The sequence below is a fragment of the Rhizobium sp. H4 genome (genome assembly GCF_003013335.1).
GTDB classification, from domain to species: Bacteria; Pseudomonadota; Alphaproteobacteria; order Rhizobiales; family Rhizobiaceae; genus Rhizobium; species Rhizobium sophoriradicis.
This window is the reverse complement of record NZ_PSOW01000007.1, coordinates 1-56,154: the sequence shown is the minus strand read 5'-3', so window position 1 is coordinate 56,154 and position 56,154 is coordinate 1. Positions and strand designations below refer to the sequence as shown.

54 protein-coding genes and 2 pseudogenes (1 of these 56 only partly in view) are annotated in these 56,154 nt (G+C 61.1%); 28 read left to right on the top strand and 28 right to left on the bottom strand.

Annotation, left to right across the window (positions count from 1 at the left end; translation table 11 throughout):
* Window positions 1–112: the 3' portion of a hypothetical protein gene (locus C4N04_RS12485; protein WP_039620082.1), read on the top strand. 107 nt of this gene lie to the left of the window's left edge; the window shows 112 of its 219 coding nt (coding positions 108–219); its start codon lies off the left edge, out of view; its stop codon occupies window positions 110–112.
* A gap of 45 nt (window positions 113–157) precedes the next feature.
* Here C4N04_RS12485 and C4N04_RS12480 read toward each other — a convergent pair whose 3' ends face one another.
* The 3 genes from C4N04_RS12480 to rpiA form a co-directional block, all read right to left on the bottom strand.
* Window positions 158–442, bottom strand: coding sequence for an acylphosphatase (locus C4N04_RS12480; protein ID WP_038689318.1), 285 nt, complete (start codon window positions 440–442; stop codon window positions 158–160).
* Between the two features lie 168 nt (window positions 443–610).
* Window positions 611–1,168, bottom strand: coding sequence for a DUF2059 domain-containing protein (locus C4N04_RS12475; RefSeq protein WP_009995053.1), 558 nt, complete (start codon window positions 1,166–1,168; stop codon window positions 611–613).
* Between the two features lie 15 nt (window positions 1,169–1,183).
* On the bottom strand, window positions 1,184–1,882 hold the full coding sequence (rpiA, locus tag C4N04_RS12470; RefSeq protein WP_012484046.1) for a ribose-5-phosphate isomerase RpiA: 699 nt from the start codon (window positions 1,880–1,882) through the stop codon (window positions 1,184–1,186).
* A gap of 232 nt (window positions 1,883–2,114) precedes the next feature.
* Here rpiA and C4N04_RS12465 point away from each other — a divergent pair, with 232 nt between their 5' ends.
* Window positions 2,115–2,825: an HAD family hydrolase gene (locus tag C4N04_RS12465; RefSeq protein WP_077989260.1), complete on the top strand. Its 711-nt coding sequence runs from the start codon at window positions 2,115–2,117 to the stop codon at window positions 2,823–2,825.
* Window positions 2,826–2,953: 128 nt separating this feature from the next.
* On the opposite strand, the gene C4N04_RS12460 is transcribed toward C4N04_RS12465, so the two are convergent.
* Both C4N04_RS12460 and C4N04_RS12455 read right to left on the bottom strand, forming a co-directional pair.
* Window positions 2,954–4,861 carry a murein L,D-transpeptidase gene (locus C4N04_RS12460; RefSeq protein ID WP_106796143.1) on the bottom strand — a complete coding sequence of 636 codons (1,908 nt, stop codon included), beginning with the start codon at window positions 4,859–4,861 and terminating at the stop codon, window positions 2,954–2,956.
* A 75-nt stretch (window positions 4,862–4,936) separates the two neighbouring features.
* Window positions 4,937–5,173: a hypothetical protein gene (locus C4N04_RS12455; RefSeq protein ID WP_038689326.1), complete on the bottom strand. Its 237-nt coding sequence runs from the start codon at window positions 5,171–5,173 to the stop codon at window positions 4,937–4,939.
* Window positions 5,174–5,259: 86 nt separating this feature from the next.
* Here C4N04_RS12455 and fumC point away from each other — a divergent pair, with 86 nt between their 5' ends.
* Window positions 5,260–6,651 carry a class II fumarate hydratase gene (fumC, locus tag C4N04_RS12450; RefSeq protein ID WP_077989262.1) on the top strand — a complete coding sequence of 464 codons (1,392 nt, stop codon included), beginning with the start codon at window positions 5,260–5,262 and terminating at the stop codon, window positions 6,649–6,651.
* A gap of 82 nt (window positions 6,652–6,733) precedes the next feature.
* Here the strand turns inward: fumC and C4N04_RS12445 are convergent, their stop codons facing one another.
* Together C4N04_RS12445 and C4N04_RS12440 are read right to left on the bottom strand one after the other, a co-directional pair.
* Window positions 6,734–7,774, bottom strand: coding sequence for an acyltransferase (locus C4N04_RS12445; protein ID WP_096769471.1), 1,041 nt, complete (start codon window positions 7,772–7,774; stop codon window positions 6,734–6,736).
* A gap of 175 nt (window positions 7,775–7,949) precedes the next feature.
* The gene (locus C4N04_RS12440) at window positions 7,950–8,777 is read right to left on the bottom strand and encodes an Ig-like domain-containing protein (protein ID WP_106796142.1); all 828 of its coding nucleotides are present in this window, start codon (window positions 8,775–8,777) and stop codon (window positions 7,950–7,952) included.
* A gap of 214 nt (window positions 8,778–8,991) precedes the next feature.
* On the opposite strand from C4N04_RS12440, the gene C4N04_RS12435 reads away from it, so the two are divergent.
* Both C4N04_RS12435 and C4N04_RS12430 read left to right on the top strand, forming a co-directional pair.
* The gene (locus tag C4N04_RS12435; protein WP_096769469.1) at window positions 8,992–10,599 is read left to right on the top strand and encodes a fumarate hydratase; all 1,608 of its coding nucleotides are present in this window, start codon (window positions 8,992–8,994) and stop codon (window positions 10,597–10,599) included.
* A gap of 592 nt (window positions 10,600–11,191) precedes the next feature.
* Complete coding sequence (locus tag C4N04_RS12430; protein ID WP_106796141.1) at window positions 11,192–12,259, top strand: GGDEF domain-containing protein; 1,068 nt, start codon at window positions 11,192–11,194, stop codon at window positions 12,257–12,259.
* 6 nt (window positions 12,260–12,265) lie between these two features.
* Here the strand turns inward: C4N04_RS12430 and C4N04_RS12425 are convergent, their stop codons facing one another.
* Window positions 12,266–12,877 (bottom strand): pyridoxamine 5'-phosphate oxidase family protein, encoded by a 612-nt coding sequence (locus tag C4N04_RS12425; RefSeq protein WP_096769468.1) that lies wholly within the window; start codon window positions 12,875–12,877, stop codon window positions 12,266–12,268.
* A 37-nt stretch (window positions 12,878–12,914) separates the two neighbouring features.
* Window positions 12,915–13,895, bottom strand: a complete 981-nt coding sequence (locus C4N04_RS12420) for an alpha/beta fold hydrolase (protein ID WP_106796140.1) — start codon at window positions 13,893–13,895, stop codon at window positions 12,915–12,917.
* Between the two features lie 47 nt (window positions 13,896–13,942).
* Here C4N04_RS12420 and C4N04_RS12415 point away from each other — a divergent pair, with 47 nt between their 5' ends.
* Window positions 13,943–14,410 (top strand): MarR family transcriptional regulator, encoded by a 468-nt coding sequence (locus C4N04_RS12415; RefSeq protein ID WP_009988727.1) that lies wholly within the window; start codon window positions 13,943–13,945, stop codon window positions 14,408–14,410.
* A gap of 3 nt (window positions 14,411–14,413) precedes the next feature.
* On the opposite strand, the gene C4N04_RS12410 is transcribed toward C4N04_RS12415, so the two are convergent.
* Complete coding sequence (locus C4N04_RS12410; RefSeq protein WP_077989268.1) at window positions 14,414–15,604, bottom strand: low temperature requirement protein A; 1,191 nt, start codon at window positions 15,602–15,604, stop codon at window positions 14,414–14,416.
* A gap of 23 nt (window positions 15,605–15,627) precedes the next feature.
* Window positions 15,628–16,002 (bottom strand): DUF971 domain-containing protein, encoded by a 375-nt coding sequence (locus tag C4N04_RS12405; protein ID WP_039620100.1) that lies wholly within the window; start codon window positions 16,000–16,002, stop codon window positions 15,628–15,630.
* 181 nt (window positions 16,003–16,183) lie between these two features.
* Here C4N04_RS12405 and moaA point away from each other — a divergent pair, with 181 nt between their 5' ends.
* Window positions 16,184–17,230 carry a GTP 3',8-cyclase MoaA gene (gene moaA / locus C4N04_RS12400; RefSeq protein ID WP_106796139.1) on the top strand — a complete coding sequence of 349 codons (1,047 nt, stop codon included), beginning with the start codon at window positions 16,184–16,186 and terminating at the stop codon, window positions 17,228–17,230.
* Window positions 17,231–17,545: 315 nt separating this feature from the next.
* Here the strand turns inward: moaA and C4N04_RS12395 are convergent, their stop codons facing one another.
* Entirely contained in the window at window positions 17,546–18,331 is a 786-nt protein-coding gene (locus C4N04_RS12395; RefSeq protein ID WP_106796138.1) for a methyltransferase domain-containing protein, read from the bottom strand.
* Between the two features lie 115 nt (window positions 18,332–18,446).
* Between C4N04_RS12395 and C4N04_RS12390 the strand changes: the two genes are divergently transcribed.
* The 3 genes from C4N04_RS12390 to C4N04_RS12380 are packed head-to-tail and all read left to right on the top strand — an operon-like array spanning window position 18,447 to window position 21,406.
* Window positions 18,447–19,583, top strand: coding sequence for an ABC transporter substrate-binding protein (locus C4N04_RS12390; RefSeq protein WP_106796137.1), 1,137 nt, complete (start codon window positions 18,447–18,449; stop codon window positions 19,581–19,583).
* A 6-nt stretch (window positions 19,584–19,589) separates the two neighbouring features.
* The gene (locus tag C4N04_RS12385; RefSeq protein WP_106796136.1) at window positions 19,590–20,660 is read left to right on the top strand and encodes an iron ABC transporter permease; all 1,071 of its coding nucleotides are present in this window, start codon (window positions 19,590–19,592) and stop codon (window positions 20,658–20,660) included.
* Window positions 20,654–21,406, top strand: coding sequence for an ABC transporter ATP-binding protein (locus C4N04_RS12380; protein ID WP_096761835.1), 753 nt, complete (start codon window positions 20,654–20,656; stop codon window positions 21,404–21,406). The genes C4N04_RS12385 and C4N04_RS12380 overlap by 7 nt, the downstream gene beginning before the upstream one ends.
* Window positions 21,407–21,696: 290 nt before the next feature.
* On the opposite strand, the gene C4N04_RS12375 is transcribed toward C4N04_RS12380, so the two are convergent.
* The 4 genes from C4N04_RS12375 to C4N04_RS12360 form a co-directional block, all read right to left on the bottom strand.
* Complete coding sequence (locus C4N04_RS12375; protein WP_009996926.1) at window positions 21,697–22,647, bottom strand: sugar-binding transcriptional regulator; 951 nt, start codon at window positions 22,645–22,647, stop codon at window positions 21,697–21,699.
* A 21-nt stretch (window positions 22,648–22,668) separates the two neighbouring features.
* Window positions 22,669–24,135, bottom strand: coding sequence for an FGGY-family carbohydrate kinase (locus C4N04_RS12370; RefSeq protein ID WP_106796135.1), 1,467 nt, complete (start codon window positions 24,133–24,135; stop codon window positions 22,669–22,671).
* A gap of 70 nt (window positions 24,136–24,205) precedes the next feature.
* Complete coding sequence (locus tag C4N04_RS12365) at window positions 24,206–25,162, bottom strand: transketolase family protein (protein ID WP_106796134.1); 957 nt, start codon at window positions 25,160–25,162, stop codon at window positions 24,206–24,208.
* Entirely contained in the window at window positions 25,162–25,971 is an 810-nt protein-coding gene (locus C4N04_RS12360) for a transketolase (protein WP_106796133.1), read from the bottom strand. The genes C4N04_RS12365 and C4N04_RS12360 overlap by 1 nt, the downstream gene beginning before the upstream one ends.
* 212 nt (window positions 25,972–26,183) lie before the next feature.
* Between C4N04_RS12360 and C4N04_RS12355 the strand changes: the two genes are divergently transcribed.
* From C4N04_RS12355 to C4N04_RS12335, 5 genes are all read left to right on the top strand, one after another.
* Window positions 26,184–27,164 carry an ABC transporter permease gene (locus C4N04_RS12355; RefSeq protein WP_064685358.1) on the top strand — a complete coding sequence of 327 codons (981 nt, stop codon included), beginning with the start codon at window positions 26,184–26,186 and terminating at the stop codon, window positions 27,162–27,164.
* A 116-nt stretch (window positions 27,165–27,280) separates the two neighbouring features.
* Window positions 27,281–28,210, top strand: coding sequence for a sugar ABC transporter substrate-binding protein (locus C4N04_RS12350; RefSeq protein WP_012484069.1), 930 nt, complete (start codon window positions 27,281–27,283; stop codon window positions 28,208–28,210).
* Window positions 28,211–28,447: 237 nt separating this feature from the next.
* Window positions 28,448–29,926: a sugar ABC transporter ATP-binding protein gene (locus tag C4N04_RS12345; RefSeq protein WP_077989275.1), complete on the top strand. Its 1,479-nt coding sequence runs from the start codon at window positions 28,448–28,450 to the stop codon at window positions 29,924–29,926.
* A gap of 22 nt (window positions 29,927–29,948) precedes the next feature.
* Window positions 29,949–30,737 carry an SDR family oxidoreductase gene (locus C4N04_RS12340; protein WP_106796132.1) on the top strand — a complete coding sequence of 263 codons (789 nt, stop codon included), beginning with the start codon at window positions 29,949–29,951 and terminating at the stop codon, window positions 30,735–30,737.
* Window positions 30,738–30,969: 232 nt separating this feature from the next.
* Window positions 30,970–31,752, top strand: coding sequence for a glucose 1-dehydrogenase (locus tag C4N04_RS12335; RefSeq protein ID WP_106796131.1), 783 nt, complete (start codon window positions 30,970–30,972; stop codon window positions 31,750–31,752).
* 218 nt (window positions 31,753–31,970) lie between these two features.
* On the opposite strand, the gene C4N04_RS12330 is transcribed toward C4N04_RS12335, so the two are convergent.
* Window positions 31,971–32,735 (bottom strand): SDR family oxidoreductase, encoded by a 765-nt coding sequence (locus C4N04_RS12330; protein WP_106796130.1) that lies wholly within the window; start codon window positions 32,733–32,735, stop codon window positions 31,971–31,973.
* A 338-nt stretch (window positions 32,736–33,073) separates the two neighbouring features.
* On the opposite strand from C4N04_RS12330, the gene C4N04_RS12325 reads away from it, so the two are divergent.
* Genes C4N04_RS12325 through mobB form a run of 3 tightly spaced genes read left to right on the top strand, consistent with a single transcriptional unit; the run spans window position 33,074 to window position 35,140 of the window.
* Window positions 33,074–33,982, top strand: coding sequence for a DMT family transporter (locus C4N04_RS12325; protein ID WP_106796129.1), 909 nt, complete (start codon window positions 33,074–33,076; stop codon window positions 33,980–33,982).
* A 10-nt stretch (window positions 33,983–33,992) separates the two neighbouring features.
* The gene (gene mobA, locus C4N04_RS12320; protein WP_096761843.1) at window positions 33,993–34,622 is read left to right on the top strand and encodes a molybdenum cofactor guanylyltransferase MobA; all 630 of its coding nucleotides are present in this window, start codon (window positions 33,993–33,995) and stop codon (window positions 34,620–34,622) included.
* Window positions 34,619–35,140 carry a molybdopterin-guanine dinucleotide biosynthesis protein B gene (mobB, locus tag C4N04_RS12315; protein ID WP_106796128.1) on the top strand — a complete coding sequence of 174 codons (522 nt, stop codon included), beginning with the start codon at window positions 34,619–34,621 and terminating at the stop codon, window positions 35,138–35,140. Before mobA ends, mobB begins: the two co-directional genes overlap by 4 nt.
* Here mobB and C4N04_RS12310 read toward each other — a convergent pair.
* The 8 genes and pseudogenes from C4N04_RS12310 to C4N04_RS12280 all read right to left on the bottom strand — a co-directional run bounded on the left by C4N04_RS12310 (window position 35,137) and on the right by C4N04_RS12280 (window position 43,862).
* Window positions 35,137–37,224, bottom strand: coding sequence for a PAS domain-containing hybrid sensor histidine kinase/response regulator (locus C4N04_RS12310; RefSeq protein WP_199852463.1), 2,088 nt, complete (start codon window positions 37,222–37,224; stop codon window positions 35,137–35,139). The two genes, mobB and C4N04_RS12310, sit on opposite strands and share 4 nt — an antisense overlap.
* Window positions 37,199–38,710: an ATPase domain-containing protein gene (locus C4N04_RS12305; RefSeq protein WP_106796126.1), complete on the bottom strand. Its 1,512-nt coding sequence runs from the start codon at window positions 38,708–38,710 to the stop codon at window positions 37,199–37,201. Before C4N04_RS12305 ends, C4N04_RS12310 begins: the two co-directional genes overlap by 26 nt.
* A gap of 117 nt (window positions 38,711–38,827) precedes the next feature.
* Window positions 38,828–38,983: pseudogene (locus C4N04_RS32595) on the bottom strand (LysR family transcriptional regulator); the annotation flags it as partial.
* A gap of 75 nt (window positions 38,984–39,058) precedes the next feature.
* Complete coding sequence (gene maiA, locus C4N04_RS12300) at window positions 39,059–39,694, bottom strand: maleylacetoacetate isomerase (RefSeq protein ID WP_039620133.1); 636 nt, start codon at window positions 39,692–39,694, stop codon at window positions 39,059–39,061.
* 227 nt (window positions 39,695–39,921) lie between these two features.
* Window positions 39,922–40,338 (bottom strand): organic hydroperoxide resistance protein, encoded by a 417-nt coding sequence (locus tag C4N04_RS12295; protein WP_009993038.1) that lies wholly within the window; start codon window positions 40,336–40,338, stop codon window positions 39,922–39,924.
* A 185-nt stretch (window positions 40,339–40,523) separates the two neighbouring features.
* Window positions 40,524–41,846 (bottom strand): HAMP domain-containing sensor histidine kinase, encoded by a 1,323-nt coding sequence (locus tag C4N04_RS12290; protein WP_077989282.1) that lies wholly within the window; start codon window positions 41,844–41,846, stop codon window positions 40,524–40,526.
* Window positions 41,843–42,583: a response regulator gene (locus C4N04_RS12285; RefSeq protein ID WP_077989283.1), complete on the bottom strand. Its 741-nt coding sequence runs from the start codon at window positions 42,581–42,583 to the stop codon at window positions 41,843–41,845. The genes C4N04_RS12290 and C4N04_RS12285 overlap by 4 nt, the downstream gene beginning before the upstream one ends.
* Window positions 42,584–42,809: 226 nt before the next feature.
* Window positions 42,810–43,862, bottom strand: coding sequence for an alpha/beta hydrolase (locus C4N04_RS12280; RefSeq protein ID WP_096761849.1), 1,053 nt, complete (start codon window positions 43,860–43,862; stop codon window positions 42,810–42,812).
* A gap of 359 nt (window positions 43,863–44,221) precedes the next feature.
* On the opposite strand from C4N04_RS12280, the gene C4N04_RS12275 reads away from it, so the two are divergent.
* Complete coding sequence (locus tag C4N04_RS12275; protein WP_199852460.1) at window positions 44,222–45,997, top strand: cytochrome c biogenesis protein DipZ; 1,776 nt, start codon at window positions 44,222–44,224, stop codon at window positions 45,995–45,997.
* Window positions 45,998–46,050: 53 nt separating this feature from the next.
* Window positions 46,051–46,802, top strand: a pseudogene (locus tag C4N04_RS12270) (alpha/beta hydrolase).
* Between the two features lie 127 nt (window positions 46,803–46,929).
* Here C4N04_RS12270 and C4N04_RS12265 read toward each other — a convergent pair.
* Window positions 46,930–49,080, bottom strand: coding sequence for an OmpA family protein (locus C4N04_RS12265; RefSeq protein ID WP_106796124.1), 2,151 nt, complete (start codon window positions 49,078–49,080; stop codon window positions 46,930–46,932).
* 331 nt (window positions 49,081–49,411) lie between these two features.
* Here C4N04_RS12265 and C4N04_RS12260 point away from each other — a divergent pair, with 331 nt between their 5' ends.
* The 4 genes from C4N04_RS12260 to C4N04_RS12245 all read left to right on the top strand — a co-directional run bounded on the left by C4N04_RS12260 (window position 49,412) and on the right by C4N04_RS12245 (window position 52,362).
* Complete coding sequence (locus C4N04_RS12260; RefSeq protein WP_038689394.1) at window positions 49,412–50,185, top strand: transporter substrate-binding domain-containing protein; 774 nt, start codon at window positions 49,412–49,414, stop codon at window positions 50,183–50,185.
* Between the two features lie 113 nt (window positions 50,186–50,298).
* Window positions 50,299–51,105, top strand: a complete 807-nt coding sequence (locus C4N04_RS12255) for an ABC transporter permease (RefSeq protein WP_038689396.1) — start codon at window positions 50,299–50,301, stop codon at window positions 51,103–51,105.
* A complete protein-coding gene (locus C4N04_RS12250; RefSeq protein WP_009993147.1) occupies window positions 51,102–51,932 on the top strand; it encodes an ABC transporter permease in 831 nt (276 codons plus the stop codon). Before C4N04_RS12255 ends, C4N04_RS12250 begins: the two co-directional genes overlap by 4 nt.
* A 163-nt stretch (window positions 51,933–52,095) precedes the next feature.
* Window positions 52,096–52,362: an usg protein gene (locus C4N04_RS12245; protein WP_010056865.1), complete on the top strand. Its 267-nt coding sequence runs from the start codon at window positions 52,096–52,098 to the stop codon at window positions 52,360–52,362.
* Here the strand turns inward: C4N04_RS12245 and C4N04_RS12240 are convergent, their stop codons facing one another.
* Window positions 52,363–53,088, bottom strand: coding sequence for a DUF2270 domain-containing protein (locus C4N04_RS12240; RefSeq protein ID WP_077989288.1), 726 nt, complete (start codon window positions 53,086–53,088; stop codon window positions 52,363–52,365). It lies immediately after the preceding gene.
* A gap of 134 nt (window positions 53,089–53,222) precedes the next feature.
* Here C4N04_RS12240 and C4N04_RS12235 point away from each other — a divergent pair, with 134 nt between their 5' ends.
* The 4 genes from C4N04_RS12235 to C4N04_RS12220 all read left to right on the top strand — a co-directional run bounded on the left by C4N04_RS12235 (window position 53,223) and on the right by C4N04_RS12220 (window position 55,639).
* The gene (locus C4N04_RS12235) at window positions 53,223–54,041 is read left to right on the top strand and encodes a methyltransferase (RefSeq protein WP_106796228.1); all 819 of its coding nucleotides are present in this window, start codon (window positions 53,223–53,225) and stop codon (window positions 54,039–54,041) included.
* 100 nt (window positions 54,042–54,141) lie between these two features.
* Window positions 54,142–54,828 carry a glutathione S-transferase family protein gene (locus C4N04_RS12230; protein WP_077989289.1) on the top strand — a complete coding sequence of 229 codons (687 nt, stop codon included), beginning with the start codon at window positions 54,142–54,144 and terminating at the stop codon, window positions 54,826–54,828.
* A complete protein-coding gene (locus C4N04_RS12225; RefSeq protein WP_038689404.1) occupies window positions 54,825–55,166 on the top strand; it encodes a metalloregulator ArsR/SmtB family transcription factor in 342 nt (113 codons plus the stop codon). The genes C4N04_RS12230 and C4N04_RS12225 overlap by 4 nt, the downstream gene beginning before the upstream one ends.
* On the top strand, window positions 55,163–55,639 hold the full coding sequence (locus C4N04_RS12220) for an SRPBCC family protein (protein ID WP_106796123.1): 477 nt from the start codon (window positions 55,163–55,165) through the stop codon (window positions 55,637–55,639). Before C4N04_RS12225 ends, C4N04_RS12220 begins: the two co-directional genes overlap by 4 nt.
* Before the next feature lie 18 nt (window positions 55,640–55,657).
* On the opposite strand, the gene C4N04_RS12215 is transcribed toward C4N04_RS12220, so the two are convergent.
* Window positions 55,658–56,092: a DUF1801 domain-containing protein gene (locus C4N04_RS12215; protein ID WP_106796122.1), complete on the bottom strand. Its 435-nt coding sequence runs from the start codon at window positions 56,090–56,092 to the stop codon at window positions 55,658–55,660.
* Window positions 56,093–56,154: the final 62 nt, after the last annotated feature.

Genomic DNA, 56,154 nt, shown 5'->3' with positions numbered 1-56,154 from the left:
TGCGATGGACAAGAAAACCGGACTGCCGATTTTCTACCGCGGCAACAAGCGCGTTGAGCCGGACGAGACAGGAGCATGGCAATTGGCCAAGAGCTCGAAGGATTGGGGCTGAGCGTCACATCCATCTGCGATGGCCGCCCTTGGTGGATTGCCGCTATCAGCCTGTGATGCGGAAATCCGTCGGCATCTCATCAAGCCGGATCGCTTCCGTCTCCACGCCAGAAACCCATGCCCCTGCAGGCCCGCGCCTCAAACGCTCGATTATCGTTGAGATCGCATTGTCCGGCCCGGCGATCAAGGCGGCGACGGATCCGTCCGCTTCGTTGCGCACCCAGCCGGTCAGCCCGAGCCGCAGCGCCTCATCCCGCGTCCACATGCGAAAACCCACACCTTGGACCCTGCCTGATATTCGTACCCGCACAGCCTCGTAACGATCGGACATGTCTGCCTCGCCAACCTTCGCCACCGGCTCTAGATGATTTTAGGCCCGATGGGCCAAAGAGCATGATGTCGTCCGGAAACCGCTCACACTTTCGGCATCATGCTCCGATGCATCATAACAAAAAAGCCCGGGCGATGCCGGGCTTTCGCGAATTCTGGCCAGCAGTCGTTACTGCTGGGCGGCCGGTGCCGGAGCGACCGGACTGTCGGTTGCCGGCGGCGGTGCCTTGATAACCTTGGAAAGCTCTGCATTGCTCTGCTTTTCCAAGTCGCGCGAAATTCCCTGCGCCCAGATGTCGGCAGCCTTGGCCGTTTCGCGGGAGGCGACCGGGCCATCGCGCAGCAGCTTCTTGCCGACGTCGGAATTATAGAAATCGGCAATCGCCTTCAGCTCGTCGATCGTAAAGGTCTTGGCATAGGTGAGTGCCGCCTCCTTTTCGAGATCACCGCGGCGCGGCGCCAGCTTCAGCGCCTGCTCGTCGACCGTCGAGGAAATAATGTCCTGGTAGTTTGGCGAATCCTGAATCAGGCCGGCCTTCAGGCGCTCGGCGAGACCGGGCAGGATGTTGTCGAACTGGGCAGTGGCGCCGATGGCGTCGATCGCGGCGCGAGACGCCTTCAGCTGTTCCTCGGAGACTTCCTGCGCCTTGACGGCGGAGCCGAAGGCAAGCCCGGAAAGAACGAGGGTCGCAGCGGCGAGACGGCCAAGACCTGCAATGTTCATCATGAGTGTATGCTCCTGTTATCTGTTTGCCTGCAGCGTGCGTGCACCTGCAGGACCGGCAATGATCGCAAGTGCCGCCATATTGATAAAGAGCCCGTGTTCGACGACGCCGGGTATGGAATTCAGCTCGCTCGAAAGCGCCTCTGCATCAGGAATGCGGCCAAAAGATGCATCGATAATGTGATGGCCGCCATCCGTGGTAAACTCTCCGTCACCCGACTGGCGCAGGCTGAGTTCGCCGGAAAGGCCGAGCCGGGCCGCAACCTTTTCGATGGCGATCCGTGTCGACACGAGACCGAACGGGTTGACCTCGATCGGCAGCGCGTAGGCGCCAAGCGTATCGACCAGCTTGCTCTCGTCGGCGATGACGATCATCCGCTCCGAAGCGGCGGCAACGATCTTTTCGCGCAGCAGCGCGCCGCCGCCGCCCTTGATCAATCTGAGCGCCGGATCGACCTCGTCGGCGCCGTCCACCGTCAGATCGAGCGCCGGCAGCTCGTCGAGCGACTTCAGCGGGACACCGAGCTCGACGCAGAGCCGCGCCGTTCTTTCGGATGTCGGAACGCCTTCGACCCTGAAGCCGCCCGCAACTTTTTCCGCCAGCAGCCGGACGAATTCTTCCGCCGTGCTGCCCGTCCCGATCCCGAGACGCATTCCGTCTTCGACATGGGCGAGTGCGGCCTCGGCGGCCTTGATCTTCATTTCGCGGGCATCCATGCGCCGCCAGCTCCGATTTATTGCGTTGGATGTGCTGTTTACACGGCTGGCCTGGCAAACGAAAGTCAAAATCATCACGGAAAATGAAAAGCCGAAACAAATGCCTGCGGCCGCCCCGGCCATCACAGGAAGTTGCTTTCCTCCGCGCGATCGCCTACCTCAGGAACGATCCCTCGTCCGAGGCGCGACCCGTCGCTTGCCCGGAGGACCCATCGCTCAAAGAGGCAAGCCCTTGACCCCTGCCCCCATGCACCCGGCGCTCATCGTCTTCGATCTCGACGGTACTCTTCTCGATACCCATGCAGACCTGGTCGAAAGCCTGAACCATACGATCGCAGCCCTTGGCCTCGAACCGGTCAGCTATGACGATCTCACCCATCTCGTCGGCCAGGGCGCGCGCGTGATGATCGAGCGTGCCTGCCGGTTGCGCGGCCATTCGCTCGAAAGCGCCGCCGTCCCGCAGCTGCTCGAACGCTTCGTCGCCCATTATGCCGGCAACATGCCCGGCCACACCGCACCCTATCCCGGTCTGGTCGCCGCGATGGACCGGCTGAAAGCCGACGGCTACCGCCTCGCCGTCTGCACCAACAAGTTGGAAAGCCTGGCGTTCGGCCTGCTCGACAAGCTCGACCTTGTCAGCTACTTTGACGCCATCACCGGTGGCGATACTTTCGAATATCGCAAACCCGACGCCCGCCATCTCACCGGCACCATCGACCGCGCCGGCGGCGACATCGCCCGCACAGTGATGATCGGCGACAGCATCAACGACATCGCCGTGGCGAAGAACGCTGCCGTGCCTTCGATCGCCGTGCCTTTCGGTTATTCGGATGTGCCGGTTTCAAGCCTCGATCCGGATGTGATCATCACGCATTACGATGAGCTGACGCCGGAGCTGGTGGAGCGGTTATTGCGGGAGCATGCGCAGAAGGTCGCGGTGTAAGACTAATAAATCTGGCTGAAGCGATTACGGATGAGGGGGCCACGCGGCACAGCCCTTTCCAAAAGACCGCCCCAAAACAAAACGGGCGGCCCGGAGACCGCCCATTCGATAACCCAATAAAGCCTACGTCAGATTTGCGCGCCGCGCGCCTTCGTCGTCGCGTCGAAGGCCTTTTTGACATAGGCATCACGGCCGTACACGTCGTCAAAATATTCCACGACGCCGTCCTTGTTCGGCCAGGCGGTGAAGTAGGACACGTAGACCGGGATCTTCTGCGGCACCTTCACCGCATGATTCTGCCCGTTGGCGATCTGCTTGGCAACGTCGTCGACCGTCGTGCCGAGCACGGCGGCAGCCATTGCGCGCGGATTGGAAAGGCGCACACAGCCGTGGCTGAGAGCCCGCATGTCGCGCTTGAAGAAGCTCTTCGACGGCGTGTCGTGCATGTAGATCGCATGGCTGTTCGGGAACAGGATCTTGAGTTCACCGAGGGCATTGTCGCTGCTTGGCGGCTGGCGGACCGAAACATTGTCGGTCGAGCCGTACCAGTCGACGCTGGACGAGGCGACAGCGTGGCCGTTCACTTCGACCTCGTAGCCGAGCTGATCGAGATAGTTTGGATCCGAGCGCAGCTTCGGCAGCATCTCGTTGATAATGATCGACTGCGGCACGCCCCAGAACGGGTTGAACTCCACCGTCTCGATCTCGTCGTTGAAGAAATAGGTCTGATTGTTCTTGCCGCCGACGACGACACGCATCGACAGCTGTTCCTTGCCGTCATCGTGATAGTAGGCCATGTAGGCCGGCTGATTGATCATGACGTAACGCGAACCGAGATCTTCCGGCAGCCAGCGCGCCTGTTCCATGGCAACTTCGAGCTTGTCGATCTTGGAGGCATTTGTGTCGCCGCCGGTCATGGCGCGCACCGTCGCCTGACCGATAACGCCGTCGGCCTTCAGCCCGCGCTCCTTCTGGAAATCCTCGACCAGCGCGACGATCTCAGGCGAATAGTCGCTGCCGCCGGCGTAAGCTGCAAAGGTCGCGGCGTGATCGGTCCTCAGCGTCTCGGAACCGTGCTTCTGGACGGCCTTGACGATGTTGGCGATCTCGGGCGAGCTGTCGCCGGGCCTCAGCAGGCCGCTGAGCGAGACGACGATCTGCTCCTCATTGCCGCCATCGGCGGCGCGAAGCTTGGCTAGCTCCGCCTTCAGCGCCTCGAACTGCGGACTATCCGGCGAGCGGCTGGCGATATAAGCGCCGGTATCGTGGCTCAAGCGGGCAAGCTTCAGGACCGGCGCCAGATTGACGACCTTGCGCTGGAAATCGTGATAGCCGGAAATCTTGTTCGGATCGATGCGGCCGCGAACCGTGTCCTGCACGAAGGCAAGCACCTTGGCCGAGAGTTCGAGTTCGAACTGGGTCAGCGCCCGGTCGCGGGCGGCGGGATCGGGATTGGCCGGATCGATAGCAGGTGTCTGGATGGCGTAATCGGCGGGATCAAGGCCGACGGAGGCCGCATCGGCAAGTGCCGCCATCGCCGATTTGGCGCGCTCGTTGATCCCATTGCCTTCGACCCAGACGAGCGGGTTTCGGCTGTCACCGTAGTAGGCCTCGAGCGCCTTGCCGACGTCGGCATTGGCGCGCACCTTGGCCTGCGCCAGGAAACGGCGCTGCACGGCCGGTTCGGCGCCGGCCTCGCCGCTCGGCGAAACCTCGGCGACCGCGCCGGTGACGACGGGATCGGCAAACTTGCCGGTGTCGACGAACTGCAGCGTTTCGGTTTTATAGGTGTAATAACGCGGACCGCTGACCTTCGGCAGCGGCGCTTCCGGATCAAGCCCGCCGAGCGAGCCTCCGGCGGCACCACGCGGCACCGGTCGGCCCGGCGCCTGATCCATGAAGATGGTGCTCTGGCTCCGCTGCCTGTCGCCACGCAGCATATCCATCAGCGTATAGGCATGCGCGGGAGCGGCCATCACTGCCAAGCCGCTGGAAACTGCCAATGCGGATACCGCGCTTTTCAAAAAGAACGTCATATATATTCCAGTCCCGATGTCATGCTGTTCTCAGCTCAAATCCCGCGAAACTCAGGCAGCGTAGGGGCTCATTGATCAGAAACCGGCCTTCGCCGCCAGCGCCGGCGGACTCAATTCTCTGTGACGGAAATGCTGCACGGCGCCGCGCAACAGTTCACACAAAATTATGAAATTATTAGTTAATTTTTTACCGAATTTTTGCCGCCAGACCAGTGCGGCAAACACCGGCCTATGCATAAAATTTTCGAAGTGGCCGAAAAAGCACGGCCGCCAGTCAGCATAAACCTGACTGGCATTTTCAATATTTCTCATGACATCCGGTTTTCTTGGCCTGGTTTCCAACCTATAAAACCTCATCTTTCGAAGATGCCCGAAACAGCACAGGAAGGCAGGCCCCAATGACCGCAACCCGTACCGAAACCGATACTTTTGGCCCCATCAATGTCGCCGCCGACCGATATTGGGGGGCACAGGCCGAGCGTTCGCTCGGCAATTTCAAGATCGGCTGGGAAAAGCAGCCGCTCTCGATCGTGCGCGCACTCGGCATCGTCAAGCAGGCGGCCGCCCGTGCCAATATGTCGCTCGGCCAGCTCGACCCAGCCCTCGGCGAGGCGATCGTCAATGCCGCCCAGGAGGTGATCGACGGCAAGCTCGACGACCATTTTCCGCTGGTCGTCTGGCAGACCGGATCCGGCACGCAGTCCAACATGAACGCCAACGAAGTGATCTCCAATCGTGCCATAGAAATGCTGGGCGGCGTCATGGGTTCCAAGAAGCCGGTGCACCCGAACGATCACGTCAACATGAGCCAGTCGTCCAATGACACCTACCCGACGGCGATGCACATCGCCTGCGCCGAACGGATCGCCCATCATCTGCTCCCGTCCCTGAAGCACCTGCATGCCGCCCTCGACATGAAGGTCACCGAATTCAGCCACATCATCAAGATCGGCCGGACCCATACCCAGGATGCGACGCCGCTGACCCTCGGCCAGGAATTTTCGGGCTATGCCGCCCAGGTCGGCTCCGCCATCAGGCGCATCGAGATGACCCTGCCCGGCCTTTGCGAACTCGCCCAGGGCGGTACCGCCGTCGGCACTGGCCTCAATGCGCCGGTGGGCTTTGCCGAGAAGGTGGCCGAAGAGATCGCCGCCATCACCGGCATGCCCTTCGTCACCGCGCCGAACAAGTTCGAGGCGCTTGCCTCGCATGACAGCATGGTCTTTTCCCATGGCGCCATCAACGCCGCAGCAGCTGCCCTCTTCAAGATCGCCAACGACATTCGCCTCCTCGGCTCCGGCCCGCGCGCCGGTCTCGGCGAACTGGCGCTTCCGGAAAACGAGCCCGGCTCGTCGATCATGCCCGGCAAGGTCAACCCGACGCAATGCGAGGCGCTGACCCAGGTCTGCATCCACATCTTCGGCAATCACGCCGCCCTGACGTTCGCCGACAGCCAGGGCCATTTCGAGCTCAACGTCTACAATCCGATGATGGCCTATAATTTCCTGCAGTCGGTACAGCTGCTTGCCGACGCCGCCGTCTCCTTCACCGACAACTGCGTCGTCGGCATCGAGGCGCGCGAGGACAATATCAAGGCCGGCCTCGAACGCTCGCTGATGCTGGTGACGGCACTTGCCCCGAAGATCGGCTATGACGCGGCCGCCAAGATCGCCAAGACTGCCCACAAGAACGGCACGACGCTGAAGCAAGAGGCCCTCGCCAGCGGCCTCGTATCAGCCGAGGATTATAACGCGATCGTCCGCCCGGAAACGATGATCGGCCCGAAATAAGCCGGTTTCCCATCCCGCCCGCGACAAGTGTCGGGTTGAGCCACAGGTTCGACCCACCCTTCCATTCCGACGCGGCCGCGACTTATTCAGCAGGCATGTATGAAGCGGCTTTTCTGCCTCTCTCCAACCGTTTGATAAACTGCGCAATCTTCTTTTCGACGCAGAAGTAAAAGACGAGTCCAACAGAAACGCAGAATATCGTCGTGACCACGAACAATGGAATTCGCAGGGCAAGCGGCGCAGTCCAGCGTTCCACCCCGGCAACATAGATGGCGAGCTTTGCCACACCGATCGCAATCATATGAGTGAGGTAGAGCGAGTAGGACGAATCCCCCAATATCTTCAACCATGTCAATTTCGGAAAAAGGCTTGCACGTTCGCCGACCAGGGCACCCAGGACGATAAGGACCGACGGAACGCCCCATACGAGAACCCGAACGAAACCGTGTGGCTTGTCAAGGAAGGAGGAAGCGGCGATGGACACGAGACCCACTACCATCAATGCCACCGCCAGCCTGGTCGACGCGACGTCGGCTCTCGACATAACGAATGCGATGACGACGCCGGCCAGAAACTCCAGCAACAGTGGCGATGCGTAAACGATAGAATATGGGGTCACTGGCGCGAACAGGCCGATTGCCACGCAAAGCGTCAGAAAACCCGTTATCGCCAGAAGACGCTGCGTTCTTCCTTTCAAAAACAGGACAAGGCAAAAGGCGGTATAAAAGAACATCTCATAATTCAGCGTCCAACCTGGAACGAGAACCGGCTGAACGACACCAGTGCCGTCTGCATAGGGGACAAACAGCAGTGACCGGATGATATCGGCTGCGTTAAAGACGGCATTGTCGTAATTTTTGGGCGAAACGGTAGCTGCAATCACAAATAGCAGAGTGCAGATCCAATAGATGGGCAGAACCCGCTGAATGCGGTTTCGGATGAACTGTAGCGGTGCGGTCGGTCTCGCGTCCGAAATAGTCCACATGATGAAGCCACTGATGATGAAAAACAGGTCTACGCCAGCTGCCAGCGGAACAAAATTCCAACCAAAAATGAACGCAACATGAAAGATCGTAACCGCAATAGCCGCAACAGCACGGAGGTATTGTATAGAGTAAACCATGAGCTCCTCGCTTTGTGCGTCGCAACATGACACGAGAGAGTTGTACATTCAATCAAAGTTTCGAAAACTTAAATAGCGCGCTATCAACCGGACGGGCGTTTTTGCCGAGGCTTCGGCCTCGCTAATTCGAAAGAAAAGGCGATAGCGCGGGCACGATATGAGCGACTGACGAGCCTCATACCAGCAGCGAAAAATTGTCCATCACGACAGAATTCCCCATGAAATCGAAACGGATTTCTTCGATGTCTTCGATATTGAGCTCGAGATTGGGACCGGTGACCTCAAGCTCCTGCTGATAGACAATCTGGCCGTCGTTCAGGGCGGTGAGCGTCAGGTGAAAGGGCGATGCAGACAGTTCGTCGATCGAGACGCTCTGAAAGGTGAACTCCCCGCCATCGAGCATTTTCAGGGTTACGGGCGCAGAACCGGGGGCTAGTACGGTATCGCTGAAACCGTCCTCGGTAATGGCGTCGACACCAGGAATGGTATCATAGACGATGCCGTTCAGAAGCGTCACGTCGTGGCTGCCATTCACGGAGAGCGCAAAGCCCCGGTAATTGGGAAGGGAGAAATTATCTGCCCTCGATAAGACGCCCATATCGTCGAAATCCAGGACCTCATGGTATTTGTCCTCTTCGTTGACGCCGTCGATCGCCTGAGTCAAAATGCCGACATCCGTCCCCCCGGCGCCATCCGAGATCTTGTAGCGGATCTCTTCAATCAGCTGTTCGTGCGCCCGCAGGTTCTTCATCACGTCGAGCGTGTAATCCAGCTCGTAGGTAAAATGACCATCGGGCCGCACGGTGAAAGTCCCGTATTTCCCCTGTATGATCGTCTCCTGCGTCGATCCCTGTTTCGCATCGACGCGGACACCGTCGAAAAAGCGAAGATAGAGAGGCGCGCCCTCAGGATCGCTGTCGTTATCGAGCAGGTTCCCTCTGATCGGATCATGTTCGAAAGAAATGAAGAGGTCGTCGTTAGCAGTTGGCTTTGCGTTCGTCATCGGAAGCTCCTGCAAGTTAACGCGACCGGGAATATGGACTGGCTCCGAACCGAAGGCAACTGAAGTGGTCTTGTGTCGACGCGGTCGCCGCCTCGCCTCGTCCACTTCGCTTGGCGCACCCGCCGAACTCTCGCGGCATCCTGATTGCTTTTGCCCGACAGGAGATTTAGACCGGTTCCAATTTAGCGACGCGCCCACCAGAAAGGTCACTTCGATGGCTGACGATCTTTTTCCGCTCGGCAAGGATGCCACCCCCTATCGCAAGATCAGCAGCGATTACGTCTCGGTCGATAGCTTCAAGGGTCAGGAAATCCTGACCGTCGAGCCGGAAGGCATCCGCATGCTTGCCGAAACCGCCTTTGCCGATATCAACCATCTGCTCCGGCCCGGCCATCTGAAGCAGCTCGCCTCGATCCTTGATGATCCAGAGTCGACCGATAACGACCGCTTCGTCGCCTACGACCTGTTGAAGAATGCCAATATCGCCGCCGGCGGCGTGTTGCCGATGTGCCAGGATACCGGCACGGCGATCATCATGGGCAAGAAGGGCCGCAGGGTTTGGACCGAGGGCGGGGATTCCGCCGCACTCGCCCGCGGCGTCATGGATGCCTATGAGAAGAAGAACCTGCGTTATTCGCAGCTCGCGCCGGTGAAGATGTTCGAGGAGAAGAACACTAGGAACAACCTGCCGGCGCAGATCGATATTTACGAGGAAGGTACCGACGCCTACGAATTCCTCTTTGTCGCCAAGGGCGGCGGCTCGGCCAACAAAACCTTCCTCTATCAGGGCACGCCCTCGCTCCTGACGCATGACAGGATGATCGACTTCCTCAAGGAGAAGATTCTGACGTTGGGGACGGCGGCCTGTCCGCCCTATCATCTGGCGATCGTCATCGGCGGCACCTCGGCCGAGATGAACCTGAAAACGGTCAAGCTCGCCTCGACGCGCTATCTCGACGAGCTGCCGACCGAAGGTTCGGAAAGCGGCCATGCCTTCCGCGACCTCGAGATGGAAAAGGAAATCCACAAGCTGACACAGCAGATGGGCGTCGGCGCCCAGTTCGGCGGCAAGTATTTCTGTCATGACGTGCGTGTCATCCGCCTGCCCCGCCACGGCGCCTCGCTGCCGATCGGCCTTGGCGTCTCCTGTTCCGCCGACCGCCAGGCAAAGGGCAAGATCACCCGCGACGGCATCTTCATCGAGCAGCTCGAAACCGACCCGTCGAAATACATGCCCGAGATCGACGAGGCGAAACTCTCGGAATCGACCGTTCATATCGACCTCAACCGGCCGATGGCCGAGGTGCTTGCCGAGCTGTCGCGGCATCCGGTCAAGACGCGCCTGTCCTTGACCGGGACGATCATCGTCGCCCGCGACCTCGCCCACGCCAAAATCCGCGAACGGCTGGAAAAGGGCGAAGGCATGCCTGATTACCTGAAAAACCACCCGGTCTACTACGCCGGCCCGGCAAAGACGCCGGCCGGCTACGCCTCCGGCTCCTTCGGCCCGACGACGGCCGGCCGCATGGATAGCTACGTCGACCAGTTCCAGTCCTTCGGCGGCTCGATGGTGATGCTCGCCAAGGGCAACCGCTCGCGCGCCGTACGCGAGGCCTGCAAGAAGCATGGGGGTTTCTACCTCGGCTCGATCGGCGGCCCCGCCGCCCGCCTCGCGCAGGACTGCATCCGCAAGGTCGAAGTATTCGAATATCCCGAACTCGGCATGGAAGCGGTCTGGAAGATCGAGGTCGAAGACTTCCCCGCCTTCGTCGTCATCGACGACAAGGGCAATGATTTCTTCCAGGAATTGAACTTGGGGTAATTGCGGCGCCAATCGGTTGGCGAGCAGCAGAGCCAAGAGTGTGTTGAACGTCAGCGAGAGGCATGGAACAACCGGAATCGTCTGCGGTATCTGCCTCTCACACCGCGTCTACCGGGTCGACGCCTTGTCCAAGACACTGATATCCTGCGCCATCACGGCCATGGGCGGGAACGCGCAACATCTGCGTCATCCACCCTGGCCAGGATCTCCGTACGGAATACTCCGGCGAAGGTACCGGCATGCTCCAGCAGCACGGCACTGGCGGCGATGGCAGTTAAGCCGAGGATGGCGACAGAGATGGGACGAGACCTTTTCATGTTCTCATCTCTTGGTCTGCAGGTGTCGACAAGATGAATACGATCCGTGAAGCAGAGAATAACTGTAAGTTTTCGAAAAACCGTACTCGCCAAGCGGGTACGGATTGTCCCGACGAAGATACGTTTTCTGATGCAGAATCATAGGCCTACTCGAGGCGCCGCCTCACTTCGTAGTTCTCATATGTAATCTTTGGTATATGTCGCTTTAATCTTTTCCCAAGAAATTTAAGCTACCAAATAGAATATTGCCTTCGAATACATGAGGAGTTCGCCGGATGAATACGGCTGTCGCGCCCAAGGTGCAGGTCCCCGACGTAGCGGGTCAGATCACCTATGCCATGCGCTCGATGGGCGTTGCCCCGATACCCCGCAATTACGAACTCTTCTACGAAGCCTATATCGGCTCCAATCCTGCCCTGACCCGAGAACTTGCGGCCCTCGGCACCCAGGCGACACAGGCCGAACTCGACGCGCTCGGCGCGCAATATTTCAACACGAGCCCAGGTCAGGTCTTCGATGACGCCCATACCCGCATATCAGGCGAACTCGACGGCTTGCTTCGGATTCTGCGGCAGGAGCAGAGTTCACTCGAAAGCTATACCAGGCTGCTCGGCGAAACCCATAAGCGGATCACCTCCAAGAGCAATGCCAGCGTCGAACTGATCGAAAACGCTATAGAACTTTTAAGCCGGGCGACGGGCGATACCATGGCGCATGGCGAACGCACCGTGGAGGACGTCGTCCAGCGTTCCCAGGAGATGGATCAGGTCCGCAAGGAACTCGACGAATATAAGCGCATCGCCAACACCGATTCGCTGACGCGCCTATCCAACCGCCGCGCCTTCGACGATCGCCTTGCTGCCGTTTTCGACAATCCCGGCATGCGGCCGGTGACGGCTCTGCTGCTTGCCGACATCGACAATTTCAAGAAGATCAACGACACCTACGGGCATCCCGTCGGTGACAAGATCCTCGCCACCGTCGCCTCCGTCATCCGCAGCAATGTCCGGCGCGACGTCTTCGTCGCCCGCGCCGGCGGTGAGGAATTCGCGCTGATCATCGAGGGCAACACGGCCGAGGAAGTGTCGGCGATCGCCGAACGCATACGCCGCACGCTGGAGACCACCCCGTTCAAAAACTCGCGCACACGGGTGAATTACGGCCCGATCACCGTGTCGATCGGCATCTGCATGGCCTCGAATGCCGAGGATGCCGGCGAGCTTTACAGCAAGACCGACATCGCCCTTTACGGCGCCAAGAATGCCGGGCGCAACTGCATCGTCCTCTATCAGGACGGGATGCAGAAAGATTTCAGCAAGAGCTGGCTGATCTACAAGGCCTGACGGCTTTCACCACATCGTCTTCGCCGCGCGACCGGGCCATTCCCGGTCGTAGGTTTCCTGGTCGAAATCGCCGACGGCGGCCTTCAGCATCTGCCCCGGCGTCGGCAGGCCTGCCGGATCAGCGAAATGCTCGGCATTCCAGAGTTCGGCCCGCATCACGGCGCGCGCGCATTGGAAATAGACCTCGTCGATCGAAATGACCACGACGGTACGCGGATGTTTGCCGTCCATCTCAAAGCCCCGGAGCAGCGTCTCGTCGTCGGAGACGACGCCGCGGCCATTGATGCGCATCGTCGTGTTCGAGCCGGGGATCAGGAACATCAGCGCAAGCCTGGGATCGCGGACGATATTGGAAAGCGAATCGACGCGGTTGTTGCCGCGCCAATCCGGCAGTTGCAGCGTCTCATCGTCGACGACACGCACCACGCCGCCGAGATCACCACGCGGCGAACAGTCGAGCCCTTCCGGCCCGACGGTCGCAAGCGCGGCAAAGGGCGAGATCTCGATCATCTCACGGTAAAGCGGCGTCAGCCGCTTGGTTACCTTGTCGACTGAGGCCTGCGATAGGCCTGCGCCATAGATCGTATTGAGTTCTTCGATGCTGCTGATGATTCTCATGAGGCGTCCCGCCGCGGCTTGATCTTCGCGCCGGACGCTACAATGCCGCGCGCCGTGCCGGAAGCTCAAAAATCGGAATGATTTCCGCATCTTTTTTGATGCTTTCGTCGGAAGCGCCGTCTTCGCCCCGACCACCTTCGAGAAATGCCGCAATTGCGCCAAGGACGGGAGCTGCGCCGACTATGCGCCGGTGCCCGAAGCCGTTCGCCCAGAACAGCCGCACATTCTCGCCGGCTGCGTCATAGCGCCTCGCATGGACCGGCGGCACCTCCTTGTCGTCCTCGGCATGGATGACGAGCACAGGCCGGCTGATCGCGCCCACCGTATTGCCGGCGTCGAACTCGTCAAGTCTCCGTCCGGTGACGCGATGGACCTCATTCTGCAGTGCCGCTTGCGCAGCGGGGCGAAGGCCGATCATCCGGCCGAAATCGACAAACAGCCAGCGCATCTCGCTCGGCGCGCCGATCAGCACCAGTCGCCCGCAGGCGACCGGCGCCGCGGCTGGCAGCAGGCCAGCCGCTGAAACCATCAGCGCCGCACCGCCGAAGGAATGGCCGATGACCGCATCGAAGACACCGAAACGCTCCTCGGCCGCGGCGATCGACCGGACGGCAAGTCCCATGTGCAGGAAATGCCCGCCGGCACGCCCGTGTCCGGGAAAATCGAGCGCCACCACCTCCGCACCGGTCGCCGAAAGCATCGATACCAGCTCGGCCATATATTCGGCGCTCGAGCCCCAACCATGCGTCACCAGGAAACGCTTGCGCTTCCCCCGCGCCCCGCCATTCAGCCGATAGGCATGCGCTTTCGCCCCGCCTGCAAGCTTGAGCGTAAAGCGTTCTGCGTCGGCGAGCCGGGCGGCGCCCGACGCGTGCGCCGCCTTCGCCCTTGCTCCCTTCGGCCGGGGCGACGGTGTGCGGCAGAACAGCCGGAACGCCGCTTTGCCGGCCAGACCAGGCGAAATTGCCTGCAGAGCCGAAATACCCAGGTGGGTGACCTCAAGCGCAAAATTTGCCATAGTGAGAATCCAAAAGACTGTTCAACACTGAACAATAAAGTACAACGATGAACAAAAATCAATCCCTTCCCTGGGATCATCCGCGTTTTCGCAGCTGGATCGCAGTGGCGCGCGCCTGCCAGCTGATGCAGCAGTCGCTGACCCGCCAGCTTGCCGATCTCGACATCAAGCCGCCTCACCTCGACATTCTCGTCAATCTCTACCGTTTCGAAGGCATCTCGCAGCAGGAGCTGGCCCGCAAGTTGCTGGTCGGCCGCTCCAATATGAGCATGCTCTTGCCGCAGATGGAAAAGCGGGGGCTGATCGAGCGACGCGGCGACACGCGTGACAAGCGCGTGCTGCGCCTTTACCTTACCACGGAAGGCCGCAGGCTAACCGAAGCGGCGATGGCGATCCAGACCGACCTCATCGAGCGCACGCTCTCCGACGAGCCGATCGAGCAGTGCATGGCGACCGCCACCTCGATGGAGCGGATCATCGGCGTGCTGCTACAGGATCTCAGGGAAGAGGACTGACATTCAATGTATCGTCGGCGCCGCCGCTGTGCCGGTCAGCGAACGGTATTCCCAGGCCGCGACAATGATCAGCACCAGCGTCGCCAGGATGCCCAACAGATAGATCTCGATGAACGGCGCCACAAAGGCGAGCAGGATCACAATCACGAGACCGGCCAGGTGCGACAGCGGCATTCGCCCGCTGGTCGCGCCCTTGAACCAGAGATTGCCGATCAGGAACAGGCCGGAACCGCCGAGCACCGCTGCGGCGATGCCGAGATCGCCCGTCTCATGCGGATGCGAGAACATGAACTCGACCGCGACCGCATGGACAATGATCCCGGCCAGGATCGGGATATGCCCATAGGTGAAGGCTTGCCGCGCCAAGGCTCCCGGCGTCGCCTCATGCTCGATACGGTGGGCGGCGCGCCCGTGGCCGAAGCGGAAATAGAGCCACCACATGGCGACCGTGCCGATGAAGCCGGTGACGAAGACGATGCTGGTCAGCCCCGAAACCGGCAGCTCCGAAAAGGTGCGGCCGGAAACGAGGATCGCCTCGCCGAGGCAGATGATAACGAAGAGCGCGCAGCGCTCGGCCATATGCGCGCCGGACACATCCCAGTCGCTCGGCCTCGACCGGCCGAGCCGAGGCACGGCAAAACCCGCGGCCGGCCCGATATATTCGATCGCAAGCGCGATCACCCAGGCGATCAGCCGAGCTTCATGCTCCAGCAATCCACCGGCAATCCAGAAGACGGCGGCTGCCACGAGCCAGGCGGTAATGCGGATGAAATTCAGCGTGTTGGCGCGGTCGACGCGCGTCATCGCATAAGTCGTAAAAAGCGAACGCCCGACCTGCATCGCTACATAGGCTCCGGCAAAAAGCAGCCCCTTGTCGCCGAAAGCTTCGGGAATGGAGGCTGACAGCACCAGCCCTAGCATCATCAGCACCACTAGCATGCCGCGCACCGGCATCTTGTCGGGATCGAGCCAGTTCGTCACCCAGGCGGTGAAGATCCACACCCACCAGACGGCAAAGGTCATCAGCGCCGCTTCGGCGGCACCGAGCGGCGTATAATGGGCGGCGAGCGCATGCGAAAGCTGCGAGATCGAAAAGACGAAGACCAGATCGAAGAACAGCTCGAGGAAGGTCACCTTGCTGCCGGCCGCACTCCCCTTAGCGCGCAGCCAGTTCTTTCCGTTCGCTTTCGCCATGTATCCCCCAATACCCATTGATTTCAGCGCGGCTTTTCCGCCGTGTCGCGGTTCATGCCCTTTTCCCTGAGCTCTTCCTCATAGACCGAAAACAGCTCCGCACCCCGTTCGCCGAGTTCGCGCAGATAGGTCCAGGTATAGATGCCGGTATCGTGCATGTCGTCGAAGCCGATCCTGACGGCATAATTGCCGGTCGGCGTCATCGAGATGATTGCCACGTTGCGTTTCCCCGGCACCGTCACCTTCTGGCCTGGCCCGTGGCCCTGCACCTCGGCCGATGGCGACAACACGCGCAAAAGCTCGGCCGACAGGTCGAAGCTGCGGCCGTCGTCGAAGGTTATTGCCAGCCGCTGCCGGTCTTTCGAAACACGAAGCTCGCTGGGCCAGGTATCGCTCATCTCTATCACCCTCTTTCCCCTGGAGAAGTAGGCGTTCGCCTTTTTCGTGGCAAGCGCAAATTAGCGTGTGCGAAATCCGTTTCCCTTGACGGCGCAATCACATATGCACAAATAGAAAGATATCGCTTGAAAACAGGCAGGCACACGGTCTGGCTCGTCAGATCCGGTTGCGGAGGAATAAGTGAATACGAGAATAGGAACGATAGGCGCCGCATCGCCGCTGGCTGCGGGCGCACACCCAATGATCGACCCTTTCGGCCGGGCAGTCACCTATCTCCGCGTCTCCGTCACTGACCGCTGCGATTTCCGCTGCACCTATTGCATGGCCGAGAACATGACCTTCCTGCCGAAGAAGGATCTGCTGACGCTCGAGGAACTCGATCGGCTCTGTTCCGCCTTCATCGCCAAGGGCGTGCGTAAGATTCGGCTGACCGGCGGCGAGCCTTTGGTGCGCAAGAACATCATGTATCTCGTGCGCCGGCTCGGCGAAAAGATCGGCTCCGGCCTCGATGAGCTGACGCTGACCACCAACGGCTCGCAGCTGTCGCGCCATGCCGAGGAGCTCTATGAATTCGGCGTGCGCCGCATCAATGTCTCGCTCGATACGCTCGACCCCGACAAATTCCGCAAGATCACCCGCTGGGGTGATTTTGCCAAGGTCATGGAGGGCATCGATGCGGCTCAGAAGGCCGGCATCAAGATCAAGCTCAACGCCGTGGCGCTCAAGGATTTCAACGACGCCGAGATACCCGATCTCCTGCGCTTCGCCCATGGCCGTGGCATGGACCTGACGGTGATCGAAACCATGCCGATGGGCGAGATCGACGAGGACCGCACCGACCAGTACCTGCCGCTCTCCGAGCTCCGCGCCGATCTCGAAGGTCAGTTCACGCTGACCGATATCGACTACCAGACCGGCGGCCCGGCCCGTTACGTCAGGGTCACAGAGACCGGCGGCCGCCTCGGCTTCATCACGCCGATGACTCATAACTTCTGCGAAAGCTGCAACCGTGTGCGCCTCACCTGCACCGGCACGCTCTATATGTGCCTCGGCCAGAACGACGCCGCCGATCTGCGCGCCGCACTGCGCGCCACCGAAGACGACGCCCTCCTCCACACCGCCATCGACGAGGCCATCACCCGCAAACCGAAAGGCCACGATTTTATCATCGACCGCACGCATAACCGCCCGGCGGTGGCGCGGCATATGAGTGTCACGGGTGGGTGATAAGCTGGCGGGTACGCCCACACCGCCCACCCTCATTCCTGTGCTCGTCACAGGAATCCAGCCACCGCGCGTCCGCGCGGTGAATGAGGCAATAGGACGGTTGAAGAAGTCTCTCGCGCCCAAGGACTTGGGCGCACTGGATTCCTGTGACAAGCACAGGAATGAGGGAGAATAGGTTGATGCCTGCGCCGGATTTTCTGCCGAGAGAGTGGCGTCAGCAGTGGCAGCCCTCGTCCTTCGAGGCCCCTCCGGGCACCACAGGATGAGGTCGGAAAGAGGACATCGCCTGGCGCACCGGACGTCAGCACAAACCCCTCACCCGGGCTTGCGCGCACAAATCGCAAACCGCTCCTGCACCATGCGCTCCAACCCACGCAAAAACGGCATCTTGCGCGCCTGTGCCCAGTGAATATCCCCGAGCTTGCGGTCGACGACGACGTCCACAAAGCCGGCCTTGCGCAGAAGATCGACGACCGCTTCGGCCGGCATCTCGTGCGAAAAATGCACGCGCGAGCGGATCTTCTGGTGCCGCGCCATCATCTCAGGCGACATATGGCTCGCCGCAGGCTTGCCTGATATCTTCGTCCAGAGCTTCTGCAGGCCCTTGACCCAGGTTTCCCGACCCATATTGCCGTCGAGGATCAGCACCTTGCCGCCCGGCTTCAACACCGCGAACCATTCCTTGAAAGCCGAAGCCGGATCGACCAGCGTCCAGACGAGATGCCGGTTGGTGATGACATCGTAGCTGTCGCGCGGCTCCATGGTGTTTTCGGCGTCGCCGGAAACGAAACGAATATCGGTGCCGCGCTTGTTCGCCTTGGCGCGCGCCTGCGCCAGCATCGCGTCCGACCAGTCGAGCCCGGTGACCTTGAAACCGACATCGTTCATCAGATGTGAGATCACGGCCGTACCGCAGGCAAGATCGAGCGCCGCGCGTCCCTGCCCCTCGCCGAGATGCTTTCGGATCAGCCGCTGCCAGCCCTTCCGCTCGCCTTCCGAAAAGATTTCATGGCCGACGCTCTGGTCGAAGGTCGCCGCCCTTTCCGACCAGAAATCGCGGATTTCATCGCGGATCGAATAATTTGTATTCATCGAATTCATCTCAAGTGCCCCGGCATCGGATTAGTTTGGAAACGCTCTAAAACATATAACTTGATTCATAAAGTCATATTTCCTATGCCTGCGGACATTATTCAGACGTCAGGGGAATTTCCAGATGAATTTCGTGAAAATGCTCGCAGTTTCCGCCGCTGCGATTGCCGGCTTGATGCCGCTTTCGGCCTGGGCGCAGTCCTTCACCATCAAGGATGTGGCAGGCCGTGAAGTCAGCTTCGAAAAGCCGGTCGAGCGTGTGATCCTTGGGGAAGGCCGCATGCTCTACGCCGTCGCGCCGATCGAAAAGGAAGATCCCTTCGCCAAGATCGTCGGCTGGCGTAACGACCTCTGGACCACAGACAAGGATGGCTTCAACGCCTATGTCGAGAAGTTTCCCAAGGGCAAGGACCTGCCCTTTCTCGGCAACCTGACCGACGGCACGCTGCAGACCGAAACGGTCGTCAAGCTTGATCCCGACGTGCTGCTGCTGCCGATCGGCAACAAGACCGCCGCCGACGAAGTCAAGCTCGAAGAGATGCTCGCCGGCATCGGCGTGAAGATCGTCTATATCGATTTCCGCGAGCACATTCTCGCCAACACCGAGCCGAGCCTGAAGATCCTCGGCAAGCTCTTCGGCCACGAGGATCGCGCGGACGCCGTCGCCGCCTACTGGAAGGAGCAGATGGCGCGCGTGACCGACAAGCTGAAGGCCGCCAATCCGCCGAAGCCGAAGGTCTTCATGTACCGCGCCGCAGGCCTGGTGGAGTGCTGCGGCACCTTCGGGCCTGATAATTTCGGGCTGATGGTCGATTGGGCCGGCGGCCACAATCTCGGCTCCGATTTCCTGCCGGGCTATACCGGCTCCATCAACGCCGAACAGGTCGTCGCCTCCAATCCTGAGGTCATCGTCGTCACCGGTTCCAACTGGAGCCAGACCAAGAATGCCAAGGATTATGTGAATGTCGGCCCGAGCGCTGCGTCTACCCTCGGCGACAGCCGCAAGGTGCTGAACACGCTGATGGAAAACCCTGCTTTCACCGGCTCCAAGGCAGTCGCCGGCGGCAATGTCCATGCGATCTGGCATCAGTTCTATACCAGCCCCTACCAGTTCGTCGCCGTCCAGCAGCTCGCCAAATGGTTCCATCCGAACCTCTTCGCCGATCTCGAGCCGGACGCCACCTTCAAGGAGTTCCACGAGAAATTCCTGCCGGTCGCCTATCGGCCGGGTTATTGGGTCGACGCCAAGGCGAGCCAGTAGTCCGAAATGGCCGAGATCGCCGCCATATCGGTTGAAGCAGAAGCCGGGAGGGAGCGCTACCGCGCCCTCACCCGGCGCAAGCTTTTGATCCTGGCCGCCATGACGGCAGCGCTTTGCCTGTCCTTCGCCGTCGATCTCGCCTGGGGGCCGGCCCGCTACAGCCTCGGCGAGGTCATCACCGCCCTCGTCGATCCCTCCTCCGTTTCCGATCAGGTGCGGGCCGTCGTCTGGAACATCCGCATGCCGGTCGCCGTCATGGCGATCGTCGTCGGCGCGTCACTCTCCGTTGCCGGAGCCCAGATGCAGACGATCCTCGCCAATCCGCTCGCCAGCCCCTTCACGCTCGGCATCTCGGCCGCAGCAAGCTTCGGTGCGGCGCTCGCAATCGTCACCAGCGTTCCGCTGCTGCCGGTCGCTGCCGGCCTGCTCGTGCCGGTCAATGCCTTCGTCATGGCGCTGATCGCCACGCTCTTCATCCATTTCGTCTCGCAGGCCCGCGGCGTATCAGTACAGACGGTCGTCCTCCTCGGCATCGCGCTAGTCTTCACCTTCAATGCATTGCTCGCCTTCCTGCAATATCTCGCCTCCGAACAGGCGCTGTCGGCCGTCGTCTTCTGGACGATGGGCAGCCTCACCAAGGCGACATGGCCGAAGATCTGGGTGACACTTGCCATCCTTCTGATCGCCCTGCCGCTCTTCGCCCGCAATGCCTGGGCGCTAACCGCGATCCGCCTCGGAGAGGACAAGGCCGCAAGCTTTGGCGTCAATGTCCGTCGCATTCGGCTGGAAACCATGCTTGTCGTTTCGCTGCTTGCCGCCGTGCCCGTCAGCTTCGTCGGCACCATCGGTTTCGTCGGCCTCGTTGGTCCCCATATCGCACGCATGATCCTGGGCGAGGATCAGCGCTTCTTCCTGCCGGGCTCGATCCTCTCCGGCGCGCTGCTGCTGTCGCTGACCTCGATCGTCTCGAAATCGATCATCCCCGGCGTCGTCTTCCCGATCGGCATCATCACCGCACTTGTCGGCGTGCCCTTCTTCTTCTCGCTCATCCTCTCGAACAGGAGCCGGTCATGGTAGCGCTTCAGTTACAGTCGGTCGGCGCCTATCACGGCCGCAAGCTCTTCGTCGAAGATGTCACGACGCCGGTGATGAAATCGGGCGAGATCGTCGCGGTCATCGGACCGAACGCCGCCGGCAAGTCGACGCTTTTCAAGCGCATCACCGGCCTGCTCAAGGGCCCGGGCGATGTCGTCGTCGAAGGCTCGAAGGCGAAAAACGCTATCAGCTACATGCCGCAGGATACCTCAGCCAATGCGGTGCTGACCGTCTACGAATCCATCCTGCTCGCCCGCAAACAAGGACAGTCTTGGGCCGTCGGCGACAGCGACCTGCGCTTCATCGACGAGATCATGGCAGCACTCGACATCACCGCGCTGGCCTTCCGCGATCTCGGCGCGCTGTCCGGCGGCCAGCGCCAGCTCGTCTCCATCGCCCAGGCGCTCGTCCGCGAACCCGAAATCATGCTGATGGACGAACCCACAAGCGCCCTCGACCTCCACCGCCAGATCGAGGTCCTCGATTTCATGCGCCGCCGGGCCCGCGCCAAAGGCATGCTCGTCCTCATCGCCATCCACGACCTCAACCAAGCGCTCCGCTTCGCCGACAAAGTCCTCGTCATCGCCAACGGCCGCATGCGCGCCTGCGGCGCCCCCAGGGATGTGCTCACCGCCGAAATGCTGCGGGAGATCTACCGGGTCGAAGCTAGGGTGGAGAAATGCTCGCTGGACCACGACCATGTCATCGTCGACGGGACGGCGCATTGAGGCTGGCACGGCCAACGCGAAAGACAGCGCATCCTGAAGCCCACATGCATGAGAGCCTCAGCCTGAAGTGCCAACACCCGAGAACGCGTCAGCCTAAGATGCCAACGCCCAAGAGAGCCTCATCCTGAGGCGCGTAGCCCGTAGGGCGAAGCCTCGAAGGACCAGGCGGGCGCTCCCACCCAGGCGCAACCATCTTGAGTAAGCACATAGGCACGCTGCGGCAGCATCCTTCGAGGCGAGCCTGCGGATCACACCTCAGGATGAGGACCCGTGGAGGATGCCGCTGCCCTTCAATCAATCAATCGCTGCGCGGTAAACTTGTCCGTAACCAGCATGTCGATGACCCCGACGCGGAGCGCACCTGCAATTGCGTCGGTCTTTTTGGCACCGCCGGCAAGGGCAATGACCCGGTCCACCCGCTCAAGATCCTCAAGTGGAAGCCCGATGACTCGGTCATCCAGGGGCGTCTTGACCGGCTTGCCGTTCTTATCGAAGAAGCGCAGCGAGATATCGCCGACGGCGCCCGCTTCCGCGAGATCAGAGAGTTCGCGCGAGGAAAAGATATTCCCTGATCGAGCGAGAAGTTCGGATGGTTCGACCGCTCCGATGCCGACGATCGCAAGCGTTATGCTGCCGAACAGGTCCATTGTCTCGCGGACGAACGGGTCGGCCTGCATCAGAAGTTTTGCTTCTCTTGATGTCGTCACGCCTTGCACCGGGAGCAATTTCGGCTCGGCGCCGGTCAGCCGGGCAAGCCGCGTGGTCAGCTGCGTCGCATGCGTCTGCACGGAAGGGTCACCCATGCCTCCAAGGGTCTGGACGACATACTTCGCCTGAGCGCTCTTCTGCGGATGAATGTTCTCGACCATCTTGAAGATGGTCTGGCTCCAACTCGAAACGCCGATGATCTCGCCGGGCGCAAGCGTCACCTCCAGGAGATGCGCCGCCGCCTCCCCGATACGAGCCATGATGGCTCCGTCCCGATCTTCCGTGCACTCCACGACGATTGCCTCCGGCAGATCGTATTTCTCGCGAAGCGCGCCCTCCAGCTCGCTATAGGTGCCGACGGGAGGGATCACGCTGGTTCGCACGATATCTTCAGCCTCGGCACGTTTGAGCATGCGCGATACCGTCGCCTGCGACAGGCGAAGGTGCTCTGCGATCTCCGCCTGTCGCCGCCCCTCGATGTGGTACATCTGGGCGACGCGTGAAATGAGGCGGAGTTCGTTGAGGCGAGTCATCACTGATCCCGGAGTGAATTTTTATTCACCTTTAACCTGTGTTTCGCGGGACGTCGAGCGGGCTAGCGCATCATTCCAAGTCGCCAGAAGGGCAGCTCGATCCACGGCTTGCGGCTCAATGGTTTGGGTGTTTCGCGGCAGCTCCGAGATGACATGCAGATCGCTCCATAAGCCGAGGGAGAGCCCCGCCAGATAAGCGGCGCCCAGGGCCGACGATTCGGGCGCTTCGCATTGAATCACGGGATGTTCGATGAGATTCGAGACACACTGCATCAGGAAGCGGTTCTGGCTCGGTCCGCCGTCCACATAGAGCGCGCCGAGCTCGCCGCCGCTCTGCGCCCGCATGGCTGCAATCACATCATGCACCTGGAAGGCGATGGAATCGGTTACCGACCGCGCCATTTGCGCACGTGATGTATTGAAGTTGATTTGGGAGAACAGAGCACGGGCGTCGGAATTCCAGTAAGGCGCACCGAGCCCCACGAACGCCGGCACGAAGCCAGGCGCGCCCGGCGCAGCACTCGCCGCAAGTTCGACAAGGGCAGCAACATCCGCCAGGCCGAGAATGTCAGCCATCCAGGGAAGGCTGGCGGCGCAAACGAGGATATTGCCCTCGAAAGCGAAAGTCGGCTTTCCCGCGATCCGCCATGCGACGGTGGTCGTGATGCCGTTGCGCGGGGCTATAAATTGCGGCAGCGTCGTCATGATAGAAGAGCCGGTTCCGAAAGTCACCTTGCCGTCGCCCGGCTTGAATGCTCCATGGCCGAAAAGGGCTGCGTGACTGTCTCCGATCGCGGCCATGACAGGCGTGCCGTCCGGCACCCCTGGCAATCCTTGCGTCCTGCCAAAATCGGCAGAGCTGTCGAGCACCTCGGGCAAGAGCGCGATATCGACGCCGAAGATCTCGCCAAGTTCCTCGCTCCATCTCTGTTCTCTGAGATCGAACAACTGGCTCCTGGCGGCATTCGAGGCGTCGCAGACATGCCGGCGCCCGCCCGTCAGGCAGTGGATGAGCCAACTGTCGACCGTTCCCAGCCGCACCGATCGCTCGGCTGGAATCCGATCGAGCAGCCATCTGAATTTCGAGCCCGGGAACATCGGATCCAGTGGCAGGCCCGTCAGCGCCTGCACACGGTCGAGGCGGCCTTCGGCGATGAGACGTTCGCAATCCTGCGCCGTTCGACGGCACTGCCAGCTGACCACCGGCCCAATCGCCTCTCCCGTTTTTGCGTCCCAGGCGGTGACGGACTCGCGCTGGTTGGAAATGGCAATGGCCTCGATGGTCGCGTCAAGGCCGGCCTTCAGGCAGGCGTCGATCGCTTCGCAGACCGAAGCGTAGAGCCGGTGTGGATCTTGTTCGACCCACCCCTCCCTCGGATAGGAGATTCCGACAGGAGACGAACCTCTGCCGATGATTTCCCCCGTCTCGGAAACGAGAACTGCCTTTGAATTGGTCGTGCCCTGGTCGATTGCCAGAATTGCCCGCATTCTATCCTCCACAGATCAGGCGGCGGCCGCGGCGCCAAAATGCGCCCCGACCGCTACACGCGATCCCCAGTTACTTGCGCTTGATCAGCGCCTGTGCAGCGTCGGCGATTGCGGACGGCGACATCCCATATTCGTCGAGCAGAAACTCTGCCGAACCGGTCGGGGCGTAGACGCCGGGAACGCCAAGACGCTTCATCGGAACTGGAGCATAATCGACCACCACTTCTGCCACGGCCGAGCCGAGCCCGCCAAAGATCGAATGCTCTTCGGCCGTAACGATCGCGCCGGTTTCCCTCGCCGCGGCGATGATGGCCTCCTCGTCGATCGGACGAACCGTTGCGAGGTTGAGCACTCTGGCATCGATACCGCGATCTGCAAGAATCTCGGCAGCCTTCACGATGCGATGGGTCAAGGTACCGTTGGCGATCAGGGTGACGTCGGAACCCTTGCGAAGGAGATTCGCCTTGCCGAGTTCGAACCTATGCCCCTCCGGAAGGAGGTCGGGCACACCGACGCGTGACAGACGCAGGAAGCAGGGTCCGATGTAGGTCGCCGCCCAGGCAACGGCGGCAGCGGTCTCGATCCGGTCGCAAGGCGCAATGACGGGAAGATTGGGCAGGACCCGCGTCCAGGCGAAGTCCTCGATCGAATGATGAGTCGGACCGAGTTCGCCATATGCCATTCCGGACGAAATGCCCACCAGCTTGACGTTGGCGTTCGAGTAGGAAATGTCGGCCTTGATCTGCTCCAGCGACCTCCCCGTGAGAAACGGAGCAGCGCCGCACACGAAGGGCAGCCGTCCGCCATTGGCGAGCCCTGCTCCGACGCCGACCATGTTCTGCTCCGCGATGCCGACATTGACGAGACGCTCCGGAAACCTCGACTTGAAGCCGCCGAGCTTGGAGGAACCGACGGAGTCGTTACAGACGGCAACGATCGTTTCGTTTTCAGCTGCCAGCCGCTCGAGCGTAGAGGCGAATGAGTCGCGGCAATCGTGGAGCTTGGGTGGGTTTACTGGCGCGTTCATTACAGTGCCTCCGACAATTCTGCCAATGCGATTTCGTATTGTTCCCTACTCGGCACCTTATGGTGCCACTCGACCCGGTCCTGCATGAAGGAGATTCCGTGGCCCTTGTTGGTATGGGCGACGATGCAGTGCGGTCCTGAACCCCGGTGTTCGAGAGCCGGAACGATCTCGCCCATACTGTTGCCGTCGATTTCGGTGACTTCCCAGCCGAAGGCTTCGAGCTTCGGACGAAGGGGCGCGAGATCGTTGGTTTCGGCCAGCGCAGCACCCTGCTGGAACCTGTTGTGATCGATGATCAAGGTCAAGTTATCGAGCTTGAACTGGGCCGCCGCCATGATCGCTTCCCAGTTGGAGCCCTCCTGCATCTCACCGTCGCCGGTGACGACATAGGTGTGATATCCAGCGCCCGAGAGTTTAGCGGCTTTCGCCATTCCGACTGCAACCGGAAGACCGTGGCCGAGCGGCCCTGTATTCGTTTCGACGCCGGGAACCTTGTTGCAGTTCGGATGCCCGTTCAGCCTCGAATGCGGCTGCAGGAAGGTGGAAATCTCCCCCTCCGGGATGAAGCCGCGTTTTGCGAGCGTCACATAGAGAGCGCAAGCCGTATGTCCCTTTGAAAGAACGAACCTGTCGCGGTCGGGATGTCTCGGCTGATCCGGCCAGACATTCAGCACACGAAAATAGAGCGCCGTCAAAATGTCGATGACCGACATCTCCCCGCCAATATGGCCGGCGCCCGCTTCAAAGACCGCCTGGAGATCGCGCAATCGGATCTCGCGGGCGATGCGCTCAAGTTCTGTCGTATCCATGGGTTCCTCTTCATGCATAAATATTCACTGTTCAATATTTTTGCATAACGCGCCGATTAGTCAAGCCTCTAAGCGAGAAGCTGGCAGCGCCATGCCGGAACAAATCCTGTTGACAGGGGAAAAGCAAGTTGTTAATGAATTTTCCAGCAACACTGAATAATTATTCTAGCTTGCACAAATATCGGATACAAGCCTAAGCATAGGGAGGAGCAATGGTGGCGCTCGATATCAATGAACAAAGGCTTTCGTCCGGCGCTTGGCTCGGCAAGCTCAAGGGAGCAACCGGTCCGCTCGTGGGATTGCTCGCGCTGTGCATCTTTCTGAGCTTCAGCACAGACACGTTTCTTTCGGTTCGAAACGGCCTCAATATCCTCGACCAGATCACCGTCCTCGGCATCATGGCGGTCGGAATGACGTTCGTCATCCTGATCGGCGGCATCGATCTCTCCGTCGGCTCCGCCCTCGCCCTGGCGATGATGGTCATGGGCTGGACCGCCAATGTCGCCGGCCTGCCGCTGCCCGTCGGGATCGCCTTCGCGCTGATCGCATCGGCTATTTCGGGCCTGATCGTCGGGCTATTGGTGACGCAGTTCAGGGTTCCAGCCTTCATCGCCACGCTGGCGATGATGTCGGCAGCCCGCGGCGTTGCAAACATGATCACCGACGGTCAGCAGATCGTCGGATTCCCCGACTGGTTCATGATGCTGGCAATCGATCGCCATTTCGGCGTGATGACTGCCACGGTCTTCCTCATGCTCGCGGTTGTTCTCGCGGCGTGGCTCTTCCTGCACTTCCGCTCCGAAGGCCGCATGCTCTATGCGGTGGGCGGCAACCCCGAAGTCGCACGCCTCGCCGGCATCAACGTTCCGCTGGTGACGATAGCTGTCTATGTCGTGAGCGCCGTGCTTGCGGGGCTTGCCGGCATCGTGCTCGCCGCCCGCCTGGATTCTGTCCAGCCGTCCAGTGGTCTTGGTTATGAGCTGGACACCATCGCTGCAGTCGTCATCGGCGGCACGTCGCTCTCCGGCGGCGCGGGCGGCATCGGGGGAACGCTGATCGGCGTCCTGATCATCGGCGTGCTTCGCAACGGTCTCAACCTTCTCAACGTCTCGCCCTTCCTGCAGCAGGTGATCATCGGGATCGTCATCGTGCTTGCGGTCGGCGCAGAGACCATTCGTCGGCGTCGCGCCTGACGCACATGGTCCGCCGCATTGGCGGACCCGGAATTCCGTCCCGGAAATTCGGGGCGGATCAATAACCCAAGGGGGAGGACATACCCTAGGGTCCATTAAACAACGGAGGAACTACAATGAAAATTGCGCGCACCATGCTCGCGTCCGCTGCACTGCTCGGTCTCATGCTCGGTCCCGTTCACGCAGCGGAACTGAAAAAGCTTGGCCTCGCCGTTGCCAACCTTCAGGCAAACTTCTTCAACCAGATCAAGCAATCGGTCGAGGCCGAAGCCAAGAAGCGCGGCATCGAGGTTATCACGGTCGATGCGAAGGGCGACGGGCCGACGCAGGTCAATCAGATCCAGGATCTTCTGACCCAAAAGATCGACGCGCTGATCTATATTCCGGCAGGTGCGGCAGCGGCGACGGTTCCGGTCAAGCTCGCGAAGAACGCCGGCATCCCCGTTGTCAACGTCGACCGCAACGCCGAAGGCGCGCCGGGCGATACATTCCTTGCCACGGATTCCGTCGCTTCTGCCAAGGCGGTGTGCGACTACATCCTGAAGGAAGCCGGCGGCAAGGGGAAGATGGTCATCATCCACGGCCAGAAGGGCACGACCCCGGAAGTCGATCGCTCCAAGGGCTGCGGTGAATCGCTCAAGGCCTATCCGGATGTGAAGGTCGTCGCCGAGCAATATTCGAACATCTGGAGCCAGGACGAAGGCTTCCAGATCATGCAGAACATGCTGCAGGCCAACCCCGACGTCTCGATCGTCTTCGCACAGGCCGACGGCCTCGCGCTTGGCGCCGCTCAGGCGATCAAGGTCGCAAATCCCTCGCAAAAGATCGTGGTCGGCGGCTTCGACGGCGATACCGCAGCTCTCGAAGCCCTCAGCAAGGGCGTCTTCAACGTGACGGCGACGCAGCAGACGCAGAAGATGGGCCGCGATGCAGTCGAAAACGCCGCCAAGCTTGTCGCCGGTGAAAAGGTGCCGCCGGTACAGCTCTTGGATGCCACGCTGACCACCAAGGAAAACGTCGCAGGCTTCATCGCCAACCATCCCTAAAGCATGTCGCGCAAAGTGTGCCGCGGTTTTGCGGCAACGACATGCGTAAAAACAAAGAGCTAAAGCGCGTCGCATGAATCAAGTTTGACGCGATGCGCTTTAGCGCATCGGCCCGAAAATCGGGAACGATTTTCGGAAAGCACGATGTGCAGATTCAAAGTGTTAGAGCGTCCTTTGTACGTCCGAAAGGACGCACGGCGCTCTAATGATGAAGTCGAGGTCTTGAGGAGGTGTGCCGTGACTGATCCCGTTCTTTCCCTGAGGGGCATATCCAAGTGGTATGGGCCGCTCCAGGTGCTGAAGAATGTCAGCCTGGACGTCTATCCCGGTGAAGTGGTCGCACTTCTCGGTGAAAACGGAGCGGGCAAGTCGACGCTGTCGGGCATCATTGCCGGCTCACGCACACCCTCCGAGGGATCGATGACGTGGCTGGGGCAGCCTTATGCCCCGGCCACCCCACGCGAAGCGATCGACAAGGGCGTTGTCCTGATCCATCAGGAACTGCAGCTTCTGCCGCAGCTGTCGATCGCCGAAAACGTCTTCATCGGACGCTGGCCGATGAAGAACGGCGTCGTCGATCGAGCTCAGATGGTCCGCCGGGCCCAGGACCAGCTCGCTCGCTTGAACCTTCATATACCTGCCACACGGATGGTCGCCGGCCTTTCCACGGCAAATCAACAGCTCATCGAGATCGCCAAGGCGCTCGCTCTCAATGCCAAGCTCCTGATCCTCGATGAACCGACAGCCGCCCTTGGCGGCGCCGAGACGGAAGCTCTGTTCGAACAGGTTCGCAAGCTTCGCTCGGAAGGTGTCGGCATCGTCTACATCTCGCACCGCATGGAAGAGATCAAGCAGATCACCGACCGGATCGTCGTTCTTCGCGACGGGGAGCGGGTGCAGGAATTCTCAGACAGTGCCACCCCGGTGCGAACGATCGTCGAGAGCATGGTCGGACGCCCGCTTGATCGCCTGTTCCCTGCCCTGCCGGTTCCAACCGACCGCCCGGTCCTTGAGGTGTCCGGGCTGAGCTCGCCTGAGAACTCTTTCCGTGACGTTACCTTCGAGGTTCGGGCAGGCGAAATTCTCGGCATCGCCGGACTGGTCGGCGCCGGCCGCACCGAACTGGTGCGGGCGATTTCGGGAGCAGACCCGATCAGTGCGGGTTCGATCAAGCTGGAAGGCGAGGAACTCAGGCTGCGGGACCCGGCCGACGCGATCGCCAAAGGCATCGTGATGGTTCCGGAAGACCGCAAGGAGCAGGGCCTGATCGTCGGGCACCGGATCAGCGAGAACATTGTCTACGCCAACCTCGACAAATTGGGCGGTGGCTGGATTACGCCGCGCATCAAGCGCTCGTTTGCGGAAAAGGCTGTTGCGAAGTTCGGCGTCAAGGGCCGCGCCGAGCAATTCGCCTCTGACCTTTCCGGCGGCAACCAGCAGAAGGTGGTGATCGCGAAGTGGCTGTTGCGTGATCCCAAGGTCGTCGTGCTCGACGAACCGACGCGAGGCATCGACGTCGGCGCCCGCGCGGGCATCTACGACATCATCGTCAATCTTGCCAAACAGGGTGTGGCCGTCATCGTCGTAAGCTCCGACCTCGAGGAAGTTCTCGGAATTTCCAATCGCATTCTCGTGCTTGCCCAGGGCAAGCAGGCAGGCATCCTCGATCGTGACCAGGCAAATGACGTCTCAGTCATGGAATTAGCGACCATCTAAACAGACAGAGAAAGGAAGAGCGGTGTCCGACATCACTCTGAACGCCCCGAAGCTTTTCGATCTCAGCGGCCAGGTTGCCATCGTCACCGGTGCCGGCAGCGGCATCGGGCAGCGCATTGCCATTGGACTTGCGCAATGCGGCGCTGATGTGGCGCTGCTCGACCGTCGAACCGACGACGGACTGGCCAAGACTGCTGAACATATTCGCGCCGCCGGCCGCCGTTCGATCGAGATCGCGGCCGATGTCACAAACAGATCCTCGCTTGCCGATGCCGTCGCACGAACCGAAGCGGAACTCGGCGCCCTGACTTTGGCCGTCAACGCTGCAGGCATCGCCAACGCGAACCCGGCGGAAGATATGGAGGAGGATCAATACCAGACGTTGATGGATATCAACCTGAAGGGCATATTCCTTTCCTGCCAGGCCGAGGCCCGCGCCATGCTGAAGAATGGACGCGGCTCCATCGTCAACATCGCCTCCATGTCGGGCGTCATCATCAACCGGGGCCTCAGCCAAGCGCATTACAACGCCTCCAAGGCCGGTGTCATCCATATGTCGAAGTCGATGGCGATGGAATGGGTCGGCCGCGGCATTCGCGTCAACACCATCTCGCCGGGATATACGGCAACGCCGATGAATACCCGTCCGGAGATGGTTCATCAGACCAAGCTCTTCGAAGAGCAGACGCCGATGCAGCGCATGGCTGATGTCGACGAGATGGTCGGTCCGGCCGTGTTCCTGCTGTCGAACGCAGCAAGTTTCGTGACGGGCGTCGATCTTCTCGTCGATGGCGGTTTCTGCTGCTGGTGATGCGGATGTGAAAGCTTGCTGCCGGCAACCGGCACCTGAAACGATCTCGCTTCCTCCCTGGCTGAGATCGAGGCGCTGAAGGGAGCAACGGGCAAGACGGCGCGATATCGTCGTCCGCCCGCCCTTCCCGCCGATAAACGAGCTGAGGCCACGGCGCCGCCATTGGCGTTCAAGAACGCGCGCATCCGTGGAACGGATTGCCATCGCCGAGGGATATTTGAAAGGAAAGAGGATGAAACGCTTCGAAAACAAGACTGTCGTTATCACAGGGGCCAGCCGCGGCATCGGCGCGGCCATCGCCAAGCGCTTTGCGCGCGAAGGCGCCAATCTCGTCGTCTCGGCGAACGAGGATCTGGTCCACGGCGTTGCCGAAGCGATAAGGGCCGAAGGCGGCAAGGCGATCTCCTTCATCGGCGATGTCACCGACAAGGCGAGCGTCCAGGCGCTCTACGATGCCGCCGAGGGTGAGTTCGGCGCGGTTGACGTCTCGATCCAGAATGCCGGCGTCATCACCATCGCCCGCATCGAGAACATGACCGAAAACGAGTGGGACAAGGTCATGGCCGTCAACACCAAGGGCGTCTTCCTCTGCGCCCAGGAGGCCATTGCCAGAATGCGCAAGCACAAGCGCGGCGGCCGCATCATCAACACCGCCTCCGGCCAGGCCCGCGACGGCTTCATCTACACGCCGCACTACGCCGCCTCGAAAATGGGCGTCGTCGGCATCACCCAGAGCCTGGCCAAGGAAGTCGCGACCGACAACATCACCGTCAACGCCTTCTGCCCCGGCATCATCGAAACCGACATGTGGGCTTATAACGACCAAGCCTGGGGCAAGCTCCTCGGCAACTACGCCCCCGGCGAACTGATGAAGGAATGGGTCGAAGGCATTCCGATGAAGCGGGCCGGAACCGGCGAAGATGTCGCCGGCCTGGTCACCTTCCTCGCCAGCGACGACGCCGCCTACATCACCGGCCAGACGATCAATGTCGACGGTGGGTTGATTATGTCCTGAGCCCAGGGACGGTGGCCGACCTCGTCCTTCGAGGCCCCATTCGGGGCACCTCAGGATGAGGTCGGCGAGAGGCCTGTAGCGCTTGTCGCACCAAAAGCCGCAGCCGCATGGCACCACAATCAGCCCTCATCCTGAGGCGTGCAGGCCGCGGGCCGGAGCCTCGAAGGACGAGGGCGGGTGGCTCGACCTGCAACAGGCCGATCCCGCCCTCGCCCACCCTACGTCCGGCTGATCGAAACCCCGCCATCGGCGAGCATCGCCGTGCCTGTCACGAAGCTCGCCATATCGGACGCCAGGAACAATGCGGCATTGGCGATCTCCTCAGGCTGGGCCATACGTTTCAGCGCATGCAGCCCCTCCACAAAAGCCAGGACTTCCGACGTCGCGTCGGGCGCATTGGTAATGCTGGCCGGCGTATCGGTGCCGCCGGGAAGCAGGGCGTTGACGCGGATGTTCTGCCGTCCGAGTTCGGCGGCGAGCACCTGCACGAAACCTATCAGCCCGGCCTTGCTCGCCGCATAGGCAGCCATGCCAGGCATGCCGGCAGTGTGGCCGACGAAGGTTGAGGTGAAGATCAATGATCCACCTTTTCCCATCGCCGCCGATTGGTGTTTGGCGCCGAGGAAGGCGGCGGTGAGGTTGGTCTCGAGCGTCTCGCGCCAGCCCTCCGGCGACAGCTCCGCCACTGGTCCCATCTCCCCGACGCCGCCGGCATTGTTGAACGCGATATCGAGCTTGCCGAAACGCGAAACCGCCGTATCGACGAGCCTTGCCTGCAACGCCTCGTCCTTGACATCGCCCGATATGGCGACGGCCTGCCCGCCCCCCGCCTCGATTTCGCCGACGACGGCATCGAGCGCCTCCTGTCGCCGTCCCGTGACCACGAGCTTCGCACCCTCTCGCGCAAAGAGTTTCGCCGCCGCGCGGCCGATGCCGGAGCTCGCGCCTGTGATGATTGCGACCTTGTCGTTCAGAAGTGTCATGTCCGTATCTCCTCAGTTGTCGAGGCATCCCAAATCTCAAACATCAGGCGATGCAGCCACCCGTTTCCCGCGCGCACAAACGAAAACCGCACGCAATCGATGTTCTCGGTCGGCGATCAACTCGATCGCCGATGGAGGACGGAAGCATCGATACGCATTGGAAGTATCGGATTCACACTGCAAACCTTCACTTGCGGCGGTTTTCAAACATTCACCTGCCGCAACGTCGGCACCATTGTGCGCTGCATCAACGATTTATCCGCGGTGTGGCATTCATTCGATTCCCTTGATGTATCTTCCCGACTAAGAAGGGGCGCACAGGTAATGGGAATCTCTTCATGCCGCGGTCACGCAATACTGAGGGCGCCATCTATATGAGCTTGGCGATGGCCGGCTTTTCCGCAAGCGACGCTCTCTCCAAATCGGTGATCGCCTCTATGAATGCCGGCGAGATCATGTTCCTGCGCGGCCTGTTCACCAGCGTGCTCGTCTATCTGATCGCCTGGAAAATGGGCGCGCTGCGCTCTTGGCGCATTGTGCTGCAGCCGATGATCATCTTCAGGATCATCTGCGAGATGCTGTCGGCGGTCACCTATATCACCGCGCTCGGCATGATGCCGATCGCCAATGCCTCGGCGATCCTGCAGTCGCTGCCGCTGGTCGTCACCTTCGGTGCCGCGCTGTTCTTCAACGAGCCGGTCGGCTGGCGGCGCTGGTTGGCGATCCTGGTCGGCCTCGTCGGGGTGATGATCATCATCCGTCCCGGCCCCGAAGGCTTCACTGTCGCCGCCCTCCTCTGCGTCAGCGCGGTGCTGACGACGGCCAGCCGCGATCTCGCCACCCGCTCGATCGATCCGGAGATTCCCTCGCTGATGATCACCGTCATCACCGCCATCTCCGCCTCCTTCTTCGGCGCTTTGCTCATCCCGATGCTCGGCGGCTGGCAACCGGTCAGCGCGACGTCGCTAGGGCATCTGCTGCTCGCCTCAGTGCTGGTGCTCGTCGGCTACCAGTCGGTCATTCTCGCCATGCGCACTGGCGAAATCTCCTTCGTCGCGCCCTTCCGCTATACCAGCCTGATCTTTTCCTCGCTGCTCGGCTTTTTCTTCTTCGCCGAAGTGCCCGACAGTTGGACGCTCCTGGGCGCTGCAATCGTCATCGCCTCCGGCCTCTATACGTTCTATCGTGAAGCCAAGCGCCGTGTGCCGCCGATCGCTCAGGAATCCGCGCCGCGCTCACCGGTTTGAGGCAGGATTGATGACGGAGTTCTCGCTCGACAGATCCGAAATAGCAGGCGTCGTGCTGGCCGGCGGCCGCTCACAGCGCATGGGCCGCGACAAGGCGAACGTCATGCTCGGAGCCGAAAGCCTGTTGCACCATGTCCTGAGCCGCCTCTCGCAACAGGTCGCCGCCGTCGCCGTCAATGCCGATGCCGCTGCAGAAGATGTGCCCGTCGTGCCCGACCGTCTTCCCGGCAAGGCCGGGCCATTGGCCGGCATTCACGCGGCCATGCTCTATGCCGCCGGCCTTCCCGGGATCACCCATGTCGTCACCGTCTCGGTGGATTGCCCGTTCTTCCCCGCCGACCTCGTCGCCCGGCTGGCAGCAGCGCTCGAACGCCCGTCGCAGATCGCCATCGCGGCCTCCGAAGGCCGCAGCCATCCCGTTTTCGGGCTCTGGCCGGTGACGCTCGCCGCCGATCTCGAAGCCTGGATCGCCAACGACGAGAAACGCCGCGTGCGCGACTTCCTGTTGCGGCATGACGTTACGGAAGTCGCGTTTCCGCTTCATCCGACCCGCGCCAGCCTTCTCGATCCCTTCTTCAACATCAACACGCCGGACGATCTTGTCGAGGCGCAACGCTGGCTGGAGGCCCTTCGCGCATGACCGCACCGAAAATCTTCGGCATCGCCGGCTGGAAGAACTCGGGCAAGACCGGCCTCGCCGTCCGGCTGGTGACCGAGTTTACGCGCCGCGGCTACAGGATCTCGACGATCAAGCATGCCCATCATGATTTCGATATCGACAAGGTCGGCGCCGACAGCTACCGCCACCGCCAGGCCGGCGCCCACGAGGTTACCATCGTTTCCGGCACGCGTTACGCGATCATGCATGAGCTACGCGGCGCGCCCGAACCCGAGTTCGAGGAAATCCTCGCCCGTCTCGCCCCCTGCGATCTCGTTCTGATCGAAGGCTATAAGCGCGAGCCGATCCCGAAGATCGAAGCCCGCCGCCTGGAAGCCGCAAACCGTACGCCGCTCGCGCCTGACGATCCTCACATCGCGGCGATTGCTGCCGATCATCCCGTCACCGATACGGCCCTGCCTGTCTTCAACCTCGACGACACCGCCGCTATTGCCGATTTCATCGCTGAGATTCTCGGTCTTGAGACCGGCGTTAGCTAGCTCGCTGATTTGAGGGGCATGTCCGTGTCTCTTGCCATCGCCTTGTGAATTTCCCTTGCGAGCTGATCCTGGTTGTACGGCTTTCCCAATCTTGGAAGGTCGACCTCGGCGCCGGCAGGAAGATCGGCATAACCCGTTGCCAGCACGATCGGCAGTGTCGGCCGAATGGTCCGCACCGCCTGGGCAAGCTGCGCGCCGGTCATGCCCGGCATCGAATAGTCAGTAATCATCACGTCGAAATGTCCGCCGGTCCTGATCAGCTCCAGCGCCTGCGAGCCGGAATTTGCTTCGACGACTTCATGGCCGAGATCTTCAAGCATCTCGACCGAACTCATGGCAATTAAGGTATCATCGTCGACTAGAAGGATTTTTAGCTTCGATGCGGTTTGCGGGAGAGGCAAATCGGTTTCAGCCGGCTGCTCAGGGCGCCGTTCGGTTGCGGGAAGCCATAATTCGGCAGTCGTTCCCACGCCGAGCTTGCTCGTCAGGCGCAGCGCGCCATTGAGCTGGACGGCAAGGCCGTGAATCATTGACAGCCCAAGGCCAGTGCCCTTTCCGAGCTCCTTGGTCGAGAAGAAGGGATCGACGGCCTTCTTCAGCGTCTCCGCGTCCATCCCGCTGCCGTTGTCGGTCACGCTGAGGACGAGATAGGTCCCCCCGTCGAGGTCGCCGGCGTCACCTACGACTTGTTCTTCGCGCAGCGAGATCGACAGCACGCCTCCATCCGGCATCGCATCGCGCGCATTGACGGCAAGGTTGAGCAGCGCCAGTTCGACCTGGTTGGCATCGACCAGTGCCGGCTGCAGCCCCGGCAGCAGCCGGGTTTCGATGCTGACTGACGATCCCACCGAGCGACGCAAGAGGTCGTTCATTCCGGATACCAGTTCGGCCAGATCGACCGGCTTTACCTGAAGATCCTGCCGTCTGGCGAAAGCCAGCAGACGCTGTGTTAGGGCCGCCCCGCGGCGAGCGCCCTGAACGGCGCCTTCGACCAGCCGCGACGCTTTCCGATCTCCCGTTACATGCTTACCGAGCAGTTCGAGATTGCCGAGAACGACCATCAGCAAATTGTTGAAATCATGCGCGACGCCGCCGGTCAGTTGGCCGATCGCTTCCATTTTCTGCGAATGGCGAAGCTGCTCCTGGGCCTGTTCTCTCTGAGCTACCTCCTCGAGCAAGCTCCGATGGGCAGCATGCACCTCGCCGGTCCGTTCCCTCACCCGCTCTTCGAGGCTCTCATTCAGTCGTCTGAGGTTCTCCTCGGTGGTCTTGCGGGCCGTGGCATCGGAGGAAACGCCGACGAGCTTCTTCGCCGAGCCATATCTGTCGGCATAAAGCTGCGCATGCACCTCCACCCAATGCAGCGATCCATCCGGCCAGATCGTTCTGTGTTCGACCGAATAATCGCGTCCTGTTTCGATCGTCCAATCTAGGTTTGTCTGAACGAGCTCTCGATCATCGCGATGGATGCTCGCAATCAAATCGGGATAAGTGAATTCCTCGTTCGGACCTCGGCCGAAGATCGCCTTGCAGGTATCGGAGGCCGATAATCTCATTGAGAATAGTTCGAGTTCCCATGCACCGAGGCGGCCGGCAGCAAGCGCGCCCTGCAGCCGCCGCTCTCCCTCGCTGAGAGCCTCAAGATGGGCGCGCGCCTGGTACTGTCGCAGCCGTCCCCTCAACGCCGTCCTGGCAATACTGATGAATGATGTGGCGTGAAAAGGTCTCTCCAGGAAGGTAACATTGGCAAGGACCTCGGAAAGCCTGGCAGCAGCTGGATTTCGCTCCGGCCCGCCGCCCCGCGTGGTGAGCACGATGAACGGCAGATCAGACCAGCTCGGCTGAGACGAAATCCAGGCAGCGATCGGCTTCAGATCACTTGAGCGAACAGCCTCCTCCGTCAGGATGCCGAAGGCGACATCGTCATCAAGCAATGCCGCGAACATCGGAAGGTCCTGAGCAGTAACCGCTGTTGCGCCGGCTTCGTTCACCAGGGATGCCGCCACCAGAGCATCGCGTCCGGTCGGTGCGTAGATCAGCGCCTTTGGTTGACCGGAATTAGGAATTGCCGCCAACCCCGCTATCGCGCGACATAAGCGACGCGGTGTCTGAAACAAATTCCGGAACGCCGCGCAGCACTCCCTGAAATCCGACAAGCGGTCCTCCGAATGTCAGGCCCGCCGCGCCGATGCGATATTCCCGGATTGTATCCTCGTGGAATCCGGTCCTCTTCTTGATCACCGATACTGCGCGTCGTACCCTTCCCGCCGCCTCGAAATAGCGCAGCAGAATGACGGTATCGGCAAGATAGGTGACGTCGACCGGCGCCTTCATGTCACCGACCAACCCGTGTTGGGCGACGGTGAGGAAGGTGTTTGCGCCTTGTCTGTTCAAATATTGCAGTAGCTCATGCATGTGGAGGATCAACGAATTCTCATCCGGCATCGAAGCCTGATATCCGTTGATGCTGTCGATGATGACGGTTTTGGCGCCTGACTTGTCGACGCAGTCCCGCACACGATGCGCAAATTCGCCGGGTGACAATTCGGCGGCATCCACTTGCTCGATATGAACAAGGCCAGCGTCCCTCATCGCTTCCAGATCGATTCCAAGCAGCTTCAGCCGCCCGAAAAGCAAGCCAAGCTCTTCATCGAAAATGAAGGCCGCCGCCTTCTCTCCCCGCCCGATCGCTGCGGCAAGGAATTGAAACGAAAAAGTGCTTTTCCCGGTCCCGGCCGGCCCAAGAATGAGCGTACTGGAGCCCCTCTCGAGTCCGCCGCCCAACAGAAGGTCCAGTTCCGCAATATCGCTCGAAACATCGTCACGGGCGTAACTCGTCCTGTGCTCTGATGCAATGAGGCGGGGGAATACGACGACGCCGCCGGTTTGAATGGTGAAATCGTGATAACCACCGCGGAAGGCTTGGCCGCGATATTTTATGACCCTCAGGCGTCGCCGTTCGGAGCCGTAGCCGGGCGCCAGTTCCTCGAGATGGATGACCCCATGTACGACGCTGTGAACCGTCTTGTCGAGGACGTCTGACGTCAGGTCGTCGAGCAGAAGCACGGTCGCCCCCTGCCGGGCGAAGTAATGTTTGAGCGCAAGGATCTGCCGGCGGTAGCGCAGCGAGCTTTGCGCCAGCAGCCTTATCTCCGACAGGCTGTCAAGAACGACACGGCTTGGCCGAACCCTCTCGAACGCGGCGAAAATTTCCTTGGTCGTCTCCCCGAGCTCAAGGTCTGACGAATAAAGCAAGCTCTGCTGCTGGTCGGAATCCAGCAGGCTTTCCGGGGGCACGACCTCAAAGACTTCGATATTGCCATCGATGATCATGCCGTGCGACGCGGCTCCAGCTCGCAATTCGCTCTCGGTTTCCGAGAGCGTGATGTAGAGCCCGCGCTCGCCAAGCCGCGCGCCTTCAATCAGAAACTGCAGTGCAATAGTGGTCTTTCCAGCCCCTGGATTTCCCTCGAGTAGAAACACGTGGCCGGCGGAAAGGCCCCCTGCCAGAATTGTGTCCAAACCGGACACTCCGGTCCGAGCTTTCGCGGCAGGAATAGCAGTATTCATTCATTGTTTCCTTCATTTTCACTTTGAATTAGTGGTGAAGGATGGAATGTCAAACGGCAGGCGCGCTATGACCTGACACTGCTTCAACGCGCCGCCCACAGGGCTAAATATAAGTCTCTACCCTCGATACCGAAGCGCATCGGCGACGACCACAAAGGCCACCGATGCATGCCAGCCGGAGGGATAATCAAGATGCTACTCGGAAAACGGCGGACACTGGACTTCGAGCACCCGCACCAGTTGCCCGTCCTCAAGATAGGCCTGCACGGCGTCCCAGCTGCAGGCTAGGGTCAACCGCTGAGACGGAAATGGCCGCAATCCGTTGCGGCCGCGTCCTCACCGATAACGTCATTTCCTCGGCGCCGGCGCATTCTCCTGAAAAGCCGGTAACGCCTCCAGCCTGCCGACAATCTCGGCGATGTTCGGCCACCGCGCGAGATCGAACCCCATGCGCCTGGCGCTGATCGCCTGCGGGAAGAGGAATATGTCGGCAATGCCAGGCTGATCGGAGACCGCGAACGCCCCACGCCTGCGGCTGGCAATCATCGTCTCCACAGCGGCCATTCCCTCGCCGACCCAGTGACGGCCCCATGCCGCAATCGAGTCGGCATCAGCTTTGAAGGCGGTTTTGAGATGCAGGCCGATCCGCGGCGGCAGCAGCGCATGGATTTCGGCCGCGATCGCAAGCGCGATGGACCGCGCCTGCGCCCTGTCTTCCGCCGTGTCGGGCAGCAGCGGCGGTTCAGGCTGGATCTCATCGAGATATTCGATGATGGCCAGCGACTGGGTGACGAGGACGCCGCCGTCGGTGAGCAGGGCCGGCACCAGCCCCTGAGGATTGACGCTGCGGTATCCGGCCTGCCGGCTTTCTGCCTCCTCGCCGAGAATGGTGACCGGCAACGCCTCCGCCGTCAGCCCCTTCAGGGCGAGGGCAATCCGGACCCTCGATGTCGCCGAGGAAATTTCGTTCTGGTAAAGCTTCATTGTCTTTCTCCCTTATGGTCGCGGAGGAGCGGCAACCCCTCCGCGGAAGACGCGGCCGATGCCGCCGTCACAAGGCCCGCGAGGGGCGAAGGCTCCTGCGAGCGTATGTCGTAAATGCAGGGCGCGGCAAACACCGCCGCTCCCAGAACGCAGACGATCATCAATCTCATGAAATCCTCCAGCGGCGAGGCCCGACAGCCTCGCCCTGTTCCTTCGGCGTCTGCCGGTCAGGCAATGCTCAGCTCCACATGGATATTGCCGCGTGTCGCCTTCGAATAGGGGCAGGTCCGGTGCGCCTCGTCGACAAGCGCCTTCGCGACATCCGCTTCGATGCCGGGCAGTCTGACCTTGAGACGGGCTTGCAGGAAATAGTCGCCCTCCGTCGTTCCGAGATCGACTTCGGCGTTCACAGCCGTATCAGTGGGTAGCCTGATCTTCAGCTTGCCGGCGGCAATGCCGATCGCGCCGATGAAGCAGGCAGACCAGCCTGCGGCGAAGAGCTGTTCGGGATTGGTACCGGGCCGCGCGCTGCCGGGAGGAGAGAGCTTGATGTCGAGCTGCCCGTCATCGCTTTGCGAAGCGCCGTCGCGCCCGCCTGTCGTGCGGGTCTTGCCGGTGTAGAGAACTTTTTCGATCTTTGTCATTGAACACTCCGTATATGGGCGCCGTAAGCGAGGAGATCGCTGCTGCGGCCGGGTTGACGAAGTGAGTTTTGACCGGCCGATATATCCTGCATGTTTCCGAAATCGGCTGAAATGTCACAAAACGTAGCTTCCGGTATCCGAGACATCTTTTCGTACAAACTGCCGGAAAATCCCGGCGTCCAAAATCACCGAAGGGTAACTTCCGCCGCCAGTCCGCCGCCGGGCCGATTGTAGAGCCTGAGCGAGCCGCCGAGCTTCGCCGTCAGCTGCTGGGCGATCGCAAGACCGAGGCCCGTGCCGCCGGTCTCGCGGTTGCGGGATTGCTCGAGCCGGAAGAACGGCTGCATGGCGGCTTCCAGCATGTCATCAGGAATCCCCGGCCCGCGATCCATGACTGAAATGACGACCGCCTTCTCCGCGTTATGCTCGACGGTGATCTCGGCGGAGCCCGCAAACTTCAGGGCATTGTCGATGAAGTTCGACAGTATCCGGCGCAGGGCATGCGGTCTGGTGAAGGCGGCGCCCTCAACCAGCCCAGTGACCGTGACGGACTTTCCGGTGTCCTGATAGTCATAGGCTATGCTGTCGATAAAAGAGGCGAGATCGATGCGGGCATTCTTTTCGCCGCTCCCGTGAGCGCTGCGCGCATAGGCGATGCCGTCCTGGACGAGGCGCTGGATCTCGGCAAGGTCGCGCACCAGCTTCTCCTTCTCGGGCGAATCCTCCGCCATGTCGGCCCGCAGCCGCATGCGAGTGATCGGTGTCTGCAGGTCATGCGAGATCGCCGCCAGGATCTGCACACGCTCCTCGAGGTAGTGGGCGATCCTCTCCCGCATCGCGTTGAAAGCTCGCGCCGCATGCGCAACCTCGCTTGGCCCCGCCTCGCTCAAATCAGGACCGTTCTTGTCGGGGTCGAGGGCATCGGCGGCCGCGGCAAGCTCGCCGAGCGGCCGGATCGCCTGGCGGACAGCAAACCAGGTACAGAGGACGAGCAGCGCCATCTGGACGGCAAAGACATAGGGTAGCCATTCCGCAATCGGCATGACGCCCCTTGGCGTCACATCGATGGTGAGCGGGCTGCCGTCGCTCAGCGTCAGATGTGCCTGCAGCCGGTTGACTTCGCCCGGTATCCGTTCGATGCGGATCGGGAAGCGGTGCCCGACGGCCGCCTCTATCTTTCCTGCGATCTCCCTGCCCTTGCTGGAGGCGTCGGGCACGCCGGCCAAACCGGGCCCGAGTTCGAAACGATAGTTGCCGCGGCTCAGCCAGTCCACAAGGTCACCGCGCTCGGTTGCCGGGAGTCGGTCGAGAACGGCAATCGATGTTGCAACATCGTTCTCCAGCGTGCCGAGCATTACCGCTTTGGCCGACATGTAGCGCTCCATGTAGAGAACGCTGAAGGAAAGCCCGTAGGCGAAGGCCAGGCCGATCAGCAGGATGAGAAAAATCCTCGATCGCAGTGTTCTCGGCCACATCAGGCCCGGCAGCATGGCGATCGCACTCCTCATTGGCGCGGCTCCGAAATTTCGACCGGAACCGAGAAGACATAGCCTTCGCTGCGCACCGTCTTGATGTAGGTCGGCTCGCGCGCATCGTCTCCCAGCCGCTGCCGCAGGCGGCTCACCAACAGATCGATCGAGCGATCGAAGAGCTCGGCGTCGCGCCCCTGCGTCAGGCTCAGAAGCTGATCGCGGTTGAGCACCCGCTGCGGATGGTCGATGAAAACACGCAGCAGGCGGTATTCGGCGCCGCTCAGCGCAATCGCCGTCCCTTCCTTGTCCAGGAGGTGGCGCGCAACCGTGTCGAGCCGCCAGTCGCCGAATGTCAACAATTGTCCCGCCTCGCTGATCTGCAGGTTGGGCGGCAGCATGCGCGTGCGGCGCAGCACTGCTTTGATGCGGGCCAGCAGCTCGCGCGCTGCGAACGGCTTGGCGAGATAGTCGTCGGCGCCCATCTCCAGCCCGAGGATCCTGTCCATCTCGTCGGTGCGGGCTGTCAGCATCAGGATCGGGATCGCCTTGTGCCGCCCGCCGCGCAGTTCGCGGCACAGCACCAGACCGTCATCGCCGGGCATCATCACGTCGAGCACGATCAGATCGACGGCATTGGCGTCCAGAAAACTGCGCATCTGGCGCCCGTCCGCGGCAACGCTGGTCCTGAGGCCATTCTTCTGCAGATAGCCCGAGACCAGCTCGCGGATTTCACGATCGTCGTCGACGATCAGGATATGATCGACATGATCCATATTTGCTTATTCCTCAACGATATGGCCGCGCCCGCCGCCTCAGCCATGATGCCGAAGCGACAGACGCGACCTACGCATATTCCGCCAGTCGGAGCAACGAGGCTCTGCGGCTTGATGCCGCCTCTAAGCATGTCGCGCAAAAGTGTGCTGCGGTTTTGCGTTGACGACATGCGAGAAAATAAAGACCTAAAGCGCGGGAAGCGAATCTGACAGATCGCGAAGTGCTTTAGAAGCGATCGACGTCGATCACGGCTTGCGCAAAGGCCTGCGGCGCCTCCTGCGGCAGGTTATGGCCGATGCCGCCACCGATCGTGCGATGCTCGTATCTGCCGGAGAACTTTGCGGCATAGGCGGAGGGCTCCGGATGCGGCGCTCCGTTTGCATCACCCTCCATGGTGATCGTCGGCACCGAAATCATCGGCAAGACGGCCAGCTTCTTCTCATAGGCGTCGTACTTGGCCTCGCCTTCGACGAGCCCCAGGCGCCAGCGATAATTGTGAATGACGATGTCGACATGGTCGGGATTGTCGAAGGCGGCAGCGGATCGGTCGAAGGTCGCATCGTCGAAATTCCACTTCGGCGAGGCCGTCTGCCAGATGAGCTTTGCGAAATCATGGGTGTTGCTGGCATAGCCCAGCCGGCCGCGCTCGGTGGCGAAGTAGAACTGGTACCACCAGGCAAGCTCGGCCTTCGGCGGCAGCGGCTTCTTGTTGGCTTTCTGGCTGCCGATCAGGTAGCCGCTGACCGATACCATCGCCTTGCACCGCTCCGGCCAGAGCGCGGCCATGATATTGGCGGTCCGCCCGCCCCAATCGTAGCCGGCAATCACCGCCTTTTCGATGTTGAGCGCGTCGAGCAGGGCGATCATATCGGCGGCGAGTGCCGAAGGCTGGCCGTTTCGAGGCGTCTTGTCATCGAGGAAACGCGTCGTGCCGTAGCCGCGCAGATAAGGTATGATCACCCGGTAGCCGGCCGACGCAAGCAGCGGCGCGACGTCGACGAAACTATAGATGTCATAGGGCCAGCCGTGCAGCAGCAGGACAACAGGACCATCCGCCTTGCCGGCCTCGGCATAGCCGATATCGAGCACGTCGGTCTTGATCTGCTTCAGCGCTTCGAAGGACGTATGGGTTCCGGCCTTCACATCAGGCAAGGACGCGGGCGAAGCCGGCGACGGCTGGGCAGAGACCGCGCCTGCTACGCCGAATTCCACTGCCGCAAGGGCGATGGCTGTCATGCCGAAGAAGCGGCGGCGGTGGTGGTTGATTTGCTCGGACATCGGACTCTCCTGTCGAATGGATCACGGTGCTCAGAAGACGTTCGGCTTGTATCGCCCGTATGTCGCAAAGGCGCGGTTTTTGAATACGAATGTAGACTCCGCCCTGTCAGATACACTCTGATACAATCGCGTTGACTGCGCAGAGCATCGCGGGTCCGCCTCGACTATTTTGCCGCCGCTTCTGCGGATGAGGCAGTATGTTTTCTTTTGTATCGCTCCTGCCCCAGCGCAATAGTTTGGTACATTTTCCCGCCAAACCAGACACATCGGAGATACCTCCGCCCAGCTACATCGCGCCGTTGCTGGTTCAGGCCCATCGCCGTCCAGAGTCCGATCAATCGGTTTCAGAGGAAAAGATGATGACACTTCTGATCATTGCCTATCTCGGAGGCGTGCTGACCATCCTCAGCCCCTGCATCCTCCCCATCCTCCCCTTCGTCTTCGCCCGCGCCGGCCAGCCCTTCGTCAAAAGCACGCTGCCGATGCTGACGGGCATGGCCGCCACTTTCGCGCTCGTTGCCACCCTTGCCGCGGTCGGCGGCAGCTGGGCCATCCGCGCCAATGAATATGGCCGCCTTGCCGCCATCGTCCTGCTTGCTCTCTTCGGCGTGAGCCTGCTTTCGCCGCGCTTTGCCAGCACCCTTGCCCGTCCGATCGTCGATCTGGGAAATAACCTCGTGAACGCCAGCGGCGGCGGACGCACGGCGCCGACGGTCCGGAGCGCCCTCATTCTCGGCGTTGCCACCGGCTTGCTCTGGGCGCCTTGCGCCGGGCCGATCCTCGGCCTCGTGCTGACGGGTGCTGCCTTGCAGGGCGCCAACCTTGAGACCAGCTTCCTGCTCGCTGCCTATGCAGCCGGTGCCGCGACCTCCCTTGCCGTCGCCTTGTCGGTCGGCGGAAAGATATTTGCCGCCATGAAGCGTTCGCTCGGTCTTGGTGATCGCATTCGCCAGGTGCTCGGCGCTGCCGTGCTCGCCGGTGTCGCCATCATTGCCCTCGGGCTCGACACCAGCCTGCTGTCCCGCCTCTCCTATGCCAGCACCGCATCTCTGGAACAGGCCGTGCTCCACCGGCTGCATGCAAAGGAGCTCGCCGCTGCACCCTCCGAACTCGCAAGCAACGACGCGACGATCGTCGCGGCCGATGCGAAGAAGCCTTTCCGCAGCGATCTGCCGGTCGAGGGTTATGCGCCCTCGCTCAACGGCGCAGTCGAATGGCTGAACTCCAAGCCCCTGACCACCGAAGAGCTGCCTAGCAAGGTCGTTCTCGTCGACTTCTGGACCTATTCCTGCATCAACTGCATTCGCACGATCCCCTACACCAAGGCCTGGGCGGAAAAATATGCCGATCAAGGTCTCGTAGTGATCGGCGTCCACGCCCCGGAATTCGCTTTCGAAAAGAAGATCGACAACGTCAAAAGCGCAATCGATGACTTCAAGATCGGCTATCCCGTTGCCGTCGACAACGACTACAAGATCTGGCGCGCCTTCGAGAACAGCTACTGGCCAGCCGCCTACCTGATCGATGCCAAGGGCCAGATCCGCTACCACCACTTCGGCGAAGGCAATTACGGCAGGACCGAGAAGGCCATTCAGGACCTGCTGCGCGAAGCCGGAAGTGAAATGACCGCCAGCGCGCCGGTCACCCCCGATGCAAAGGGCGTGGAAGCCGGTCCCGATCTCGGCAACATCCGCTCCGGCGAGACCTATCTCGGCTACGAGCAGGCGACGAACTTCAGCTCACCCGAGGGGCTGCAGGCAGATGCTCCGCAGAACTACTCGATCAGCAAGCCGAGCCTCAATGGCTGGGGCCTGTCGGGAACCTGGACCGTTGGTAAGGATCAGGCAACGCTCGATCAGGCAGGCGGTGGCATCACCTATCGCTTCAGCGCCCGTGACCTGCATCTGGTTCTCGGACCCGGCGATGAAGCTAAACCGGTCCGTTTCCAGGTGAAGATCGACGGCAAGTCTCCGGGCCCGGACCACGGCTCCGACATCGATGCCGACGGCAACGGCGCGGTCACCGCGACGCGTCTTTACCAGCTCGTGCGGCAGTCGGGCACCGTCGCTGCCCGCAACTTCGAGATCCGCTTCCTCGATCCCGGCGTCCAGGCCTACGCCTTCACGTTCGGCTGACCCGACACCGTTCCATTTCAAGACCTTCAACATCGACCACAAGGAGTAAACCCATGAACAAGCATCTGACTTTCATCGCAGCCCTTGCCTTTGCCACCGCCGGGATCGCATTTGCAGCCGAGGCTGCCTCAACATCGTGATCGTCCACGGCGCGCTGGCCGACGGCTCGGGCTGGCGCAAGGCGACAGAGATCCTCGAAAGGCGCGGCTTCAACGTCACAATCGTCCAGGAACCCCTCACCTCTCTCGAAGACGACGTAGCGGCGACGAAACGGGTTCTCGACCTCCAGGAAGGACCGTCCCTGCTCGTCGGCCACAGCTATGGCGGCATGGTGATCACCGAGGCCGGCAACGATCCTCATGTCGCCGGCCTCGTCTATGTCGCCGCGTTCCAGCCCGACCAGGGCGAAAGCCTGCTGAGCCTCGCCAGCTCGAAGCCGGCCGGCAGCATGGACATCAAGGAGACGAAGGATGGCAAATACCTCTATCTCGACCCCGCGGCTTTTGCGGCGGATTTCGCAGCCGACCTTCCGAAAGCCGAGACCGATTTCCTGGCAAAGTCGCAAGTCCTCGCCTCAAAGCAAGCCTTCGCAGCCAAGATCGCGGAACCCGCATGGCGCACGAAGCCCAGCTGGTCGATTGTCGCCACCGAGGACCGCTCCATCAACCCCGAACTGGAGCGTGATATGGCCAAACGCGCCGGCAGCGAAGTGACGGAGATCAAGTCCAGCCACGCCGTCTTCGCATCCCAACCGGAAAAAGCTGCCGACGTCATCGAAAAGGCGGCCAGAAAAGCCGGCGAGTAGAACCGGCAGTATGGGGCGGCAGGTGCTCGAAGCCCGCATGCCGTCCCTATCCAACTTTTGTCCCCATAGAGTGTGGGACAGCCAGTCCAGTTTGCCCCTCTCGACGAATGGAGAGGGGCAACATCGTTTACTGTTTGGCGGCTACCGGACGAACCAGCGGCGTGACGCGGCGGATGGTGACGCGGCGGTTTTCCTGCTCCGGGTCTGATGTATTGACCTTCAAGTAGCGCTCGCCATAGCCCTGCGTTGCAAGGTTTTCCGGCGCGATGCCGTAGACGTCGGTGAGCACGTTGGCGACCGATTCCGCCCGCTGGTCGGAAAGGATCAGGTTGCTCTGGTCGGAGCCGACCGCATCCGTATGGCCTTCAATCAGGAAAGTCTCGCTCGGATCCTTTTCGAGCACCTGGTTGATTGCGTCGGCAACCTTGCGCAGCGTGCGTGCCTGCGTCATCGGGATCTCGGCGCTGCCGGTGGCGAAGGTGATCGTATCGAGGTCGATGCGGCGCACCTTGTCGCGAATACGAGCGGAGTACTTCACCTCGTCAAGCGAATAGACCCGCTCCACCTGCTCGACCGGCGGCTCGCTGAGGAACTCGTAATAGTCCCGGTCAGGATCGCTGCTGGTGTCGATGATATAGTCGTTGAGCGGGACACGCAGCCGCATTGGCGGCAGATCAGCGCCCGGGTCGTCGAAATAGCCGCGATCAGGATCCTCGTAGAGATCAGGTGAGTAGTAGAGCACGTATTCGCGCCCGCGGGCATCGACGCGCGACCGCTGGATGATGTCGCCGTAGCGGTTGCGAATGGTGACGATACGATAGCCTTCCGGCCGCGTGATGGTCTCGCGATAGCGATTGTCCGGGAGCTCTTCATAGATCGGTCGTTCACCGTCGCGCAGGAACCGTCTGTCGTCGTCGCTGCGCACGATCACCTGGTTGTTGTATTGGATGATCACCCGGTTATCGTCGGTTTGGTCGTCGATGCGCGCTCCCTCGGGACGGGCAAATTGCGGCCGCGTGTCGAGCCTCGTGCCCTTCTCGCTGGTGACTGCCTCGAGCTTTATCGCCGGCGCAGCAGCAGCTGCAGCGGCCTGCGCATCGGCATCCGAGGTCGGCACCTTCACCTCCTGGCTCTCGGCGCGCAGCTTGTCGCGATCGCGGCGGCTTTCGCGGCCCTTGCTGCGATCGGCATCCTTGTCGCTGTCAAGCACGGCGGCACCGTTCTCGACCGGCAGCACGACGGTCTCGTTGCTCTTGGCCGGATCCGCGGCAATCTTCTTGCGGCGCTCCAGTTCCTCGGGAGAAACCTTTTCCGGTGCCGGAAGCGCCTGCTCGACCTGCTGGCCGCCGCTGGAATCCGGCGCCGGCTGGGCAGTGTCGGTGCTGGGCGCGACCGTTGGTGCCTCGGAAAGTTTTTCGGCCGTGCCTTCCATCGGCTTTTCAACGGGCGCGGCCTCAGGTGCGGCAGCCTTGTCTTCGGTTGGCTTATCTCCCGGCGCTGTGGCCTCGCCCTTTGCCGGCTTCTTCTCGGCCGGCGCCTCGGCTGTCGGTTTTACCTCGGGTTTTGCTTCGGGCTTGGCCTGCTCCTCGGCCGGCGTTACCGCCTCAGGGGCGGCGGTCTCGGCCTTGCCCTTGCCTTTGTCCTTGCCTTGGGCCCTCTCCTGACGTTGCTTGCCCTCCGGCTTGGCTTCAGGCTCAGCCTGTTCCACCTGCGGCTGAGCTTCCTTGGCGGCCGGCTGCTGTTCGGGCTCCGGCTGAGCTTCCGGCTCGGCCTGCTGTACCTGAGGCTTCTTGGGCTTCTTCGGCTTTTCCTGCGTCACCGGCTGCTGCTCTTCCTGCTGCGGCTGGGCCTCGGGCTCTACTTCGGACTGAGCCTCCTGCTTGGCTTTGCGCTGGGGTTTGCTTTCGGCCTTCGGTGCGGGCTCCTCCCTTGGCGCTTCTGCCTTCGACGGTTCCGGCGCTGCCTTCGGCTCGGGCGCCGGGGCCTCCTTCTGCTCGGCCTTCCTCGGCTTTTCGGCAGGTTCTTCCTTCTGCTGCTCGGCTGCCGGCGCCTGTTCGGCCGGGGCCTCCTTCTTTTCCTTGCGCTTCTTCTTCAGCAGTTCCTCTTCCGACGGCGCGTCCTGCGCCACTTCGAAACTGCCTTGTTCCGCCTGCTGCACGGCCGCGGCCGGCGTCGCGACGTCGCGGACGGCAGCCATCGTCGTGGCGGGCTGGAGAGCCAGCGATAGGGAAAGCAGCGGGAAAGCTGCACTCGCAAACAATCTAGATTTCTTGCCCATCGGGTTTCCTCGATCCTGTTTGAGCTTCCTGAAGGCCGACAGGCCTTGCTTCGCCCCTAGCTTCGCAATGAGGCGAAACGGCGAATTGGCAAAGCGCCAAGTCGCCGATTTGTTCCGGTTCTAGGAAGCCCTTGATTAACCTCCCGTGAATGTTGCGGTCTGCTTTCGTTCATCTCGCCTGTTATTTGCACCGCACAATTGCGCGGGAATTTGTGTTGCAATTTCATGAAAAAAAGTCTGATTATCGCCGCAAGGCGGTGTCGACACCGTTGAATTGCGGTCGCGAGTCCAAGAGAAAAACAGACAGCGGCCACCAACAGAGAGGATCCTCATGTTTAACTCCACCCGCATCTTCGCGGCAGCCTCGATCGCGGCAATGTCGCTCTTTGCCGGCTCGGCCATGGCCGAAGGCGAAAAATACGTGATCGGCACCGATTCGACCTATCCGCCCTTCGAATTCGTCGACGCCAGCGGCACGATCCAGGGCTTCGACATCGATATCGCCAAGGCGCTCTGTGCCGAGATGAAGGCTGAATGCAGCTTCGTCAGTACCGATTGGGACGGCATCATTCCGGCGCTCAACGCCAAGAAATTCGACATGATCGTCTCTTCCATGTCGATTACGCCGGAACGCCTGAAGCTCGTCGACTTCTCCAATAAGTACTACAACACCCCGCCGGCCATCGCCGTCCCGAAGGATTCCAAGATCACCGACGTTGCTGGCCTCAAGGGCAAGGTGATCGGCGCGCAGACCTCGACGACGCACGCCAACTACGCCGAGAAGCACCTTGCCGACACCGAGCTGAAGCTCTATCCGACCGCTGACGAATACAAGCTCGACGTTTCCAGCGGCCGTGTCGACGCCGTCATCGACGATGTCGTGGTTCTCTCCGAATGGGTCAAGTCCGACGCCGGCGCCTGCTGCAAGATCCTGACAACCTTGCCGGTCGACAAGGAAATCAACGGCGAAGGCGCAGGCATCGCCATCCGTAAGGGTGATCCGCTGAAGGAAAAGCTGAACACCGCGATCGCAGCGATCCGCGCCAACGGCGAGTACAAGAAGATCCAGGACAAGTACTTCGATTTCGACGTTTACGGCGACTGAGAAATTCGGTATCTGGCCGATCAAGCGAATGGCGGAAGGCTTGCTCTTCCGCCATTTTTGTTTGACAAAGGTGGCAAGATCAAAACGGCAAAAGCCGTGAGGGGAATTCTCGCATGGGCGGATTATTTTCCGCGCTTGGCTCCTTCTGGAGCTCACTTGTGCACATTTTCGATCCGCTGTGCGGACCCGTCGGCATCTTCACCTGGTTTGGTCAGTCGACGATTCTTGCCTGCGGCGATACTGGCTGGGGCGACGAAATCGCTCTCGGCTTGCAGGTTACCGTTTCGGTGGCAATCGTCACCCTGCCGATCGGGCTCGTGATCGGTTTCCTCGTGGCGCTGGGCCAACAGTCGGAGGAGAAGCCGCTGCGGCTGGCCGCCGGCATCTACACGACGATCTTCCGCGGCCTGCCGGAGCTTTTGACGCTCTTCATCATCTATTATGGCATGCAGATGCTGATCCAGTCCCTTCTGGAGCTTGCCGGCTATGTCGGACCGCCGATCGAGATCAACGCTTTTCTCGCCGGCGTGATCGCGCTGTCGGTCGTCTTCTCCGCCTACTGTTCGGAAGTGCTGCTCTCGGCTTTCCGCGCCATACCCAAGGGCCAGTATGAGGCGGGAGACTCGCTCGGCCTGCATCGCGGCCGCACGCTGCGGCTCATCATCCTGCCGCAGCTTGTGCGAATCGCACTCCCCGGCCTGACGAACCTCTGGATGGTGCTGCTGAAGGACACGTCCTATGTCTCGATTATCAGCCTTGCCGACATCCTGCGCCAGACGAGCGTCGCCGTGCGGGTGACCAAGGAACCCTTCTTCTTCTATGGCATCGCCTGCTGTCTCTATCTGGTGCTCGCCATCCTCTCTTCGTTCCTGCTCGTCCGCATCGACCGCTGGGCCAAACGTTCCGAGGTCCGCCGATGAGCTATGCCGAAACCTTGATCCCGCCGCAGCCCGCCCCTCGAGAGGTGGCAAAGCCGATGACCGCGACCCGCCTCAGCGGCTATATCCTCGTTGCCTTCTGGGCGCTGCTCGCAACGCTGCTGATCTTTACCGTCGTCAATGGCTGGGATCCTGAAAAGTTTACCCGCTATGGGCCGCGTTATCTGCACGGTCTCTGGGTGACGCTGAGCCTTGTCGCCATCTCCGTCGTCTGCGGCGCCATCCTGTCGCTGCCTCTCGCCATGGCGCGGCTGTCGAAGAACCGGGCGCTCAACTGGTTCGCCTATTGCTATATTTATTTCTTTCGCGGCACGCCGCTGCTTGCGCAGCTCTTTCTGGTCTATTACGGCCTCGGCGTTTTCCGTCCGCAGCTGGAAGCCATCGGCATCTGGTGGTTCTTCCGCGAGGCCTGGTATTGCGGCCTCTTCGCCATGACCATCAATACGGCCGCCTATCAGGCGGAAATCCTGCGCGGCGCAATCGAGAGCGTGCCGCACGGCCAGCACGAGGCGGCCGCCGCACTTGGCATTCACAAGGCCATTGCTTTCCGCAAGATCATCCTGCCGCAAGCCTTCATCGTGGCGCTGCGCCCTTATGGCAACGAGATTATCCTTCTGATCAAGGGCTCGGCAGTCGTTGCCATCATCACCGTGCTCGATCTGATGGGCGAAACCCGCTACGCCTTCTCCCGCACCTTCGACTACCAGACCTATCTCTGGGCGGCGATCTTCTATCTCGCCATCGTCGAGGCGCTGCGCCATCTCTGGGCGTGGATCGAGCGTCGGCTGACCCGCCATCTCAAGCGCTGACGGCGCTGGCAGCACTCTTCGACCCGTGCTGCCAAGCCATTGATATTAAAAATAAATTGTCCTTTCCCAAAGTATCTGTAAAGTTTCCGTTAACCACTCGCATGTTTCCATATCACGTAGCGCTAATAAGCGCGCGAGTGGGAACGAGAAGAAGCGGAATAAAATGCACACGGACATGGAAAGACAACTGCAAGGTTACGGCCTGACGACCGCCCAGATCCTCTACCGACTGCCGGACCACCCGACGATCCTGCAGACCTACGTCTGGCAGGATTACGATCTCGCCCCGGATTTTCCCGAGATGCGCGGCTTCCTGAGATTCTGGCAGGAGAAGCTCGACGGACCGCTGCATTCGGTGCGCTACGTCCACCGCAAGCTGATCTCGGCAAGCGAATGGCGGGCGCTGAGGGGTGAGCTCATCCTGCACTGATCAGACATGCGCCTCGCCACGGCCGAACTCGCCCTCGTCACGATCCGGACGCAGTGCAAAACAGAGAATGCCGAGATAGAAGGCGACGACCGCAGCAATGACCGCAAGGCCGGGCATCGGCCCGAGCACCGCGTTGTCGACAACATAGGCCCATGAATGCGCCTGCAGCGCCGGCGCGCCCTCCGTCTGCAGCTTCGGCGTCGAGATCTTCAGGCACCAGGCAAGCAGCAGGATGAAGTACATCCAGCCGTAATTGCGCTTGAGACGGCGATGCATCGCCTCACCATAACTCAGCAGGAATCGCGGATGGCGCAGGCTGCCGGCGATCACCGAGGCCCATTCCCTGCCGCTATTGGGGTCGGGCGCCAGAATCTGTGCGAAATAGCAACGCTCGATCTGGCGGATGCGGGCGCGGTAAATGTCGAAGAATCGATAGCGCCGCGCCTCTATCATCAGAAGCAATGTAATCAGCATCATCCCGAACACCAGCACGCCGTGATGCGAGGTCGGCGTCGACAGGGACACTGAGAGCAGTGCCGCCACCACGGTGATCGCCCAATTGGACGTCCGGTCGATGCGATCGCGCCAGCTCGTCATGCGTCCGAGTTCGCCACGGTAATAATGGATGAGCGTATTGGTGGTCTCACCTGGCGTACCCGGCAGCAGCGACATCCGCACATCCTCTCTTTCCCTTATCGTTGATATCCTGTCCTGCTCCGTCTCCATAATTTTCCTCCCTTCGTCTCCCTTTCGGCTGCCTCTCATAGGGCGCCCGACCATTCTGCGCCTGCAGCCACGCCATTGCAAAAGATTGAAAGCCGCCTTAGAGCCGTGCCTTGAACAGAAGGATGGTGACCGCGATGGCAAAGAAGATCGATGAAGAAGCTCTTGCCGAGGCCTATAACCGCGCACTGGCGCTGGAAAAGGCCGGTGATGTCGACGCGGCCGTGGCGGCCTATCAGGAAGTATTGGCGATCGACCCGGACGACCACGGCGGAGCCGCCGTCCGCATCGCCGCCATGGGCCGCGGTGAAACGCCGGCCAAGGCGCCGGACGCCTATATCGAGACCTTGTTCGACCAGCATGCCGAGGTCTTCGAGGATGTGCTCGTCGAGCAGCTTGGCTATCACGTGCCGATGCTGGTGCGCCAGCGCCTGCAGCATTTGAAGCTCGGACCGTTCAAGCGGCTGCTCGATCTCGGCTGCGGCACGGGTCTGACCGGCGGCGCCCTGCGCGACCTGTGCGAAGATATGACCGGCATCGACATATCGGAAAAGATGGTCGAGATTGCCCATGAGAAGGATCTTTATGAAACGCTTTTCGTCGCCGAGGTCGAGGATTTCCTCGAGGACAATGACGAGGAAGCCTTCGACATCATTACTGCAACCGACGTCCTGCCCTATCTCGGCGCGCTCGAACCGTTGTTCTTCGGTGCCGCCGAGAATCTGACGGCGGGCGGCCTCTTCATCTTCTCCTCCGAAACCCTCCCGGCAGAAATTCTCGCCGGCCGCGCCTTCATGGTCGGACCGCACCAGCGCTTCGCCCACGCCGACGCCTATGTGAGAGAACGGCTGACCGCCACCGGTTTCGAGCTTGTCGAGATATCGGATATCAACGTGCGCATGGAAGAGGGACAGCCGACGCCCGGCCATTTGGTCATCGCCAGATACATCGGCTGACGGAATACTTGCATGATCGGCGAAGTATCTATTGCGTGATGCGCAGCAACCTGTTACTTAGTCGATCGGTAAAGTTTTTCCGAATTGGAAAGGTCGCCCCATGTCGCTCGTGCTTTATGGGCATCCGCTCGCCTCCTTCTGCCACAAAGTGTTGATTGCGCTTTACGAAAACGACACCCCCTTCGAGAACCGTCTCGTCGATCTTTCCGACGAGACCTCACGCGCCGATCTCTTTCGGTTCTGGCCAATCGGCAAGATGCCGCTGCTGCGTGACGAGGCCCGCGACAGCACCATCCCCGAAACCTCGATCATCATCGAATATCTCGATCATTATTATCCCGGTCCCGCACCCTTGCTGCCGCAGGAAATCGACCGGGCGCTGCAGGTCCGTCTCTGGGACCGTTTCTTCGACCACTACATCCAGGTGCCAATGCAGACACTGGTCAGCAATCGCCGGCGCCCCGAAGGCAAGGCGGACGAAATCGAAATTGCCTCTTCCCGGGAGACGCTCGCCACGGCCTACGCAATGATCGAAAAGCAGTTGGGCGGCAGCCCATGGATAACCGGCGGGGCCTTCACCATGGCGGACTGCGCCGCAGCCCCTTCTCTCTTCTACGCCGAGACGCTAGTTCCCTTTTCACCCGATCAGCCGAGACTGCGCGCCTATTACGAGCGGCTGCTGGCGCGCCCGTCCTTCGCCAGGGCATTGGAGGAGGCTCGTCCTTATTTCAAGTTTTACCCTTACCATGACAGGCTGCCCGCCGGCTTCCGGGATGCAGCGGGATGATCGACGGCCAGGCGGATCTCGACCGCATGTTCCATGCGCTTTCCGACCGCAGCCGCCGCGGTATGATCGACCGCCTCGGCCGCGGCCCGGCCTCCGTCACCGAACTGGCGGCGCCGCTCGCCGTAGCCCTGCCGACGGTGATGAAACATCTGCAGGTGTTGGAAGACAGCGGCCTCGTATTCTCCGAAAAATCCGGTCGGGTGCGGACCTACCGCCTGCAGCAGGATGCGCTTGCCGCTGTCGAGCGCTGGGTGGAACAGCGAAAGAGCCGCTGGACCACCACCTTCGACAGGCTGGACCAATTTCTCGCCGATGAGCCGGAGACCCTCCCCGAATGACGACACGATCCGCAGAACACGCCACCCTCGTCATCGAACGCCACCTGAAGGCGCCCGTCGCCCGGGTCTTCCGCGCCTGGTCGATGCCGGAATCCAAGCGCCAGTGGTTTGCCTGCCACGGCGATTGGGTGCCGCTGGAATACGGCCTGGATTTCCGCCCCGGCGGACTGGAGAGGAATTATGTCGGCGTTACGGACGGACTCCTGCACGCCTATGACGCCCGTTACATTGACATCGTGCCCGATGCGCGGATCATCTACGCTTATGAGATGAAGCTCGGCGAAGCCCGCATCTCGGTCTCACTCGCCACCGTCGCCTTCGAAGTCGAACCCGGCGGCACAAAGATGGTCTTTACCGAACAAGCGGTGTTCCTTGACGGCTATGCCGACAACGGCGCCCGTCTTCAGGGCACCGAAATCGGCCTCGACAATCTTGAACTCTTTCTCGAGCGCGAGACAAGCCCGATCCATTAGCAAGTTTCAGATATTGAATCACTTTTTAGAACGAGAGGCCTTGGCTGACATGTTCAACGCGGCGGCGGCGCGAACGAGCGCCTTCAATGCCTCCTCGTCGATCTTGTCGCTCTCGTGGATATCGATGGCGCGCCGAGTGTTGCCTTCGAGGCTGGAGTTGAAGAGCCCCGAAGGATCCTCCAGCGCGGCACCCCTGGCAAACGTCAGTTTCACCACCGTCTTATAGGTCTCGCCGGTGCAGATGATGCCGCTGCGCTCCCAGACCGGAACCCCTCGCCAATTCCATTCCTCGACAACGTCAGGCTCGGCCTGCCTGATCAGCGCCCGGACCCGCGCAAGCGTCTCGCCGCGCCAATCCTTGAGCTCCTCGATCCTCGCATCGATCAGCGTAACCGGTGTTCTCCCCCCACATTGTCCTTCGCCGCCTAGTCTGTGATCGAGATTTCCATGGATGAAGAACGGGAGTTACTCCATGGAGACCTCATTGGAGTTTCTCACAACCAGGAAGCCTGGGC

Coding starts and splice junctions, on each gene's coding strand:
- C4N04_RS12265 (WP_106796124.1), bottom strand. CDS start 49,080: ATGGGCAAGAAATCTAGATTGTTTGCGAGTGCAGCTTTCCCGCTGCTT.
- fumC (WP_077989262.1), top strand. CDS start 5,260: ATGACCGCAACCCGTACCGAAACCGATACTTTTGGCCCCATCAATGTC.
- C4N04_RS12245 (WP_010056865.1), top strand. CDS start 52,096: ATGCACACGGACATGGAAAGACAACTGCAAGGTTACGGCCTGACGACC.
- C4N04_RS12280 (WP_096761849.1), bottom strand. CDS start 43,862: ATGTCCGAGCAAATCAACCACCACCGCCGCCGCTTCTTCGGCATGACA.
- C4N04_RS12365 (WP_106796134.1), bottom strand. CDS start 25,162: ATGAACGCGCCAGTAAACCCACCCAAGCTCCACGATTGCCGCGACTCA.
- C4N04_RS12430 (WP_106796141.1), top strand. CDS start 11,192: ATGAATACGGCTGTCGCGCCCAAGGTGCAGGTCCCCGACGTAGCGGGT.
- C4N04_RS12335 (WP_106796131.1), top strand. CDS start 30,970: ATGAAACGCTTCGAAAACAAGACTGTCGTTATCACAGGGGCCAGCCGC.
- mobB (WP_106796128.1), top strand. CDS start 34,619: ATGACCGCACCGAAAATCTTCGGCATCGCCGGCTGGAAGAACTCGGGC.
- C4N04_RS12435 (WP_096769469.1), top strand. CDS start 8,992: ATGGCTGACGATCTTTTTCCGCTCGGCAAGGATGCCACCCCCTATCGC.
- C4N04_RS12405 (WP_039620100.1), bottom strand. CDS start 16,002: ATGAGCGATACCTGGCCCAGCGAGCTTCGTGTTTCGAAAGACCGGCAG.
- C4N04_RS12235 (WP_106796228.1), top strand. CDS start 53,223: ATGGCAAAGAAGATCGATGAAGAAGCTCTTGCCGAGGCCTATAACCGC.
- C4N04_RS12480 (WP_038689318.1), bottom strand. CDS start 442: ATGTCCGATCGTTACGAGGCTGTGCGGGTACGAATATCAGGCAGGGTC.
- C4N04_RS12390 (WP_106796137.1), top strand. CDS start 18,447: ATGAATTTCGTGAAAATGCTCGCAGTTTCCGCCGCTGCGATTGCCGGC.
- C4N04_RS12260 (WP_038689394.1), top strand. CDS start 49,412: ATGTTTAACTCCACCCGCATCTTCGCGGCAGCCTCGATCGCGGCAATG.
- C4N04_RS12275 (WP_199852460.1), top strand. CDS start 44,222: ATGACACTTCTGATCATTGCCTATCTCGGAGGCGTGCTGACCATCCTC.
- C4N04_RS12380 (WP_096761835.1), top strand. CDS start 20,654: ATGGTAGCGCTTCAGTTACAGTCGGTCGGCGCCTATCACGGCCGCAAG.
- C4N04_RS12460 (WP_106796143.1), bottom strand. CDS start 4,861: ATGACGTTCTTTTTGAAAAGCGCGGTATCCGCATTGGCAGTTTCCAGC.
- C4N04_RS12305 (WP_106796126.1), bottom strand. CDS start 38,710: ATGAATACTGCTATTCCTGCCGCGAAAGCTCGGACCGGAGTGTCCGGT.
- C4N04_RS12395 (WP_106796138.1), bottom strand. CDS start 18,331: ATGAATTCGATGAATACAAATTATTCGATCCGCGATGAAATCCGCGAT.
- C4N04_RS12375 (WP_009996926.1), bottom strand. CDS start 22,647: ATGACTCGCCTCAACGAACTCCGCCTCATTTCACGCGTCGCCCAGATG.
- C4N04_RS12410 (WP_077989268.1), bottom strand. CDS start 15,604: ATGGCGAAAGCGAACGGAAAGAACTGGCTGCGCGCTAAGGGGAGTGCG.
- C4N04_RS12290 (WP_077989282.1), bottom strand. CDS start 41,846: ATGAGGAGTGCGATCGCCATGCTGCCGGGCCTGATGTGGCCGAGAACA.
- C4N04_RS12420 (WP_106796140.1), bottom strand. CDS start 13,895: ATGGCAAATTTTGCGCTTGAGGTCACCCACCTGGGTATTTCGGCTCTG.
- C4N04_RS12325 (WP_106796129.1), top strand. CDS start 33,074: ATGCCGCGGTCACGCAATACTGAGGGCGCCATCTATATGAGCTTGGCG.
- C4N04_RS12415 (WP_009988727.1), top strand. CDS start 13,943: ATGAACAAAAATCAATCCCTTCCCTGGGATCATCCGCGTTTTCGCAGC.
- C4N04_RS12385 (WP_106796136.1), top strand. CDS start 19,590: ATGGCCGAGATCGCCGCCATATCGGTTGAAGCAGAAGCCGGGAGGGAG.
- C4N04_RS12230 (WP_077989289.1), top strand. CDS start 54,142: ATGTCGCTCGTGCTTTATGGGCATCCGCTCGCCTCCTTCTGCCACAAA.
- C4N04_RS12370 (WP_106796135.1), bottom strand. CDS start 24,135: ATGCGGGCAATTCTGGCAATCGACCAGGGCACGACCAATTCAAAGGCA.
- C4N04_RS12255 (WP_038689396.1), top strand. CDS start 50,299: ATGGGCGGATTATTTTCCGCGCTTGGCTCCTTCTGGAGCTCACTTGTG.
- C4N04_RS12350 (WP_012484069.1), top strand. CDS start 27,281: ATGAAAATTGCGCGCACCATGCTCGCGTCCGCTGCACTGCTCGGTCTC.
- maiA (WP_039620133.1), bottom strand. CDS start 39,694: ATGAAGCTTTACCAGAACGAAATTTCCTCGGCGACATCGAGGGTCCGG.
- C4N04_RS12330 (WP_106796130.1), bottom strand. CDS start 32,735: ATGACACTTCTGAACGACAAGGTCGCAATCATCACAGGCGCGAGCTCC.
- C4N04_RS12250 (WP_009993147.1), top strand. CDS start 51,102: ATGAGCTATGCCGAAACCTTGATCCCGCCGCAGCCCGCCCCTCGAGAG.
- C4N04_RS12455 (WP_038689326.1), bottom strand. CDS start 5,173: ATGAGAAATATTGAAAATGCCAGTCAGGTTTATGCTGACTGGCGGCCG.
- C4N04_RS12355 (WP_064685358.1), top strand. CDS start 26,184: ATGGTGGCGCTCGATATCAATGAACAAAGGCTTTCGTCCGGCGCTTGG.
- mobA (WP_096761843.1), top strand. CDS start 33,993: ATGACGGAGTTCTCGCTCGACAGATCCGAAATAGCAGGCGTCGTGCTG.
- C4N04_RS12445 (WP_096769471.1), bottom strand. CDS start 7,774: ATGGTTTACTCTATACAATACCTCCGTGCTGTTGCGGCTATTGCGGTT.
- C4N04_RS12225 (WP_038689404.1), top strand. CDS start 54,825: ATGATCGACGGCCAGGCGGATCTCGACCGCATGTTCCATGCGCTTTCC.
- C4N04_RS12475 (WP_009995053.1), bottom strand. CDS start 1,168: ATGATGAACATTGCAGGTCTTGGCCGTCTCGCCGCTGCGACCCTCGTT.
- C4N04_RS12240 (WP_077989288.1), bottom strand. CDS start 53,088: ATGGAGACGGAGCAGGACAGGATATCAACGATAAGGGAAAGAGAGGAT.
- rpiA (WP_012484046.1), bottom strand. CDS start 1,882: ATGGATGCCCGCGAAATGAAGATCAAGGCCGCCGAGGCCGCACTCGCC.
- C4N04_RS12295 (WP_009993038.1), bottom strand. CDS start 40,338: ATGACAAAGATCGAAAAAGTTCTCTACACCGGCAAGACCCGCACGACA.
- C4N04_RS12360 (WP_106796133.1), bottom strand. CDS start 25,971: ATGGATACGACAGAACTTGAGCGCATCGCCCGCGAGATCCGATTGCGC.
- C4N04_RS12440 (WP_106796142.1), bottom strand. CDS start 8,777: ATGACGAACGCAAAGCCAACTGCTAACGACGACCTCTTCATTTCTTTC.
- C4N04_RS12425 (WP_096769468.1), bottom strand. CDS start 12,877: ATGAGAATCATCAGCAGCATCGAAGAACTCAATACGATCTATGGCGCA.
- C4N04_RS12285 (WP_077989283.1), bottom strand. CDS start 42,583: ATGGATCATGTCGATCATATCCTGATCGTCGACGACGATCGTGAAATC.
- C4N04_RS12220 (WP_106796123.1), top strand. CDS start 55,163: ATGACGACACGATCCGCAGAACACGCCACCCTCGTCATCGAACGCCAC.